52 protein-coding genes (1 of these 52 only partly in view) are annotated in these 57671 nt (G+C 46.3%); 27 read left to right on the forward strand and 25 right to left on the reverse strand.

What is annotated here, in order from left to right; translation table 11 throughout:
* Positions 1 to 44: 44 nt before the first annotated feature.
* The 13 genes from N2K84_RS08605 to ilvD form a co-directional block, all read right to left on the reverse strand.
* Positions 45 to 458: a DoxX family protein gene (locus N2K84_RS08605; RefSeq protein WP_282591388.1), complete on the reverse strand. Its 414-nt coding sequence runs from the start codon at positions 456 to 458 to the stop codon at positions 45 to 47.
* A gap of 122 nt (positions 459 to 580) precedes the next feature.
* On the reverse strand, positions 581 to 1645 hold the full coding sequence (leuB, locus tag N2K84_RS08610; RefSeq protein WP_282591389.1) for a 3-isopropylmalate dehydrogenase: 1065 nt from the start codon (positions 1643 to 1645) through the stop codon (positions 581 to 583).
* 143 nt (positions 1646 to 1788) lie between these two features.
* Complete coding sequence (locus tag N2K84_RS08615) at positions 1789 to 3363, reverse strand: alpha-isopropylmalate synthase regulatory domain-containing protein (RefSeq protein ID WP_282591390.1); 1575 nt, start codon at positions 3361 to 3363, stop codon at positions 1789 to 1791.
* Positions 3364 to 3506: 143 nt separating this feature from the next.
* Positions 3507 to 4091: a 3-isopropylmalate dehydratase small subunit gene (gene leuD, locus N2K84_RS08620; protein ID WP_282591391.1), complete on the reverse strand. Its 585-nt coding sequence runs from the start codon at positions 4089 to 4091 to the stop codon at positions 3507 to 3509.
* A gap of 36 nt (positions 4092 to 4127) precedes the next feature.
* Positions 4128 to 4481: a four helix bundle protein gene (locus N2K84_RS08625; protein WP_282591392.1), complete on the reverse strand. Its 354-nt coding sequence runs from the start codon at positions 4479 to 4481 to the stop codon at positions 4128 to 4130.
* 37 nt (positions 4482 to 4518) lie between these two features.
* Complete coding sequence (gene leuC, locus N2K84_RS08630; protein ID WP_282591393.1) at positions 4519 to 5919, reverse strand: 3-isopropylmalate dehydratase large subunit; 1401 nt, start codon at positions 5917 to 5919, stop codon at positions 4519 to 4521.
* Positions 5920 to 5994: 75 nt separating this feature from the next.
* The gene (locus N2K84_RS08635) at positions 5995 to 7497 is read right to left on the reverse strand and encodes a 2-isopropylmalate synthase (RefSeq protein ID WP_282591394.1); all 1503 of its coding nucleotides are present in this window, start codon (positions 7495 to 7497) and stop codon (positions 5995 to 5997) included.
* A 404-nt stretch (positions 7498 to 7901) separates the two neighbouring features.
* On the reverse strand, positions 7902 to 8324 hold the full coding sequence (locus tag N2K84_RS08640; RefSeq protein ID WP_282591395.1) for a lipocalin-like domain-containing protein: 423 nt from the start codon (positions 8322 to 8324) through the stop codon (positions 7902 to 7904).
* Between the two features lie 171 nt (positions 8325 to 8495).
* Positions 8496 to 9971, reverse strand: coding sequence for a ketol-acid reductoisomerase (ilvC, locus tag N2K84_RS08645; protein ID WP_282591396.1), 1476 nt, complete (start codon positions 9969 to 9971; stop codon positions 8496 to 8498).
* A gap of 198 nt (positions 9972 to 10169) precedes the next feature.
* Positions 10170 to 11057 (reverse strand): helix-turn-helix domain-containing protein, encoded by an 888-nt coding sequence (locus tag N2K84_RS08650; RefSeq protein ID WP_282591397.1) that lies wholly within the window; start codon positions 11055 to 11057, stop codon positions 10170 to 10172.
* A gap of 69 nt (positions 11058 to 11126) precedes the next feature.
* Entirely contained in the window at positions 11127 to 11669 is a 543-nt protein-coding gene (gene ilvN / locus N2K84_RS08655; RefSeq protein ID WP_282591398.1) for an acetolactate synthase small subunit, read from the reverse strand.
* An 18-nt stretch (positions 11670 to 11687) separates the two neighbouring features.
* Positions 11688 to 13385 (reverse strand): biosynthetic-type acetolactate synthase large subunit, encoded by a 1698-nt coding sequence (gene ilvB, locus N2K84_RS08660; RefSeq protein ID WP_282591399.1) that lies wholly within the window; start codon positions 13383 to 13385, stop codon positions 11688 to 11690.
* Positions 13386 to 13406: 21 nt separating this feature from the next.
* Positions 13407 to 15236 (reverse strand): dihydroxy-acid dehydratase, encoded by a 1830-nt coding sequence (gene ilvD / locus N2K84_RS08665; RefSeq protein WP_282591400.1) that lies wholly within the window; start codon positions 15234 to 15236, stop codon positions 13407 to 13409.
* 617 nt (positions 15237 to 15853) lie between these two features.
* Between ilvD and N2K84_RS08670 the strand changes: the two genes are divergently transcribed.
* Genes N2K84_RS08670 through N2K84_RS08680 form a run of 3 tightly spaced genes read left to right on the forward strand, consistent with a single transcriptional unit; the run spans position 15854 to position 17447 of the window.
* The gene (locus N2K84_RS08670; RefSeq protein ID WP_282591401.1) at positions 15854 to 16345 is read left to right on the forward strand and encodes a hydrolase; all 492 of its coding nucleotides are present in this window, start codon (positions 15854 to 15856) and stop codon (positions 16343 to 16345) included.
* A gap of 16 nt (positions 16346 to 16361) precedes the next feature.
* Entirely contained in the window at positions 16362 to 16523 is a 162-nt protein-coding gene (locus N2K84_RS08675; RefSeq protein ID WP_282591402.1) for a hypothetical protein, read from the forward strand.
* Positions 16524 to 16583: 60 nt separating this feature from the next.
* The gene (locus N2K84_RS08680) at positions 16584 to 17447 is read left to right on the forward strand and encodes a hypothetical protein (protein ID WP_282591403.1); all 864 of its coding nucleotides are present in this window, start codon (positions 16584 to 16586) and stop codon (positions 17445 to 17447) included.
* Positions 17448 to 17809: 362 nt separating this feature from the next.
* Here the strand turns inward: N2K84_RS08680 and N2K84_RS08685 are convergent, their stop codons facing one another.
* Complete coding sequence (locus N2K84_RS08685) at positions 17810 to 18286, reverse strand: hypothetical protein (RefSeq protein WP_282591404.1); 477 nt, start codon at positions 18284 to 18286, stop codon at positions 17810 to 17812.
* Positions 18287 to 18682: 396 nt separating this feature from the next.
* Between N2K84_RS08685 and N2K84_RS08690 the strand changes: the two genes are divergently transcribed.
* The 10 genes from N2K84_RS08690 (at position 18683) to nhaA (ending at position 27981) form a co-directional block, all read left to right on the forward strand.
* Entirely contained in the window at positions 18683 to 19699 is a 1017-nt protein-coding gene (locus N2K84_RS08690) for a fasciclin domain-containing protein (protein WP_282591405.1), read from the forward strand.
* Positions 19700 to 20063: 364 nt separating this feature from the next.
* Positions 20064 to 21023, forward strand: coding sequence for a universal stress protein (locus N2K84_RS08695; RefSeq protein ID WP_282591406.1), 960 nt, complete (start codon positions 20064 to 20066; stop codon positions 21021 to 21023).
* An 18-nt stretch (positions 21024 to 21041) separates the two neighbouring features.
* A complete protein-coding gene (mbhE, locus tag N2K84_RS08700; RefSeq protein WP_282591407.1) occupies positions 21042 to 23336 on the forward strand; it encodes a hydrogen gas-evolving membrane-bound hydrogenase subunit E in 2295 nt (764 codons plus the stop codon).
* A 34-nt stretch (positions 23337 to 23370) separates the two neighbouring features.
* Positions 23371 to 23796, forward strand: coding sequence for an MnhB domain-containing protein (locus tag N2K84_RS08705; protein WP_282591408.1), 426 nt, complete (start codon positions 23371 to 23373; stop codon positions 23794 to 23796).
* Entirely contained in the window at positions 23796 to 24131 is a 336-nt protein-coding gene (locus N2K84_RS08710; protein WP_282591409.1) for a sodium:proton antiporter, read from the forward strand. The genes N2K84_RS08705 and N2K84_RS08710 overlap by 1 nt, the downstream gene beginning before the upstream one ends.
* Positions 24128 to 25609, forward strand: coding sequence for a proton-conducting transporter transmembrane domain-containing protein (locus N2K84_RS08715; RefSeq protein ID WP_282591410.1), 1482 nt, complete (start codon positions 24128 to 24130; stop codon positions 25607 to 25609). The genes N2K84_RS08710 and N2K84_RS08715 overlap by 4 nt, the downstream gene beginning before the upstream one ends.
* A 4-nt stretch (positions 25610 to 25613) precedes the next feature.
* Positions 25614 to 25946 carry a Na+/H+ antiporter subunit E gene (locus tag N2K84_RS08720; RefSeq protein WP_282591411.1) on the forward strand — a complete coding sequence of 111 codons (333 nt, stop codon included), beginning with the start codon at positions 25614 to 25616 and terminating at the stop codon, positions 25944 to 25946.
* The gene (locus N2K84_RS08725) at positions 25943 to 26224 is read left to right on the forward strand and encodes an MrpF/PhaF family protein (RefSeq protein ID WP_282591412.1); all 282 of its coding nucleotides are present in this window, start codon (positions 25943 to 25945) and stop codon (positions 26222 to 26224) included. Before N2K84_RS08720 ends, N2K84_RS08725 begins: the two co-directional genes overlap by 4 nt.
* The gene (gene mnhG / locus N2K84_RS08730; protein ID WP_282591413.1) at positions 26217 to 26510 is read left to right on the forward strand and encodes a monovalent cation/H(+) antiporter subunit G; all 294 of its coding nucleotides are present in this window, start codon (positions 26217 to 26219) and stop codon (positions 26508 to 26510) included. The genes N2K84_RS08725 and mnhG overlap by 8 nt, the downstream gene beginning before the upstream one ends.
* A gap of 175 nt (positions 26511 to 26685) precedes the next feature.
* Positions 26686 to 27981 carry a Na+/H+ antiporter NhaA gene (gene nhaA / locus N2K84_RS08735; protein WP_282591414.1) on the forward strand — a complete coding sequence of 432 codons (1296 nt, stop codon included), beginning with the start codon at positions 26686 to 26688 and terminating at the stop codon, positions 27979 to 27981.
* Between the two features lie 66 nt (positions 27982 to 28047).
* Here the strand turns inward: nhaA and N2K84_RS08740 are convergent, their stop codons facing one another.
* Together N2K84_RS08740 and N2K84_RS08745 are read right to left on the reverse strand one after the other, a co-directional pair.
* The gene (locus N2K84_RS08740) at positions 28048 to 28341 is read right to left on the reverse strand and encodes a hypothetical protein (RefSeq protein ID WP_282591415.1); all 294 of its coding nucleotides are present in this window, start codon (positions 28339 to 28341) and stop codon (positions 28048 to 28050) included.
* Positions 28342 to 28381: 40 nt separating this feature from the next.
* Entirely contained in the window at positions 28382 to 29296 is a 915-nt protein-coding gene (locus tag N2K84_RS08745; protein WP_282591416.1) for a DMT family transporter, read from the reverse strand.
* Positions 29297 to 29513: 217 nt separating this feature from the next.
* Here N2K84_RS08745 and N2K84_RS08750 point away from each other — a divergent pair, with 217 nt between their 5' ends.
* Both N2K84_RS08750 and N2K84_RS08755 read left to right on the forward strand, forming a co-directional pair.
* Entirely contained in the window at positions 29514 to 30086 is a 573-nt protein-coding gene (locus N2K84_RS08750; RefSeq protein WP_282591417.1) for a type 1 glutamine amidotransferase, read from the forward strand.
* Between the two features lie 407 nt (positions 30087 to 30493).
* Positions 30494 to 31051, forward strand: coding sequence for a hypothetical protein (locus tag N2K84_RS08755; RefSeq protein ID WP_282591418.1), 558 nt, complete (start codon positions 30494 to 30496; stop codon positions 31049 to 31051).
* 103 nt (positions 31052 to 31154) lie between these two features.
* On the opposite strand, the gene asnB is transcribed toward N2K84_RS08755, so the two are convergent.
* Together asnB and ychF are read right to left on the reverse strand one after the other, a co-directional pair.
* On the reverse strand, positions 31155 to 32822 hold the full coding sequence (gene asnB, locus N2K84_RS08760; RefSeq protein ID WP_282591419.1) for an asparagine synthase B: 1668 nt from the start codon (positions 32820 to 32822) through the stop codon (positions 31155 to 31157).
* A gap of 375 nt (positions 32823 to 33197) precedes the next feature.
* Positions 33198 to 34298 (reverse strand): redox-regulated ATPase YchF, encoded by a 1101-nt coding sequence (gene ychF, locus N2K84_RS08765; RefSeq protein ID WP_282591420.1) that lies wholly within the window; start codon positions 34296 to 34298, stop codon positions 33198 to 33200.
* Between the two features lie 137 nt (positions 34299 to 34435).
* Between ychF and N2K84_RS08770 the strand changes: the two genes are divergently transcribed.
* The 4 genes from N2K84_RS08770 to N2K84_RS08785 all read left to right on the forward strand — a co-directional run bounded on the left by N2K84_RS08770 (position 34436) and on the right by N2K84_RS08785 (position 36779).
* Entirely contained in the window at positions 34436 to 35185 is a 750-nt protein-coding gene (locus tag N2K84_RS08770; protein ID WP_282591421.1) for an NUDIX hydrolase, read from the forward strand.
* 71 nt (positions 35186 to 35256) lie between these two features.
* On the forward strand, positions 35257 to 35805 hold the full coding sequence (locus N2K84_RS08775; protein WP_282591422.1) for an RNA polymerase sigma factor: 549 nt from the start codon (positions 35257 to 35259) through the stop codon (positions 35803 to 35805).
* Positions 35806 to 35861: 56 nt separating this feature from the next.
* Positions 35862 to 36311 carry a hypothetical protein gene (locus N2K84_RS08780; RefSeq protein WP_282591423.1) on the forward strand — a complete coding sequence of 150 codons (450 nt, stop codon included), beginning with the start codon at positions 35862 to 35864 and terminating at the stop codon, positions 36309 to 36311.
* Between the two features lie 6 nt (positions 36312 to 36317).
* Positions 36318 to 36779 carry a hypothetical protein gene (locus tag N2K84_RS08785; protein ID WP_282591424.1) on the forward strand — a complete coding sequence of 154 codons (462 nt, stop codon included), beginning with the start codon at positions 36318 to 36320 and terminating at the stop codon, positions 36777 to 36779.
* A 149-nt stretch (positions 36780 to 36928) separates the two neighbouring features.
* On the opposite strand, the gene hutH is transcribed toward N2K84_RS08785, so the two are convergent.
* The 4 genes from hutH to N2K84_RS08805 all read right to left on the reverse strand — a co-directional run bounded on the left by hutH (position 36929) and on the right by N2K84_RS08805 (position 41792).
* Positions 36929 to 38437 (reverse strand): histidine ammonia-lyase, encoded by a 1509-nt coding sequence (gene hutH, locus N2K84_RS08790; RefSeq protein WP_282591425.1) that lies wholly within the window; start codon positions 38435 to 38437, stop codon positions 36929 to 36931.
* A 204-nt stretch (positions 38438 to 38641) separates the two neighbouring features.
* The gene (gene hisS, locus N2K84_RS08795) at positions 38642 to 40021 is read right to left on the reverse strand and encodes a histidine--tRNA ligase (protein ID WP_282591426.1); all 1380 of its coding nucleotides are present in this window, start codon (positions 40019 to 40021) and stop codon (positions 38642 to 38644) included.
* 87 nt (positions 40022 to 40108) lie between these two features.
* On the reverse strand, positions 40109 to 40462 hold the full coding sequence (locus N2K84_RS08800) for a DUF4870 domain-containing protein (RefSeq protein WP_282591427.1): 354 nt from the start codon (positions 40460 to 40462) through the stop codon (positions 40109 to 40111).
* Positions 40463 to 40505: 43 nt separating this feature from the next.
* Positions 40506 to 41792: an MgtC/SapB family protein gene (locus N2K84_RS08805; RefSeq protein ID WP_282591428.1), complete on the reverse strand. Its 1287-nt coding sequence runs from the start codon at positions 41790 to 41792 to the stop codon at positions 40506 to 40508.
* A 163-nt stretch (positions 41793 to 41955) separates the two neighbouring features.
* Here N2K84_RS08805 and N2K84_RS08810 point away from each other — a divergent pair, with 163 nt between their 5' ends.
* The 7 genes from N2K84_RS08810 to N2K84_RS08840 all read left to right on the forward strand — a co-directional run bounded on the left by N2K84_RS08810 (position 41956) and on the right by N2K84_RS08840 (position 54382).
* Entirely contained in the window at positions 41956 to 42519 is a 564-nt protein-coding gene (locus N2K84_RS08810; protein WP_282591429.1) for an RNA polymerase sigma factor, read from the forward strand.
* Positions 42520 to 42711: 192 nt separating this feature from the next.
* Positions 42712 to 43740, forward strand: coding sequence for a FecR family protein (locus N2K84_RS08815; protein ID WP_282591430.1), 1029 nt, complete (start codon positions 42712 to 42714; stop codon positions 43738 to 43740).
* A gap of 116 nt (positions 43741 to 43856) precedes the next feature.
* Positions 43857 to 47498 (forward strand): SusC/RagA family TonB-linked outer membrane protein, encoded by a 3642-nt coding sequence (locus N2K84_RS08820; RefSeq protein ID WP_282591431.1) that lies wholly within the window; start codon positions 43857 to 43859, stop codon positions 47496 to 47498.
* Positions 47499 to 47526: 28 nt separating this feature from the next.
* The gene (locus N2K84_RS08825) at positions 47527 to 49083 is read left to right on the forward strand and encodes a SusD/RagB family nutrient-binding outer membrane lipoprotein (RefSeq protein ID WP_282591432.1); all 1557 of its coding nucleotides are present in this window, start codon (positions 47527 to 47529) and stop codon (positions 49081 to 49083) included.
* 20 nt (positions 49084 to 49103) lie between these two features.
* The gene (locus tag N2K84_RS08830; protein WP_282591433.1) at positions 49104 to 50327 is read left to right on the forward strand and encodes a BACON domain-containing protein; all 1224 of its coding nucleotides are present in this window, start codon (positions 49104 to 49106) and stop codon (positions 50325 to 50327) included.
* Between the two features lie 14 nt (positions 50328 to 50341).
* Positions 50342 to 52057 (forward strand): calcineurin-like phosphoesterase C-terminal domain-containing protein, encoded by a 1716-nt coding sequence (locus tag N2K84_RS08835; RefSeq protein ID WP_282591434.1) that lies wholly within the window; start codon positions 50342 to 50344, stop codon positions 52055 to 52057.
* A 90-nt stretch (positions 52058 to 52147) separates the two neighbouring features.
* Positions 52148 to 54382: a calcineurin-like phosphoesterase C-terminal domain-containing protein gene (locus tag N2K84_RS08840; RefSeq protein WP_282591435.1), complete on the forward strand. Its 2235-nt coding sequence runs from the start codon at positions 52148 to 52150 to the stop codon at positions 54380 to 54382.
* Between the two features lie 444 nt (positions 54383 to 54826).
* Here N2K84_RS08840 and ettA read toward each other — a convergent pair whose 3' ends face one another.
* Positions 54827 to 56512 carry an energy-dependent translational throttle protein EttA gene (gene ettA, locus N2K84_RS08845; protein WP_282591436.1) on the reverse strand — a complete coding sequence of 562 codons (1686 nt, stop codon included), beginning with the start codon at positions 56510 to 56512 and terminating at the stop codon, positions 54827 to 54829.
* A 137-nt stretch (positions 56513 to 56649) separates the two neighbouring features.
* Between ettA and N2K84_RS08850 the strand changes: the two genes are divergently transcribed.
* Positions 56650 to 57012 carry a response regulator gene (locus N2K84_RS08850; RefSeq protein ID WP_282591437.1) on the forward strand — a complete coding sequence of 121 codons (363 nt, stop codon included), beginning with the start codon at positions 56650 to 56652 and terminating at the stop codon, positions 57010 to 57012.
* Positions 57013 to 57100: 88 nt separating this feature from the next.
* On the opposite strand, the gene rplQ is transcribed toward N2K84_RS08850, so the two are convergent.
* Positions 57101 to 57622 (reverse strand): 50S ribosomal protein L17, encoded by a 522-nt coding sequence (rplQ, locus tag N2K84_RS08855; RefSeq protein ID WP_428221985.1) that lies wholly within the window; start codon positions 57620 to 57622, stop codon positions 57101 to 57103.
* Positions 57623 to 57628: 6 nt separating this feature from the next.
* Positions 57629 to 57671 carry the end of a DNA-directed RNA polymerase subunit alpha gene (locus tag N2K84_RS08860; protein WP_282591438.1) on the reverse strand. Its footprint extends 950 nt past the window's final position, so only the last 43 of its 993 coding nucleotides appear in the window; its start codon lies beyond the right edge, outside the window; its stop codon occupies positions 57629 to 57631.

The raw sequence follows: 57671 nt of genomic DNA on the forward strand, positions 1-57671 counted from the left end.
ATTTTAGCTAACCAAGCCGCCTTTAGCGTCGCGCATGCGCCGGATTATTTTCCCCGGATGACATTTCCCAAAGCAAATTTGCCGCTTCCGTACACCAGGATGGTAATAAAGATCAGCAGATAGAGAAAGGCCATTTCCTTCCGGGCAAACGGATCGTTGGCATGGATCATGAAGGCAGCCACGCTCATGGTAACGATCAGCGGAAGGGTGGCCAGACGTGTAGCAATGCCCAGCACCACCAAAGCCGAGCAAAACACCTCGGCAAACACGGCCAGAATGAGCGATGGCGTTGAGCCAATCCCAAACGGATCGGCAAAGGCCAGGTCGCCGGCCAGCAATTTTTGTAACTTCGGTACGCCATGCGTCATCATAAACGCGCCTGCCCCGGCACGGAGCACCAGCAACCACACATTTTCAACAAACTCATTGGTTTTCGGACCAAGCATCTTTTTTCCCATGATATTTCTATTTTTTGATTTTCATGATTAAAATAAATACACCCCAAAAATAAGAAGGTTGTTCCGAAAGTCTTTTGCGTTGACTTCTGAAACAACCTTTTTTTTAGCTAAACGGTAATCGCTTAAGCGTTGGCAATCCAGTCGGCAATCCAGTCGCCCACTTCCGAAGTTTTGTATGATTTACCTTCGGCAATATCCACAGTCACCACACCGGCAGCCATCGAAGCAGCTACCGCATCGCGGATGAGTTTGCCCTCTTCCATCAGGTTGAAAGCATATTCGAACATCATGGCAGCCGAGAGGATGGTTGCAATCGGATTGGCAATATCTTTTCCGGCAGCCTGCGGGTACGAACCGTGAATGGGCTCGAACACCGACGTGTGGATTCCGATGGAAGCTGAAGGCAGCAAGCCCAGCGAACCGGTAATCACACTGGCTTCGTCGGTCAGGATATCGCCGAACATGTTTTCGGTCACCATCACGTCGAAGTTTTTAGGCCATTGGATGATTTGCATGGCAGCATTGTCCACAAACATGTATTCGGTGGTCACATCCGGGTAGTTGGGGGCCATTCCCTGGGCCACCTCGCGCCACAGACGAGAACTTTCCAGCACGTTGGCTTTATCTACCACTGTCAGTTTTTTATTGCGCTTCAGGGCAAATTCGTATCCCAGTTTCAGGATGCGCTCCACTTCGGCGCGGGTGTACGTACAGGTGTCGAAAGCGGTGTTTCCATCATCTTTACGACCTTTTTCACCGAAATAAATCCCCCCTGTAAGCTCGCGGATGGCCACAAAATCTGCGCCTTCAACCAACTCGCGACGAAGCGGGGATTTGTGCAGCAACGATTCGAACGTTTCAACCGGACGGATGTTGGCATACAAACCAAGCTTTTTGCGCATCAGCAACAACCCTTGCTCAGGACGTACTGTTGCTTTCGGGTTATTGTCGAACTTCGGGTCGCCAATGGCGCCGAAAAGTACGGCATCCGACTGCATGCACAGTTCGTGCGTTTGATCGGGATAAGGTTCGCCCACCTGATCGATGGCCGTTGCGCCGGTGAGGGCATATTCGTATTCCAGTTCGTGGTTAAACTTAGCGGCAATTGCTTTTACCGATTTCATGGCCTGCTCCACAATTTCAGGACCAATCCCGTCGCCGGGAAGAACAGCTAATTTCAGTTTCATACTATGCGTTACGTGTTTTGAATTTTGAATTTCGAGCTTTGAGTTTCGGGTTGTCAAAATAACGATCAATGACAACAAATAACTAATACTGACTTTGAATGACTAACAGAAACTAATGACCAATGACTACCAATGCCCAATTATCAATCCTTCGGTTTCCCGGGATCGGTTTCGATGCCGGTTTTGTGTTCGAGCAAATTGAGCATACGCACCGTAGCCTTGATGGCCGCGGCAGTCTGGTCGGGATCGAGCCCGCGGGTTTTGAATTCGCGGTCGAGTTCCCATATGATCACTGTTTCAACCAGCGCATCGGTTTTCCCGCCCGGAGGGATGGTGACCGAATAATCCAGCAGTTTCGGGAAGGGCTTTTTCAGTCGCTTGTAAATGCTCTTCACGGCATTCACAAACGCGTCATACTGCCCGTCGCCGGAAGCCGAGGCTTCGTAGTTTCGCCCTTCAATATTAATGCTCACCATAGCCGACGGCTTGAGCCCCATGGCATGGGTGAGGGCAAAATTGTTGATGCTGATTTTTTGCTCGATGCTTTCCTGGAGCACATCGGCCACAATGTAAGGCAAATCCTCGGCAGTCACCGTTTCTTTGCGGTCGCCCAGTTCAATGATACGGGTGGTCACCATTTTCAGCGCTTCGGGCGACAGCTCAATACCCAAATCTTCCAGATTAGCTTTGATATTGGCCTTCCCCGAAGTTTTGCCCAGGGCGTAGGTACGCGTGCGTCCAAAGCGCTCGGGCAACAGGTCGTTAAAATACAGGTTGTTTTTGTTGTCACCATCAGCATGAACACCGCTGCACTGGGTAAACACAAATTCGCCAATCAGCGGTTTGTTGGTGGGGATGCGGATACCCGAAAAGCTTTCCACAATTTTCGACACCCGGTTCAGCATGTTTTCATTTACATGTGTTTTCAGATGAAGGTGGTCTTTCACGGTGGCAATTACGCTCGACAGCGGCGCATTCCCAGCCCGTTCGCCCAAACCGTTCACGGTGGTATGTACACAACCAACCCCTGCCTTGATGGCATGAAAAACGTTGGCGATAGCCAGGTCGTAATCGTTGTGCGCATGAAAATCGAATGAAACGCCTGGATAGGTGTCAATCATTTCCGTGCAGAAGTCGTAGGTTTCGTCCGGGTCGAGAATGCCCAGCGTATCGGGCAGCATGATGCGTTTGACTCCCATTTCTTTCAGGTTTGAAACCATAAAATGAACGTAATCCTTCGAGTTGCGCATCCCGTTCGACCAGTCTTCGAGATAAACATTTACGGCAATGCCCAGTTCATCGGCATAATCCAACGATTTCTGAATGTCGGCAATATGTTCTTCCGGAGTTTTACGCAACTGCTGGGTGACGTGTTTGTACGAGCCTTTGCAAAGCAGGTTCAGCACTTTTCCACCCGCCCGGTTAATCCAGTCGAGCGACGTTTTGCCATCTACAAAACCCAGGATTTCGATGCGGTTCAGGTGACCTTTCTCGGCGGCCCATTCCATAATCCGGCGGGCAGCCTGAAACTCTCCTTCCGACACCCGGGCGGAGGCGATTTCAATCCGGTCAACGTTCACATCTTCGAGCAGAACTTTCGCTACGCTCAACTTCTCGGTATCCGTGAATGAAACGCCCGAGGTTTGTTCGCCATCCCGAAGCGTCGTATCCATGATACTGATTTGCCGGTTATTTTCTGCAACTTGTTTTCCCGTCATGTGCGTGGTAATTTTTCATTCATAATGAAACAGGCCGGTGAAAGCTTGTCTCGTTTTTGGCCCCTTGGACTAATCCCGGGCCACATATTCAACCGAAAAAGCAGGAGTTAGCCAACTGCGCCATACTCCTGCCCTTTCGGACTTTATTTTTCAAAAGCTTCGATCTCAGTTTTTAAGCTCACGAGATAATCGATATCGTCGAGCCCGTTTTGCAGGCAATGCTTTTTGTACGGGTTGATTTCGAATTGTTCCGACTCGCCGGTAGCTTTGATCGTAAACGTTTGGCTCGGCAGATCCACTTCGAATTCGCTGTTTGGGTCGTTCTCGATGGTTGCGAAGATCTTTTCGAGGAAAGCCGGTGACACAACAACGGGCAACAAGCCATTGTTGAGGGCATTTCCTTTAAAAATGTCGGCAAAAAAGCTCGACACCACCACCCGGAAACCATAGTCGTAGATGGCCCAGGCAGCATGTTCGCGGCTCGATCCGCTGCCAAAGTTTTTACCGCCTACCAGGATTTTGCCGCTGTAGGTGCTTTGGTTCAGCGGGAAATCGGCAATCGGTTGGTTGTTTTTATCGTAGCGCCAATCGCGAAACAAGTTGTCGCCAAAACCTTTCCGCTCAACCGCTTTCAGGAAGCGGGCCGGAATAATCTGGTCGGTGTCCACATTCTCGATGGGCATGGGCACCGCCGGTGATACTATTTTTGAAAATTTATCGTAAGCCATTTCTGATTTATAATTTTTGAATGATTATTTATGATTTTAACTTCCTGCCTGGATTGATTTTCTGGAAGAAATGAAAATTGAGCAAAGCTCATAAGCTTCTTTTATTAATGGATCGGTTGTTCCCGTTGAGAGTAAGTTCTCCTCAGTCGTAAACTCTAACCAAAAGCTACTTTCATCAGCTTCCTCAATAACGATTGATAATTTAGCAGCAAACGCTGCTTTCGATTGCGCCAGGTTTGCAGCACGATAGTTAGCAGGAACTGATGTTGAACATCGAATCAACTGACCTCTGATATGTCTTCCCAATGTAGTATCAGGAAGCAGCATAGCAACTTTCACACAATCATGTGCAAACTTTTTGGTTCTTTGTTCCAGTTCCTTTCGAGTCATTTCAGACAATCATCAATCGTCATTAATCAATCATCAATCAGAGCATTTCCCGCGGGTCGGTGATGACACCGGTTATGGCGGCGGCAGCTGCGGTGATCGGGCTGGCCAGCAAGGTGCGGGCGCCTGGTCCCTGACGACCTTCAAAGTTCCGGTTCGACGTAGAAACGGCATATTTCCCTTCCGGGATTTTGTCGTCGTTCATGGCCAAACAAGCTGAACATCCGGGTTGACGCAAGGCCATTCCGGCAGCTTCAAAAACTTTGTCCAGGCCTTCTTCGATGATCTGCTTCTCTACCGCTTTCGATCCGGGAACCAGCCAAACAGTCACATTGTCGGCTTTCTTTTTTCCTTTTACAAATTCGGCAAAAGCCCGAAAATCTTCAATCCGCCCGTTAGTACAACTTCCGAGGAACACATAATCCACCTTTTTGCCTTTCATGGCATCGCCGGGATGGAAATCCATATATTTCAGCGACTTCATAAAAGTAGTTTTGTCGGTACCTTCCAGGTCACTTCCGGTAGGAATTGTTCTTGAGATGCCGATGCCCATACCCGGGTTTGTTCCGTAAGTAATCATCGGCTCAATGTCGGCAGCATCGAAATGATATTCAGTGTCGAATTTAGCACCTTCATCCGATTTCAACGACTGCCAGTAAGCCACCGCGTTGTCCCAGGCTTCGCCTTTGGGGGCAAACTTGCGGCCCTTCACATAGTTAATCGTGGTTTCGTCGGGTGCAATCATCCCACCGCGGGCGCCACTTTCGATGCTCAAGTTACACAGGGTCATTCGACCTTCCATGCTCAAACCGGTGATGGCTGATCCGGCATACTCGATAAAGTGGCCGGTACCGCCGCTGGTCGAGATCTGCGAAATAATGTACAGCGCGATATCTTTAGCTGTTACGCCTTTACCCAGTTTGCCATCCACCGTGATGCGCATTTTCTTGGGTTTGGGCTGCATGATACATTGACTGGCCAGCACCATTTCCACTTCACTGGTACCAATACCGAATGCAATAGCGCCAAATGCACCATGGGTAGAAGTGTGGCTGTCGCCGCAAACAATGGTCATGCCGGGCTGGGTTAGGCCCATTTCCGGTCCGATGATGTGTACAACACCATGACCATCGCTACCCAAACCATAGTGGGTAATGCCGCTTTCTTCGCAATTCTTTTTCAGCATCTCCACCTGGTTGCGCGACAACTCATCCTTGATGCTCATGTTTTGGTTGATGGTGGGCACATTGTGGTCGGGAGTGGCCGTGGTTTGGTCCGGGCGGAACACTTTCAACCCGCGTGTTTTCAATCCTAAAAAGGCCACCGGACTGGTCACTTCATGAATAAAGTGACGGTCGATATACAACACATTGGGGCCGCCTTCTACTTGTTTCACCACGTGGGCGTCCCAAATCTTATCAAATAATGTTTTTGCTTCCATATAATCTTAACTTTTCAACTTCAGCCGGCCAGCAGCCGGAAATCCTATTTTATTACAGATTAATCAACTTACTCCTTATTGCACCGGCATTTTATTGACAGCATCCAGAAATGCCTCAACCGAAGCGGTAATAATATCCGTGTGAGCGCCAAAACCAAAGAATTTAACGCCATCGTAATCCAGCTCCATGTGAACTTTACCGACATCGTCGCTACCTTTGGTGATGGCCTGAATCAGGAATTCTTCAAGCGTCACCTGGCGTTTCAGAATTTGTTTGACGGCTTTAATCGCAGCATCCACCGGTCCGTTGCCCGAAGAAGTGGCATCGAATTTTTCACCGGCAATATCCAAACGAACGGTTGCCATCGGGATTAATGACTTACCGGTTACCACTTGCAGGAAATCAAGTTTGATGCGGCGTTCTTTCCGTTGCGTATCGTCCACCAACAGCACGACATCGTCATCACGAATGTCCTTTTTCTTATCGGCCAACTCCAGGAATTTCTCGTAAACTTCATCCACTTTTTCCTTGGTCAGTTCGTAGCCCAACACTTCCAACCGGTGTTTCAGGGCGGCGCGGCCACTGCGTGCGGTCAATACGATTGACGACTCGTTGATACCCACCTCAGTCGGATCGATAATCTCATAGTTTTCGCGGTTTTTCAACACGCCGTCCTGGTGAATTCCGGATGAGTGCGCAAAGGCATTACGCCCCACAATAGCCTTGTTAGGCTGCACCGGCATGTTCATCAGGTTCGAAACCAAACGACTGGTTTTGAAAATATTTTTTGTATTGATGTTGGTATCGATATTCAGCACTTTGTAACGACTTTTCAGGGTCATCACCACTTCTTCCAGCGAGGTATTTCCCGCACGCTCGCCAATGCCGTTTATGGTTACTTCAGCCTGACGGGCACCGTTGATGATACCGGAAATGGTGTTGGCCGTGGCCATCCCCAAATCGTTGTGACAGTGGGTTGAAATGATCGCGTTCTCCACCCCGCGCACATTGTCGATCAGGTACTTGATTTTTTCGCCAAACTCGTGCGGCATGGTATAACCGGTCGTGTCCGGAATGTTGACTACCGTTGCACCCGCTTTGATGACCGCTTCTACCACCCGGGCCAGGTATTCATTTTCGGTACGTCCGGCATCTTCGGCGTAAAACTCAACGTCTTCAACATATTTCTTCGCGTATTTTACAGCCCGAACCGCACGCTCAATAATTTCATCAGGATTAGAGTTGAGCTTGTAATGGATGTGATAATACGATGTCCCAATCCCTGTATGAATACGACCTTTCTTGGCGTATTTCAGAGCTTCTGCGGCAACATCAATGTCTTTCTCCACTGCGCGGGTAAGGGCGCAAATGGTTGGCCAGGTCACCGCTTTTGAAATTTCGACTACCGATTTGAAGTCGCCGGGGCTGGAAATCGGAAAACCGGCCTCGATCACATCAACGCCCAATTCCTCCAACGCCTTGGCCACTTCAATCTTCTCAACCGTGTTTAACTGACACCCCGGGACTTGCTCGCCGTCCCTCAAGGTAGTGTCAAAAATGTACAATCTGTCGCTCATGATGAAATGATTTTTAGTATCTGTTATTTTCTTTTTTTACATATCAAAAAAGCCATCCTCTGAAGAGAATGGCTTTATGTCATTTTTGTATAATTATACCCATACCATTCTCAGTCGCGCATCCGGAGTAGAATACCGAGTAGAATACCGAGAATAGAAATGGAATAAACTTGTTTCATTTTTTCAATGATTTGCTGCAAATATCACAATATTTTTTTAAAATGAAAATAAAACACCGCTTTAATTGCTAAAATTAAAAGTTAATTGTGCTTTAACTTTAAATCCGGCAGTTTAAAATCGTTCTAAAGAATCTTTTACCCCCCTTGGTTATTCTTTTGAAAAGCAAATCAACTTGTTTTGTTTAATCGGGGATACAGAAACTACCCCCCCCGCAAAAAAAACGATTATCTAATCATGGGTTCGGCTACCCCAGCCGTGGGCAATTCCTCTTGTTTTTCGAACTGAATGATTGCAACGGCCTCCTGATCGTCTCCCCATACTAATGGCGGACAGGTTAATTTCAACCCTTTCCCCCGGATGCGTGCATGCCTGATTTTATCCAGCCCTTCATTACTGGGAAAAAGCGATCCCTCCACGTGATGCACAATGTAGTCTTTCTCCCGATTGAATTCATACCGCCCGAAATAGGAAATGCCCCGAATTTCCCCAGACTGCTCTTTGGGCATGTACTGTACCGAAAAATGCCCGGATGGGGAATAATTTACATACCCAACCGCATCGGCTCCAAAGGGATATTCTAATTGTCCGTTAGTTTTTTGCAACTCAAATGACTTGAGTTTCCATGTTCCGATAATCAAACTGTTCATGATTGCTGGTTTTAAATTGAAATTAATACGATCGAGCAGGCAATTTGTTCAGCCTGGAAAACATGTTAAAAAAGTACCTCAAACAACAGGCTTTCACGAAAAATTTTGTTACCAGAAAAAAAGCCTGCCAATCGGTGACTGGCAGGCTTTGGTATTTGATTTCGTATTGTTTTACACAATTTTCTTCATGGCAGTCATCGACTCGCGCAGTTCGTAACCGACAATTTCAACCGGGTGGAAACGAATGATCTCGTTCACAGCAATCAGTTGTTTGTTGTCAACACCGTTATCGAAACCTTCTCCGTAAGTTTCGCCAATCACGTCCACATCAATTTTCGACATGAAATCGGCCAGCAAGGGTTTGCAGGCATGGTCGAACAGGTAACAACCATATTCGGCGGTATCCGAAATCACACGATTCATTTCGTACAATTTTTTGCGGGCAATGGTGTTGGCAATAAGCGGGGTTTCGTGCAACGACTCGTAATAAGCCGATTCTTCTTTAATGCCGGCTTCGGTCATGGTTTCAAAAGCCAGTTCAACACCCGATTTCACGAAAGCAACCATCAATACGCCATTGTCGAAATATTCCTGTTCGCTGATTTCGACATCACCGGCAGGCGTTTTTTCGAAAGCGGTTTCGGCAGTGGCAGCACGCCAGGTCAACAGGTTTTTGTCGTCGTTGGCCCAGTCTTCCATCATGGTTTTGGAGAATTCGCCGCTCATGATATCGTCCATGTGTTTTTGAAACAATGGACGCATGATGCGTTTCAGCTCTTCCGAAAGTTCAAAAGCTTTGATTTTTGCCGGGTTCGACAGGCGGTCCATCATATTGGTGATACCACCGTGTTTCAACGCTTCGGTAATCACTTCCCAACCGTATTGGATCAATTTGGAGGCATATCCAGGCTCGATCCCTTTTTCAATCATTTTATTGAATGACAGAATAGAACCGGTTTGCAGCAAACCGCAAAGAATAGTTTGTTCGCCCATCAAATCCGATTTTACTTCGGCAACAAAAGACGAACGCAGTACACCTGCACGATCGCCACCTGTAGCAACACAGTATGCTTTTGCAATTTCCAGTCCGTCACCATTCGGATCGTTTTCCGGGTGAACAGCAATCAAGGTTGGAACGCCGAATCCGCGTTTGTACTCCTCGCGAACTTCAGAACCCGGCGATTTCGGAGCAACCATCACCACGGTAATGTCTTTGCGGATTTGCATACCTTCTTCCACGATATTGAAACCATGTGAATACGACAGGGCAGCACCTTGTTTCATCAGTGGCATCACTGCGCTGATCACGCTGGTGTGCTGTTTGTCGGGTGTCAGGTTGATCACCAGGTCGGCTGTCGGGATCATCTCTTCATACGTTCCAACTTTGAAGCCATTGTCAGCAGCATTTCTGTACGACTGGCGTTTTTCTTTGATGGCGGCTTCGCGCAGCGTGTAGGAAATGTCCAGGCCCGAGTCGCGCATGTTGAGTCCCTGGTTCAACCCCTGGGCGCCGCAGCCAACGATCACGATTTTTTTGCCTTCCAGCTTCTTAACTCCGTCAGCGAATTCCGACTTGTCCATAAACTCGCAGGTTCCCAATTGCTGCAGTTGCAAACGCAACGGGAGGGTATTGAAATAATTTGCCATGTTGAATGAATTTTATTTGTTCTTACTCGATTTTTAAGATCCTGGATACAAAGCAAAAGAATAATCTGCAAAACGTGGAGTAAAAAAACAGGTATTTTTGGTAATTTTCATGGGTTTGCATTTTAAACCTTACCCACACAAAACTTTTTAAACTATATTTCAACGACTTATAAAGTATCTTCTGATGGTAATTTTGAACTACCGGGCAGTTTCGGCGCGATATTGCAATGGCGAAAACCCAGCCTCGCGCTTGAAAAATTTCGTGAAATACGATTGATCGTCAAAATGCAGCTGATGTGCGATTTCGGCCACACTTAGGTTCGTGTGCACCAACAAGCGTTTAATTTCCAACACCTGCTTGGCTTTAATAATCTGTCCGGACGTTTTGCCGGTGTACAGTTTCACGGTTTGTGTGAGGTGGTTTGGCGTTACGGCCAGCCTCGCGGCGTATTCTTTCAGCGATAAGTTGTTGTGCGTGTTTTCTTCAACCAAATGATAAAAACGTTTGACCAGCAAATAGCCCTTACCCGTTGTTTCCAGGTTTTCGATGGTTTTGTAGCGCGACGTGCAGGTGGTCAGGATCAGGTCGAGCAACGAGCGGAGCATGTCCAGCTGATTGGTATCGTTGGTGCGAAGTTCCGAGATGCTCCGGCGAAACAGCTCCTCCAGAAAATGCATGTCTTCTTTGCGCTCCAGCTGAAGTGGAGGATTGTCCTGTTTCAGATTATAAAAGAAAGGAAACTCGATCAGGCTGTTTTGGTTGCTCCGGTTGGCCAAATAAAAATCGGCCGTAAAAATGAAAATGTAGCCACCAACATCTTTCGAAAACTCGATTTTGTGCGCCTGCCCCGGCGACATAAAAAATACACAAGGTGGCCTGATTTCGTATTTGTTGCCGTCGATCACGTGAAAACCAGAGCCTTTCATCAAGTACAGCACTTCAAAAAAATCGTGCCGGTGTGGGTATTTCACGCTGAAATGCCGTTTCGCATCAAACACTTCCACCTGAAACTGCTGGCTTTTCCGCTCGTCTGAGCTAAAATTGTGCAGACTGTAAACCGGTAATTGCTCCGTTTTCGAATTCATTGGCAAAAAAAAGTTGGTTGGAAAGCCCGACGAAACGGACTTCCAAACAACCTGATTTAATGTATTTTTCTAGTCCAGTGCATCGAACATGGCATCACGTTCCTTCAGGAACTCAGAAAGCCGCTCGATGGGGTCGCGGGTAATGGCGATACGCCCGGAACGAATAAACTGCATCACATGAAACTCGTTCAGTTGCTCAAAAAGCGCCTGGGTTTCTTCTTTGTGCCCGGTTTTTTCAATCACTGTGTATTCGCGGGTGATTTCCAGAATCCGAGCGCCGGCATTGCGCACCATCTTTTCTATTTTATCCGTATTGTACAAGGCCTCTGTCGGAACCTTGTACAAGGCGATTTCCTGGAAAATCATCTCATCGTTGGTGTGATAAAAGGCCTTCATCACATCCACCACTTTTTCCAGTTGGGAAACGACTTTCATCACCCGGTCTTGAGTTTCGTTTACCACGATGGTGAATTTTGAGATACCTTTCAGCGCCGACGCCGAAACGGTCAGACTTTCGATATTTATTTTTCGCCTGGTAAAAATGATGGTAATCCGGTTAAGCAAACCGATATGGTTTTCCGAGAATATGGTAATATTAAATTCTTGTTTCATTTTTCTCTGGTATTAAAATTAAGCTTCAAGAATGATATCAGAAACAGACGCGCCTGCCGGTACCATCGGGAAAACATTATCTTCTTTTTCAACAACCACTTCGAGCAAATACGGGCCATCGTGCTCCATCATTTTTTGGATACCTGCTTCCAGTTCCTCGCGTTTGGTCACTTTGTGGGCCGGCATGCCAAAACCGTTTGCAATCATGATGAAATCGGGATTCGTAAGTTCTGTAAACGAATAGCGTTTTTCGAAAAACAGTTGTTGCCACTGGCGCACCATGCCCAGGAAGTTGTTGTTCAGCAAAATAATCTTCACCGGGAGCTTGTTTTGCACGATCGTCCCCAACTCCTGCAGGGTCATCTGAAAACCGCCATCGCCCACAAAAGTAACCACCTTGCGGTCTTTCGCTCCAAGCTGTGCTCCAACGGCTGCGGGGATCCCGTAGCCCATGGTGCCCAGCCCGCCCGAAGTAACATTACTTTTCGAATGTTTAAACTTGAAGTAGCGGGAAGCAATCATTTGCTGCTGGCCAACATCGGTCACCAAAATGGCCTCGTGGTTGGTTTTTTCCGAGGCGATGCGAACCGCTTCACCCATCGTCAAACCTTGTTTTTCGGGAAAAATATCTTTCTGAATGACTTTTTCATATTCAATTTTATCGCAATCCCTGAATTCCTGCACCCAGGCATCATGTTTGTTCTGCTGTACATTTTCCATCAACATGGCCAGCGAATTCCTGGCATTTCCCAGCACGGGCACATCGGCCTTTACAATTTTGTTGATTTCGGCAGGGTCAACTTCAAGATGGATGATTTTGGCGTTTTTCGCATAGGTGCTCACCTTTCCGGTAACACGGTCGTCGAAACGCATGCCCACGGCGATAATCAGGTCGGCCTCGTTGGTTTTGATGTTGGGGCCGTAATTTCCGTGCATGCCCAACATCCCCACGTTCAGCGGATGGTCGGTTGGCAGGGCCGACAAACCCAACAAAGTCCAGGCAGCCGGAATCCCTGTTTTTTCAATGAAGGCTTTCAGTTCATCCTCGGCGTTGGCAATAATAACCCCCTGACCGAAGAGCAACAGTGGTTTTTTAGCTGCATTGATCAAATCGGCAGCTTCCTTCACCTTAAACGGATCTACCGGAAACTCGGGGATATACGAACGGATTTTAGTGCATTTTTTGTACTCAAAATCCAGCTCCTGAAACTGGGCATCTTTGGCAATGTCCAGCAATACCGGTCCCGGCCGCCCCGATTGGGCAATATAGAAAGCTTTGGCAATGGCGTCCGGAATTTCCTCAGCCGAAGTAACCTGGTAATTCCATTTGGTAACCGGCATGGAAATTCCCACCACATCCGATTCCTGAAAAGCATCCGTCCCCAGCAGCGGCGAAGCCACTTGTCCGGTGATGCAAACCAGTGGGATGGAATCAATCTGTGCATCGGCAATGCCGGTGATCAGATTGGTAGCGCCGGGCCCCGATGTGGCAAAGCACACACCGGCTTTCCCGGTTACTTTGGCGTACCCTTCGGCAGCATGAACTGCCCCCTGCTCATGACGGGTCAGAATGTGGGTAACATGTTTGTCAAAATCGTACAGGGCATCATAAATGGGCATGATGGCCCCGCCTGGGTAGCCGAAAATGGTATCAACACCTTCTTCCAGTAACGAAAGAATAACGGCTTGTGATCCGGTAATACGTTTTGTTGCCATATGAATGATTTTTTGTTGTTTCTAATCTATAATACGAACTGCGCCTTTGTCAGCCGACGAAACCAGGCTGGCATAAGCTTTCAGCGCTTTACTTATATTTCTGATCCGGCCAACCGGCTTAAAAGCGTCTTTTCCTTTGGCTTCCTCTTCGGCACGCCTCCGATCCAGCTCTTCAGGACTAATCAGTACGTTAATTTTACGGGCCGGGATATCGATTTCAATCTCATCGCCATCCTGAATTAAAGCGATACCTCCTCCGGCTGCTGCCTCGGGCGAAGCATGTCCGATGGACAAGCCCGAAGTACCCCCGGAGAAACGTCCGTCGGTTAACAGGGCGCATTCTTTATCCAGTTTCATCGACTTCAGGTACGAAGTTGGGTACAGCATTTCCTGCATGCCGGGTCCGCCTTTCGGTCCTTCGTAACGGATAATGACCACATTTCCTGCCTGGACTGCATCACCCAAAATACCGTTCACCGCATCTTCCTGCGATTCGAACACACGGGCAGTGCCTTTGAACGTGTAAAGCGCGGGATCAACACCAGCCGTCTTCACGATGCAGCCGTCTTCGGCAATATTGCCGTAAAGAACAGCTAACCCTCCGTCTTTGTTATAGGCATGTTCCAGACTGCGGATGCACCCATTTGCCCGGTCCTTGTCAAATTCCTTATAATAGCTCTCCTGCGATCCCAGCACCAGGTTGCGAACGCCGCCAGGCCCTGATTTATAGCGCTGAATGTCTTCAGCCTTCACCGAACCGCTCATGATGTCGTATTTGGCAATGGCTTCTCCCAGGGTCAACCCATCAGCACGGGGAACCGTTGTATCCATAAGCCCACCACGGCTAAGCTCGGCCAAAATACCAAGAATACCACCGGCACGATTCACATCCTGAATGTGATAATGTCCGTTTGGCGCAACCTTGCACAGGTTGGGGGTAACTTTTGATAATTCGTTGATATGCTTCATAGTGAAGTCAACACCGGCTTCGTGGGCAATGGCCAAAATGTGCAAAACCGTGTTGGTCGAGCCTCCCATCGCAATATCCAATTTCATGGCGTTTTCGAATGCCGCTTTTGTTGCAATATTTCGTGGAAGGGCGTTTTCATTTCCTTTTTCGTAATATTCGTACGTCAGCTCCACAATCCGTTTGGCAGCATGCTCAAACAACCGTTTCCGATTGACATGTGTGGCCACGATGGTGCCGTTTCCGGGCAGCGCCAAACCGAGCGCTTCGGCCAAACAGTTCATCGAGTTGGCGGTAAACATACCCGAGCAGCTTCCGCAGGTAGGACAGGCATCGCGTTCCACTTTGGCCAGGTACGACTCTTCCACATTTTGGTCGGCGCCCATCACCATGACATCCACCAAATCATAGTCTTTCCCGTCGATATTACCGGCCTCCATGGGCCCACCCGATACGAAAATGGCGGGAATATTCAACCGCATAGCGGCCATCATCATCCCCGGGGTAATTTTATCGCAGTTGGAAATACAAACCATCGCGTCCACCTTGTGAGCATTGCACATGTATTCCACGCTATCGGCAATCACATCGCGCGAGGGCAACGAATACAGCATACCGTCGTGCCCCATAGCAATACCGTCGTCAACGGCGATCGTATTAAACTCGGCGGCAAAACAACCCTGCTTTTCAATTTCGCCCTTAATGAACTGGCCAATATCGTGCAAGTGAACATGTCCGGGAACAAACTGTGTAAATGAATTGACGATGGCAATCATCGGTTTGCCAAATTGTTCTTCTTTCACGCCATTGGCACGCCATAAACTCCGGGCCCCGGCCATCCGGCGGCCTTCGGTAGTAGTAGCTGATCTCAATTTGTACTTCATATCTTCTGTTTGTATTTTTTTGTTTTTAAAAAAAGCCCTTCTCTTTTTAGGAGAAAGGCTTTTGAATATCAATTGCTCAACAATCAGCAGCCTTCCTTAGTGAAAACCAAGAATGACGACCAGAAGGACTACCGGATGATCTGTTGAAAAATGTGTCATAATCAATTCTTTAAAATGAAAAAAGCCATTCCCTGTTTGTGAGAATGGCTACCTGATATACCAACGTGCAACATCCTCACTTCGCTTGCGAAATGACCACGACCACGAGGATAATGACGTTAAGTATGATAGCCGGAATTTTCATTTTTGTTCTTTTGTACGAGCAAAAGTAGAAATTAATTTCAAAAACCAAAATTAATTCGTAAGTAAATATCCACTTTGAAATAGAATTTAACAGATAAACACTTACACCACTACGAATTAATAATTAGAAACTTGCCAAAACAGGAAAAACAAATTGCATGCAAACCGGATTCCTTTTGCGTATATGCATTTCCAGAAGCAAACATCAGAATAAACAAAATGACACAACTTATTGATTGAGTCCCAAAATACCCCTAACTTTATTCATATTCAGCATTCTGGTTAAACTCATCTCATAAAGAAAGGAGTTCCACATGAACACAAATGAAACAAATTCGGATGTCTGCTGCCCTCCATTTGATCCGGCACCCTGGGACGATCGCGTGTTGGAATGGAAACACAAAATGTTTATCCGCGACAAGGTTTTTACGTTGTTTTACATGCCCATGAATTTTGCGAAAGTCATCAAACGGCTATACAAAAAGGTGCAAACTGCCCAAACTGCTGTGCCCGAGAACTTGTGTCTGTCCGATCATACCTCGAAATGGAACATGGACCTTTACCTGGCCGTGGGCAAACCGGTTAAAGGCGCAAAAAACATCAGCCTGAGCGGACACTTTTACAGCAAGGTTTACGAAGGCCCCTACAAAAACACCCAACAATGGTGCGACGACTATAAAAAACTGGCCGAACAAAAGGGACTGGAGATCAAAAAATGGTACATGTGGTACACCACCTGTCCGAAGTGCGCAAAAAAATACGGCAAAAACTATGTCGTCATTCTTTGCCATGTATCCAAAAAATGAAAAAATAACCGTGAAGATGGAGGCAAAAGCAACGGTCGACAAGGAAATTTTTCAGCATCCGGGTGAACGAACGCTGGCCGCTTCAGGTATCGATAAAGCAGAATACCAAACCGTTCCGAACGCACCTCACGAGCCAAAACCGGCAAATAGCAACAGATCCGGACCTCTTTTCGTATGAACGGAATAAACATTCGTGATGTTCTATTTATTTTTGTGATAACAATTTAATCCAACTGCTATGAAAAAACTTATTCTTCTTTTGATCATGCTGTGGGGCAACTGCATTATCGCTCAGGATACGCTAACGGTTAAGTTGGAAAGCCGCCCGTCCTCATTGGGGGTACACCCAGCCTTTGAAGTTGCGATTCCCAATGCCGACCCGAAAGATGCCATCGACTTATGGGAAAAAACCTTGGTACCGACCAATTTGCTCAGCATATTTAAAAAGACCCCGAAACTGGAAAAAGAAAAAGACGAATGGGTCATGCGCGGAATCAGCATCGACCAGATTAGCGGCACCCCGCTGGATGTTTACGCCCGGGTTACCGAGTTTAACAACAACATGTTCTTCACGGCCTCCTTCCGCGACGGACAAGGGTTTATTGGCCACGAACCGGAAGCACCCCAAAACAACCAGGCCAGCCAGTATGTGCATGATTATGCGCTGGAATTGTACCGGATGACTGTTCAACAGGAGATTGATGAACAGGAAGATGTGCTGAAAGATCTGGAACGAGAGCTGAGTAAACTGCAACGAAAACAAGAACGCTACGTCAGTAAAATGAAAGATGCCCAAGCCGAGGCTGTTGGCCGGGGCGAAGCACACCGGCAAACACAGATGCGGCTCGACCGCCGCCTGACCCTGGGCGCTCCGGGCTCAAGCACAGGAGGACAAACCCCCAATTACGAAACCAGTTCCGACGAACTTCAAAAGCAACTCAAATCGGCCAAAAGAGACCAACAAAAAGCCAAACGATCGGCATCGAAATTCGACCGCCGCATCCGCAAAAACATGGACGAGCAGGCCGAAGTAATGAACCGGATCGACCAACAAAAGCTCCACATCCAGGCAATACGCGATAAGTTGAGTACCGTGCGATAGGTATATCCATCAAGGCAAGTTTAACACTTCGGTAGGGGTACTTCAAGGGTACCCCTACCCACTTCCGAAGTACCCCCTCCCGCATCAAAAACGAATGAAGCCAGTTCGAACACGAATGAGTTCGCCTTTTTGACGAACAAATTCATGAAAAGGATGAATTCATGCCTTTTCAGATGAATTAAATCATCCCCGGAACGAATGAGTTCGGTAAAAAGACGAACTCATTCGCCAAAACAGGAACGAATTCGGGAAAAAGAGGAACCAAAGCGGGTAAAAGATCCTTGAAAGCGTGTTCGAAGAGGTATAAAAAAAAGAACGGAGGCAACACGTACCCCCGTTTAGAAAAATAAAATTGAATGAAACTATGCGGTTGTTGCTACCGTTTTATGAGGCCCGTTTTTCTCGAAGCGTCTTTTCAGGTCGTCGTAAATAGCTTTGGAGCCGGGAATGCTCATGCGGGTTGCCAGTTTTACCGAGTTGTAGTAACTCAGGGCCGCCGTGTAGCTTTCAGAGCCTGCCTGCATCACGGTGTCGTCCAAATCCTGGTACACCTGCCTCAACGGACGCAACAGAGTCATCAGTTGTTCCCAGGTTTTCAGGTCGGCCTGGAATTCTTGCACACTCATAAACGGAGGGGCAAACTGCGGATCCGAATCGCAATAATCGAGGCATTTTTCCACAAAGGGCGAGGTGCCGTCGCTCATTTTGGGCAACACCTTGCGTTCGTCGGGAGTAAGCCCGATCAGATAAGGTTTCAGTAGAGCGACAATTTCGGTTGTTTTTTCGAGCACTTGGGTGGCCACCTCCTCGGGCAGCTGAAAATTGATTTTATTGTCCATAAGAAATTAACTAAATGGTTTATTGATTGATTTTTTTGTTCAACCAAATTAGGACATCCCTATTTACTTGACAATAAAATTCAGTTTTATTTGACGAACGATATGGTTTAGGGGCCTCAAACTGCGCAAAACCCGCATGAACGAACAATTGGGATTCGGAAAAACCTTAAATAATCGGTGAAAACAAACCCAATGGTTCAATTAATAATCCGGCCCGTCGATAAAAAAAAATGCACATTAACAATTATTAACATACCTCATAAAAACCCACTAAAGATTGATGATTCAGAATAAAAAAAGAACTTTTTATTTGTTTTTGTTTAAGTTTCATTGCAATTGTTTAAACATTTTTATTCTTGTTCATGTTTTACAAGCAAACACTTAAACAGAATCGACATGAACACAAATCAAAACACAACAAGAGGAATGATCAGGAACATTTTCCTGATGGTAGTAGTAGCGTTCAGTTTTGCACTGACAAGTTGTAACGACGATGATGATAATGACATCATGGTCCCGCAGCCGGCAGGCGACATTGCTGCGGTACTTGAACAAATTACCGATGCACCCGAAACATTTACTTCGGACATGTTGAAGAGTAAATCGATTAACGAGAAGAAACCCAAGTTTAAAAACCTGATCAAGGCATTGGTAAAAACCAACCTGGTGAGCACCGTTGCCAAAAACGAACTGACGGTATTTGCACCAACCGATGCAGCTTTTGAAACCCTGTTTGCAGCACTGGGGGTTGACGGAATCGAAGATTTGACAGCCGAACAGCTGACCCCCATCCTGCTCTACCACGTTGTTGGCGGAAAAGTGGCCTCCACCGATCTTAGCTCGGGCTTTGTTCCAACCGTAAATGGTGCCGCCATTGAGGTCGATTTATCCTCGGGTGTCATGATCAATGATGCGTCCGTTGTAATTGCCGACATCCGCGCAGCCAATGGCATCATCCATGTCATCGACAAAGTTTTGTTGCCGCCATCCATGAACCTGGTAGAAACTGCATTGAGTTACGATCCTGAATTTTCGATCCTGGTACAGGCTGTGATCAAAGCCGGACTTACCGATGTTTTGGCAACCGGCGGACCTTACACGGTTTTTGCCCCTACCAACGACGCTTTTGTGGCACTGCTTAGCGAACTGGGCATCTCGGGCCTCGACGACCTGGATGTGGAAACGCTGACCAAGGTATTACTTTACCACGTAGTTGACGGACGTGTTTACTCCAGCGACCTGAGCTCGGGCAATGTAACCACCCTCAACGGAACATTCAGTCTGAATGTATCAACCCTGAAAATTACCGATGCCAACGGACGCGAAGCAGGCCTGGTACCATCGTTGCTAAACGTACAAGCTACCAACGGGGTTATTCATGTGATCGACAAAGTAATCCTGCCAACACTATAATCGCATACGCCACGACAATTTAGTTGAAAATAAAGCTGATTATTGGAAGCGCTCCCGAAAGGGGGCGTTTTCTGTTTTTAAAAATGGAATCCCTTTCGCTTGCCTAACAGGTTATTCAAAAGGATATGTAAACGATCATAAAAGACAGTTACTGCCAAACAAGTCAACACAAAAAGTGTTTAAGATAACACACCAGCAGATAAGTTGGATAAAAGGCAAGTTGATGGCTGAATCTAAACGAACGCTGGCTTTGCGGCCACGTGTTTTCTGATTATTAAATCGGCCATCCCGATGAACAATGTTCTTGTCTTGTCAATATGAACAATCTATATTTAGAGAATAAAGTCACAAACCGGATAAACCTATGGACAGCACATTAAAAGACATATTAGTTCCTATTGATTTTAAGGCGCCATCGATGAACGCCCTTGAGTATGCCATCAATCTTGCCAAGCGAACTAACGGGAGAATCTATCTGCTTTACGTGATTGAAGCCGGGGGGATTCTGGAAGACCTGTTTGTTTCGGTGGATGAAATTGTAAAAGTAACCGAAAAAGTAAAAGAGAAACTTCAGGCGCTGGCCAACCAGCTGCAGGACACCCATCACATGATGGTTCTTACTCGCATTGAACGCGGCAGGCCCAGCAAAAAAATCCTGGAAGTAGCAGAAGAACTGAAACCCCGCTTCATCATTCTGGGTGAAAATCACCAGGGAGATGACACTCCCCAGGTATTGGGCGCTACCGTGGAACAGGTAACACTAAATTCCCCGGTTCCGGTAATCACAACCAAAGGCAACTACAAGGATTTTGGCTCGCAAATGGTAGTGCCGCTCGACCTGACCAAAGAAACCCGGCGACAATTGGTCAGTTCAATAGCCTATGCAAAAAATTACAACACGAAAATTTGTTTGGTATCGGCTTTGATTGGCGGTATTATTTTTACCGAAAGCCGTATCTACCGGAAGCTCAAACATGCCCGCCACGTATTGACCGAAAATAAAATTGAGGCTTGCATGAAATTGTTTCCCCGCACAAAAGTGCCCCCATACAAACGGGTGCTGGAATTTGCGGATGAAATGAATGCGGACCTCATCCTGGTGATGACCCATCAGGAAGGCTTTACATTCGACAATTATATCGGTGCTTTTGCCCACCACATCATCAACGAATCAAAAATTCCGGTGCTGAGCCTGACGGCTTCCGCTTCCAGCCAATCCTACGGCGAGATTCTGAAAGACCTGCTCGACCCGCTGGGCGTTCTCGCCCCTAAAACCATCCGGCAACAACCCCTAAAACGTTTATTTCGAAAGAACCGCAAATAAATTACGACCAATCGTTATATGACAATCATACTTTTGATCATATTCCTTGGAGCTGCCGGCTCACTTTTAATCCCCCGCCAGCTCGACCGGCACAAGGGGATTTTGCTTTCCTTGCTGCCATTAACAGCCTTTGTGTTTTACCTGATCAAAGGGTATCACATGAAACAAGTTGGCCCGGAAATCACCAGCATTGCATGGCTGCCCCAGCTCGGACTAAATATCACCTGGCTATTTGACGGGGTCAGCTTGCTATTCCTTTTTCTGGTAAGCGGAATTGGCGTTCTCATCCTGATCTATTCCAACAGCTACATGAAACATGATGAAGGAAGACACCGCTTCTATTTTTTCATACTGCTTTTTATGGGCGCTATGCTGGGACTGGTACTTTCGGGCAACCTACTGGTGATGTTCCTTTTTTGGGAACTGACCAGTTTTACTTCCTACTTTCTGATCAGTTTTAAACATGAGTACGACAAAGCCAGACAGGCTGCTATGCAATCACTACTGATCACCGTCATGGGCGGACTGGCGCTGTTCGCCGGCATCCTCCTTCTGGGACAAATGGGCGGGACCTACGAATTGGCAGAACTGGTAGAAAAAGGCCATCTCATCCGTTTTCACCCGCATTACTTCCCGGCCCTGCTACTCATCCTTGCAGGGGTTGTGACCAAATCGGCCCAATTCCCGTTTCATTTTTGGTTGCCGGGGGCCATGCAGGCCCCATCGCCTGTAAGCGCTTACCTGCATTCGGCCACCATGGTGAAAGCCGGCATTTTTCTGCTGGCCCGCATGAGCCCGATAATGGGTGGCACCCCCGAATGGAAAATCCTGGTGAGCCTGATCGGCGGATTGACGATGTTTGTGGGCGCTTATCTGGCCATCACCCAAACCGACCTGAAAGCCATTCTGGCCTACACCACCATCAGCGCGCTCGGAACGTTGGTTTTGCTGTTCGGAATTGATACCCAGCTATCGGTAAAAGCGGCACTGATTTTCCTGATCGTACACGCATTTTACAAAGCGTCGTTGTTTATGGTTGCCGGAATGATCGATCACAAAACCGGCACGCGCGACATCAACCTGCTGGGTGGCTTGCGCCGACTGATGCCCAAAACAACAGTGGTGACCGTGCTGGCTCTGCTTTCGATGGCCGGATTGCCGCCACTGCTGGGTTTTATCGGGAAGGAGCTGATTTATGAGGCAAAAATACAAACACCGGGCATCGCCTCTGTGGTCCTGATCCTCGGAGTAGCATCGAACGTTTTTATGGTTTGGGTATCGGCCATGTTTGGCTATCGTACGTTCTTCGGCAAGTTGGGAACCACGCCCAAAGTAGCCAACGAAAAGGGTTGGGAATTACTGTTTGGGCCATCCGTATTGGCATTTGGCAGCTTGGCGCTGGGGCTTTTCACAAACAGCCTTGGGCAACTGATTGAACTGGCATTGAGTACTGTCCGGGCTCAACCCCTGCATGTCGAAATCCATTTATGGCATGGGTTCAACCAAGTTTTCCTGTTGAGCGTAATCACGGTTGCTGCCGGAGTATTCCTGTTCAGCATCAGGCAAAAATTATTGCCCGTGCTTGCCAAAATCAACAGCCGGTTCTTCGCCTACCGGTTTGCCGATTTGTTTAACCGCCTGCTTGATAACTTCGTGAAATTTTCAAAAAACAAAACAGCTGTCATTCAACATGGTTATCACCGGTTTTACCTGATGACCATTCTGGTTGTTGCCACGGCATTTGTCTGGTTTCAAATATACGTAACCCGGGGATGGGACATTCAATACGACTTTAGCCCGATACCATTTTATGTACTGGTGCTTACACTGATCATGATTTTTTCAGCCCTGACGGCGGCCTTTGCCCAAAACCGACTTACAGCCATCATCTCCATGGGAGTAATTGGCTTTGGCATCGCCCTGATTTACTTGTTTTACGGAGCTGTTGACCTGGCCATTACTCAAATTTTGGCAGAAACACTCACGGTGGTACTTTTTGTCCTGGTTATTCAAAAAATGCCCCGGTATGCCAAATTTTCGTCCCGAAAGTCGCGGGTTCGCGATGCTATTATTGCCCTTTCGTCCGGAAGTTTTGTAACGATCCTGGTATTGAACGCCCTGCAAATTGACTACAACGACCCGATTTCTGATTTCTTTATTAAAAACAGTCTGCCGGGTGGCTTTGGCGAAAACGTGGTGAATGTAATCCTCGTTGATTTTCGGGCGCTTGACACGCTGGGCGAAATTACCGTATTGTCGGTAGCTGCGCTGGGTGTTTATACACTCATCAAAATGAATAAAGTAAGAAAATAAGTATAGCAGTAAAAATTGCATTTAGACCCAGATTATGAACTACACCATCTTAGTCATAGCTTTCAGGTACATCCGGTTCATCCTGGTGTTCTTTTCTATTCTGACGCTCTTCAGGGGACATAATCTTCCGGGGGGCGGATTTATTGGGGGATTGATGGCCAGCGGCGCTTTCATTTTCCAGGCATTGGCACTGGGGGTTCAAAGCAGCAAAAACTCGTTGCGCATAAAACCGTCCAAACTGATTGCTTCCGGTTTGTTTCTGGCCATTTTAAGCACCTTGCCCGGTTTTTTCGCAAAGGGAGTTTTTTTTGCGGGAACTTGGGTGAAAATACCGCTCTTGTTTGGAGCAACGTTAAAACTGGGCACCCCGCTACTGTTTGACACTGGAGTGTATTTGAGTGTTACCGGAGTTGTTCTTCTTTTAATTTTCACGTTAATGGAGGAATGGAAATGGAATTAATGCTGGCTTTACTAATTGGAATCCTCTTTACCGTAGGTGTTTACCTATTGCTTCGGCGCAGTGTGCTGAAGCTGGTGCTGGGCATCATTTTTATCGGCAACGCCATCAACCTGATCATTTTTGTGGCCTCTGGGCTGGTTGCAGGCAAACCTCCGTTTGTAACCGGACAGGAACCCGAACCGGAAATGGCCGACCCGCTGCCCCAAGCGCTAATCCTGACTGCAATTGTCATTAGCTTTGGGATTGTTGCGTTTACCCTAGCCTTGAAATACAAATATTTTTCGCTGACTAATACAGACGATTTGGACCAGTTAACAGAAACGGAGAACGAATGATGATCGCTTTACCCATATTATTTCCCTTATTCATGGCTGTTTTGTTGTTGATGAACCGGAGCCATAACTACCAGAAAGTAGTCGGTATTGCCGGTTCTCTGTTTACCTTTGGAATAGCCCTGGCCTTGTTTGTTACCGTGCAACGCTGCGGCATACAAGTACTTCAGGCTGGCGGATGGGAAGCGCCCTACGGAATTACCCTGGTGGTTGACAAATTAAGTGCGCTGATGCTGCTAATATCCGGTTTTATTGGCGTGGCTGTTGCTGTTTATGCAGCTAGTTTCGTCCCGTCAGCATTAATTTCGGGACGTTTCTACTTGTTTTTCCACAGCCTGATGATGGGTGTAAACGGCGCCTTTATTACCGGCGACGTTTTCAACCTGTATGTATGGTTTGAGGTAATGCTGATGTCGTCGTTTGTGCTGATCACACTTGGCAGCAAACGCATCCAGTTGAAGGGCGGCATCAAATACCTGAGCATGAACCTGCTCGCTTCGCTTTTCTTTTTGGCAGGCATTGGCCTGTTATACGGAAAAACCGGAACACTCAACATGGCCCATCTCGCAGATATTCTTCGCAATGACTCGCACCCGCTACTGATGAACACTTCGGCCATGCTGTTCTTTGTCGGTTTTGGAATCAAAGCGGCGGTTTTCCCTTTCTTCTTTTGGCTTCCCTCATCGTATTACACGCCGCCGGTGGCCATCACGGCCTTTTTTGCAGCCTTGCTCACCAAGGTGGGCGTATATGCCATGATCCGTTTCTTCACCCTGTTTTTTGTGCAGGACCCCATTTTCTGGCATAACCTGTTGCTGGCCATTGCCGGGCTTACCATGCTGATTGGCGGTATGGCCGCCGCTTCACAATACGAAATCCGCCAGATTTTATCATTCCACATCATCAGCCAAATCGGGTATATGATCTTCGGGCTTGGGGTTTTCACCCCGTTGGCCATTGCAGGGGCTGTATATTTTATGATCCATAATATGCTGGCAAAAACCAACACCTTCCTGATTGCCGGTTTAATTCACCGTATGCGGGGGACCTATCAACTAAAAAGTATGGGGGGATTGTATAAAAGCTACCCCCTATTGGCAGTTCTCTTTTTAATACCGGCTTTTGCCCTGGCCGGGGTTCCTCCGCTCCCCGGCTTCTTCGGCAAACTCTTCCTGATCAAAGCCGGTTTTGAGGCGGGCCGGTTTCTGGTATCGGGGGTAGCCGTTGTTACCGGCATCCTCACGCTGTTTTCCATGATCAAAATCTGGAACGAAGCCTTTTTCAAACAATCACCAACAGAAATACACGAAGAATGTCAACATGAAAAATTACGTTTTGCCGAACTGCTACCTTCGATCATGCTGGCTAGCGGCACACTGGCCTTGGGCTTGGGGGCCGGATACCTGTATGATTTTTTTATTGAAATGGGAGAGCAATTGCTCGACAGTACCCAATACATCAACCTGGTATTAAATAAATAGAGCTATGCGAATCTTTATATTTACCGGTCGTTTTCTTGCCTTTGCGGGCTTCTTCCTGCGTAAGTTGGTCGCTGCCAATTTATTTATCGCATACGACCTGATTACCCCGGGGTTGAAAATTAAACCTGCCCTGTTTTCGGTTCCGCTCATCCTGCGTTCTGATTTGCAAATTTTACTGCTCGTCAACCTGATATCGATGACCCCCGGAAGCTTGGCCGTGGATGTTGAACCAAACAAAAAGGCAATTCTGATACATTCGATGTATACCGAAGATTTGGACAAGTCCATCGCCGAGGTGAACGAATTTCAAGAACGGATTAAAAACTTATTTGTATGACAACACCTGCCCTGTTAGTTGTAATGAAAATAACCATCGGCCTGTTGATGGTTGCTTTTGTGCTCGTGCTTATTCGCCTGGCAAAGGGCCCCCATCTATATGATCGGGTAGTAGCCTTCGACCTGATCACCTCTCTGGTGGCTGGTATTGCCCTGGTTTACGGCATGTTGAACGATGTGCCCTTTTTCATGGATGTGGCCGTGATCATCTTTTTGATTTCGTTCCTCGGAACAGTGGCCATTTCAAAATATTTATCCAAAAATGAACCCCATGAGTAATTTTATCATCACCCTATTCCTATTGATTGGTGCCTTTTTCATGGTAGTTGCAGCTATCGGAATGGTGAGGCTACCCGACTTATACACCCGCATACATGCCGCCACCAAAGCCACCTCTTTCGGATTGATGTTTTTGCTCCTGGCCGGAAGTATCTATTTTGACAGTTGGACCACCGTGGTTAAATCCATCCTGCTCATGATTTTCATCTACCTGACAGCTCCGCTGGCAGCCAGCTCAATTGCAAAAACAACAAAAAACCTGGATAACGAGGAGGATCTGGATTAGCCCAAAACGAATGCAGAACAACAGGAAATCTCCTCGTGATCCCAGCAAAAACATCGTGCTGGACCTCAGTCAAAAAATGTTAGCTAAATATTAAATCGATCACATACCGGCAATTCACGGAATCTTTCCTCAGAAGATTTGCGTTTTTTTTACAGAATTTTTTGAACAGACATATATGAAGAAATTTTTAACCGAATCATTTGACCGTTTTTTTAAGCAAGAAACCTCTTCCAGCGTGCTCCTGCTAGGTGTGACCGTTTTAACACTATTCTTTGTCAACGTTGGTTACTATGATCCTTATTTTGAACTACTCCTCGAAAAATTCACGGTTGGAATTTCCAATTTTGTTCTGTCAAAATCACTCGTGCTGTGGATCAACGATGGACTGATGGCCATCTTCTTCTTTGTGATTGGCTTGGAAATTAAACGTGAAATTATGGTTGGTGAACTTTCGTCCTTCAAAAAGGCAAGTTTACCGGTATTTGCCGCATTGGGAGGAATGTTATTCCCAATATTAATTTTCAGCAACCTAAACCAAACTCCGGAAACTGCCAGTGGTTGGGCTATCCCTATGGCAACCGATATTGCGTTTACGCTAGGAATTCTTAAGCTACTTGGCAAGCGTGTGCCCTATGGATTGAAGGTTTTTCTTACGGCCTTTGCCATCGTTGACGACTTAGGAGCCATCGTGGTAATCGCCATTTTTTACAGCGCCTCCATTCATTGGAACCTGATTCTTTTCGCCCTTGGAATTTTTGGACTACTTCTATTAATGACTCGCATCGGCTTGTACTCAAAATATATTTATTCTCTGGCAGGTGTGCTTATCTGGATACTTTTCCTGAAATCAGGCATCCATGCCACCTTGGCAGGAGTGCTGATAGCCTTTGCCATCCCTATCCGAAAATATATAAAACCATACCACTTTCAGCAAGAGATGAAGAATGCCCTGGAGAGTTTTAATCTTGTGTCGACCCCAAAAGACACCCGTTATATCCTTTCTCATAACCAAATCGGAGCTATCGACCGAATTGAGGAGCTGACGGAACAGATTCAATCTCCGTTGCAAAATATAGAACACCGGATGCACGGCTGGGTGGCATTTCTAATTATGCCGATATTTGCATTTGCCAATGCGGGGGTATTGATTAATGAACAGAGTTTTTCGAATATTCAGCTATCGCTGATCATAGCCGCAAGCTTAATTTTTGGAAACCTCATCGGCATTAGCTTGTTTTCATTTGGAGCCATCAAACTTAAACTGGCCAGCATGCCCGAAAACACGAGTTTCAAGCAGCTTGCAATTACCGGACTGATGGGTGGTGTTGGTTTTACTATGTCATTGTTTATCACCAACCTATCATATGCAGAACAAGCCTATATTGATGCCTCAAAAATTGGCATTCTGTTAGGATCAACAATTGCCGGAGTTTTAGGATATTTTTTACTGAAATCGACACTAAAAAAATAAAAGCATCAAAAATCCCTTAACCAAACTGGACCTTCCGGCTTGATTAAGGGATAAAACAAATAACTGTCAGTTAATCCCTTTGAACCAGTCCTGAAAATAGGTTCCCACCACCGGAATCTCCTTCTTTTCCTGTTGGATAGCTCCGATAAGACTAATAATCCAAAGTACCAATACAATAATCCCGATAACGATACGCAACGCTGGAATTAGTGTTCCCACCAGGCCCAGCAGATAAATGCCAAGGGTTTGCCGAAGGTAGAAAGAAGTCAGATCATCTTTTTCCGAATTGTTCAAAATCAGCGAAACAATCCAGCCCACCAGGGTAAGGTGTGCAACTATTGATTTAAGTTGTGCGTTCATGCGACATTTTTTTGGGTGAATACTTCGATTTCCCTGCAAATTACAAAAAGAATATGGCCACTCCAAGTACGGTGACTGCCGCCCCTGCAATTTCTTTCCAATTCACCTTTTCCTTAAAAATTAGGATAGCCGGAGGAATAATGAGCACCGGCACAATGGACATAATAGTGGCCGAAATACCAGCTTTGGTATGCTGAATAGACAGCAGCGAAAATGAAACCCCCAGAAACGGACCAAAAAAAGAGCCAAGCGTGATGCGCTTCATGGCGGAGGTGTTTTTCAGGGCGCCCCAAACCCGCCCGTACCGTTTCAACACGAATATCAATACCGCAAACCCGACAATTCCGGTGAGTACCCGGATTTGAGAAGCGGCAAAGGCATTGTAATCGCCCATCCCCTTTTTGCTCAGTACCAGTCCGGCAGCTTGCCCAAGCGCCCCGCCCAGAGCAAGCAGGATGCCCGGCAGCGAATAAGCCGAAGTCAACCGTCGGCGGATGGCCTCCTCGCCTTGCAGCGACTTGTTTTCCCGTTTCAGAATGACCATACTGATGCCCGCCAGCGTAACGGCCATCCCCAGCCAGTTCATTGGCGAAAGCACTTCACCCAACATAAAATACGAAATGAACGCTGTGAAGGGCGGGGTCATGGCCATGATGAGCATGGAAATGCGGGCGCCAATGATCACGAAAGCCTGAAACAACAGCAAGTCGCCAATAACAAAACCCACCAGGCCCGACAACATGAGCCACATCCAGCTTTCGGCACTGGCATCAAACGGAAACCACATGCCGCGGGTAACCTGCGTGTACACCGCATAGATGAAAAACGCGATCACCAACCTGATCAGATTAACGGCCAACGAACCGACCTTTTTCCCCGCCGACTCAAATGCCATGCTGGTCACTGTCCAGAAAACAGCCGTTAATAAAGCGGCAATCTCACCAAAATATGCCATAAATATTATTTCAATTTTATGAATGAAAGGGTATTTCTGCAAATGTTATTTTGATTCAGTCTCAAACCCAACAGGAAAGCTGGAAAAACTCCCCAACAGCTGCAAATATGATTTTGAATGCTCAAAATTAGTAAGATTTTAGTCATCCTTTTTATATTTCAGCAGATGATGTTTATTTTAACCAGACAATGATGAAAGAACAAAAAGCTCTGACAGAATGAAGATATTGATAATCAACAGCGCCGAAGCCAAGATCCGCGAATTTGTCACCCCCATCGAAAAGATTTTAACCACAGCACGTTCTAATGCGCAAATGATAAACTACCGGGAATGCTCAAATATTAACTTAAATTCTTTTGACGGTATCATCGTTTCCGGATCGCCACAGGGCGATGATATTGTGGAGCACCACCAACCGTATTTTCAATGGCTGAAAACTTATAAAAAACCCGTTTTGGGCATTTGCGCCGGACATCACATTACCGGGTTTATGTTCGGGGCCAACTATTTGCGGAACGTTGAGCCCGAATCGGGTAATTGCCTTGTGGAAGTACTGAAAGAAGATCCGCTTTTTTATGGCTTGCCCAAAAGCCTGCTGGTCAGGCAAATGCACAACGACTCGATCACCCTGCCCGATCAGTTCATCCACCTGGCCCAATCCACAATATGTTTCAACCAGGCCATGCGCCACAGCAACAAACCGTTGTACACCTTGCAATTCCATCCCGAATTTCTGAACCCCGAAATCATTCTGAATTTTATATCCATCTGTAAAAAACACGAGGACTGACAATAAAATATTCATCATCCGTCCAAAAACAACAGTTTATCCTTATCTTTAGCCCCTTCATAACACGACAACCCCGTTCATTACAGGATAAAAACATTGTTCTTCGGAACAATACCAGAATAGAAGATTTGACTTCTTTTTTGTTACTCATGATTGAAAGGCCGACTAACCACCGGCCTTTCTTGTTTCTCACCATTACTGACCCGCCAGAAGACCGTTACTTCAACTTCAATTCAAATATATGATCGAATTGACAACAGGCGGAATAATTGCCTGGTCAATTCTTTTTGCCTGTACCGGCTACTTGTTGTACCTGCTAATATTAAATTTCAGTCAATCATTAAAAAACAATAAACATTCTCTAACACAAAGCGTAGGATAAAACAAATCCTAAAATTGTCACCCGAATGAAAACGAAAAAATTTACATTTCAACAAACCGTGGTAAACCAGGTTCAAACAACTTACAGCTATAAAATAAAAGCCAAAACTACCGAAGAAGCTGAAAGCAAATTCAAAAAAATGTTTGAAGAAAAATTGGAAGAAGGCAAAGGGCATTTGCCGCTAAAGAAGTTAAAACCAAAAAAAGAGAAAGTGGAAACAAGCCCTGTTTCACCGGAAATGACCGATACCGCCACGATTGTTGTTTCGGTAATCAGCAAAAACAAAAAACAATCCGAAACACGGCCCGTTTATGACAATAAAAGTCAGCTCTGGGCAACAGCCGCCGGAGGACAGCAAGATGTGGCTACTGTGGAAACAGAAGATATCAGTCGGGAGATACCCATCACAGATGCGGAAGAAGTTTCAGATGAAACTGTTGAAGCCCATGCGGAAACAACAGACGCCCCCCTGACCGCAGCCACCGAAGTTACCCCTGAAAAAACGGGCGCGACCTCCTCAACTGAAACTGCCGCCCCAACCGCAGAAAAAACCAACAAACACCATCGCAAGGCCCATTCCTAAATGCAAAAACCAGTGTCTCACGACACTGGTTCCACACTCATTTTTGGCAAAATGGTCAGCCACTCTCCAGCAGCCAACAGTATTTAACTTTAGGGTTTTGGTCTTATTTATTGCTGTATTCGTGTACCCCTTTCACGGCACGTCCCGATGGGTCGGCATTATTGCGAAATGATTCATCCCAGGCTAAAGCTTCAGCTGTACTGCAAGCGATGGATGGCACCGAAGGTACGCAGGCAGCTGCTTGATCAGACGGGAAGTGCTCAGTAAAAATCGACCGGTAGAGATACTCCTCTTTAGACATGGGAGTGTTTATCGGGAAACGGAAATGAGCGTTGGCCATCATTTCATCGCTCACCTTATCGCTGGCAATTTGTTTCAGCGTATCAATCCATCCGTAACCCACGCCATCAGAGAATTGCTCTTTCTGCCGCCAGGTAACGCTCTCAGGCAAAGCGTGTTCAAACGCTTTACGAACTACCCATTTTTCAATTTTCCCGTTGCCCGCCATTTTATCTTTCGGATTCAGGCGCATGGCCACATCCATAAATTCTTTATCGAGGAAAGGCACGCGGCCTTCAACGCCCCAGGCAGCCAACGATTTGTTGGCGCGCAAACAGTCGTAAAGGTTCAGTTTGTTTATTTTACGTAAGGTTTCTTTGTGGAATTCTTCGGGATTCGGCGCTTTATGAAAGTAAAGGTAACCTCCGAAAATTTCATCGGCCCCTTCGCCGGTAAGCACCATCTTGATGCCCATCGATTTGATCACCCGCGCCAACATATACATCGGGGTGGATGCCCGGATAGTAGTCACATCGTAGGTTTCGATATGGTAGATCACATCGCGGATGGCATCGAGACCTTCCTGAATCGTGTAATGGATCTCGTGATGAATGGTCCCGATATGGTCGGCTACTTTACGAGCCGCAGCCAGGTCGGGCGAACCTTCCAAACCGATTACAAACGAGTGGAGCTGCGGCCACCAGGCGTCTTTTTGATCCCCTTCTTCAACCCGCTTTCCCGAAAACTTCTTGGCCAGCGCCGAGGTTACCGACGAATCGAGCCCTCCGGAAAGGAGCACACCGTAGGGCACGTCCGACATCAGCTGGCGGTGTACAGCAGCCTCCATCGCTTCGCGCAATTCATCGATGCTGGTCGTATTGTCTTTTACATTTTCATAATCCATCCAGTCGCGTGTCCACCAACGTTTGATTTCACCGTCCTTGCTGTATAAGTAGCTGGCGGGCGGGAACTCCTGGATTTTGGTGCAATATCCTTCGAGGGCTTTTAGCTCCGAAGCCACATAAAAATTTCCATGCTTATCCCAGCCCATGTAGAGCGGAATGATACCGATATGGTCGCGGCCAATCAGATAAACGTCTTTTTCGACATCGTACAGTGCAAAAGCAAAAATTCCATTTAACTCATCCAGAAAATCTATTCCCTTTTCCTGGTACAAGGCCAGAATAACTTCGCAGTCAGAACCTGTCTGATACTCGTAATTTGCTTTTGTACGTTCGCGGATTTCGCGATGGTTGTATATTTCCCCGTTTACGCCGAGGATGAGTTTTTTGTCCTTACTGAACAAGGGCTGCCCACCAGATTCGGGGTCAACGATCGACAAACGTTCGTGAGCGATGATTGCTTTCTCGCCGCAATAAATGCCCGACCAGTCTGGCCCGCGATGTCTGATCCGCTTGGATTGCTTCAACACCTGCGGCCTCAACTCCTGAGCATCAATTTTTAAATCAAATACGCCTACAATTCCACACATAATGCCAAAAATTTAAATCGTGTATCAATTTCTAATTTCCTTTCGGGATCAAAAATAATCCTTTTGTTTTTATTTCCAAACCACAACTGACATTTTTCTACTTTTAAGCACATAAAACTAACACACAAGATGGCATTCAAGAAGTTTTATTTCTTTTTGAAATATTCATTTTTAAAAACTGCCCCCCCACTTTCAATCCCAGTCCATCAAAATAAAACAAGAAAAAATCAAAGCACCCCACGTTGCGCACAGGGGGCATTCCGTTTTAATTGAAGAATCGAGCCACACGAGCAGCATGCAAGAAAAAAGTCAATTTTTTTACAAAAAAAAGCAGTTCGAAATCGAACTGCCTCTTCAGGTATCTTTTTGAATATTTTAAACATTAAAACGGAAGTGCACAATATCGCCATCTTGAACGACGTATTCTTTCCCTTCGATGGCCATTTTGCCGGCTTCCTTGCAGGCTTGTTCCGATCCCAATGCGATGAAGTCGGCGTATTTAATCACTTCGGCACGGATAAAGCCTTTTTCGAAATCAGAGTGAATAACGCCGGCAGCCTGTGGTGCTTTAAAACCACGCTTATAAGTCCAGGCACGTACCTCTTTTACACCGGCAGTGAAGTAGGTTTCCAATTGCAACAGCCGGTAAGCCGATTTAATCAGTTTGTTCACACCCGATTCACTCAAGCCCAGATCCTCCAGAAACATCTGACGCTCCTCGTAACTTTCCAACTCGGCGATATCGGCTTCGGTTGCCGCAGCAATCACCAACATCTCCGCATTTTCGTCTTTAATAGACTCTTTGATAGCCTCCACAAAGCCGTTGCCATTCAGTACCGCAGCTTCGTCCACGTTGCAAACGTAGAGAATAGGCTTATTGGTAAGCAACTGTAGGTCTTTGCCCAACTTTTGATCAGCTTCGTCAATTTCGACCGTACGAGCCGATTTACCCTGAACCAACGCTTCTTTATATAAGGATAGGATCTTGAACAGTCTTTTCGCTTCCGGATCGTTACCGGTTTTTGCCTGTTTCTCCACTTTTGCCAAACGGGCTTCAACGGTTTCCAGGTCTTTCAACTGAAGTTCAATATCGATCGTTTCCTTGTCGCGCACCGGATCGATAGTGGTATCCACATGGGTGATATTATCATTTTCGAAACAGCGCAGTACATGAATAATAGCGTCGGTTTCGCGTATGTTGCCGAGAAATTTATTTCCCAGGCCTTCGCCTTTACTCGCGCCGCGGACCAAACCGGCTATGTCCACAATTTCGACTACCGTAGGGACAATCCGCTCGGGATGCACCAATTCGGACAGCTTATTCAAACGCTCGTCCGGCACAGTTATCACCCCCAGGTTGGGTTCGATAGTGCAAAACGGAAAGTTTGCAGACTGCGCCTTGGCATTCGACAAACAGTTAAACAAGGTTGACTTTCCCACATTCGGAAGCCCCACAATACCACACTTTAAAGCCATTATCTCTTCTTCTAAAAATTGCGCTGCAAAGTTAATCCTTTTTCCCTATTTTTGAACAGGCAATTGCCCCTGCCAGGTTTTAGCATGGATTTATCCTGGCTTGCAGTCTATTTCTACGACCATTAATACCTTTTCTTATGATACTAAAATCGGTTTCCATTGATTGTGTGATATTTGGCTTCGACGGCACATCCATTAAAGTACTGCTCTCACAACAGAATCCTGAAATATTGCGGAAACAAATCTCCGAACGTGACGATTATGAAGAGATCAAAGTGCTGTACGATCAGCACCCAACCCTCACCCAACCCGACTGTTGGAGCGTTTTTGGCGCGCATGTACCAGAAGAACTAGATATTGATGAATATGCCCGTGAATTGCTGTTCATCGCCACCGGTATGAATGATGTTTTCCTGAAACAATTTCATTGTTTCGGAGACGTTAAGCGTGTACCCAACTACCGGGTAATCACAATCGGATATTACGCGTTGATTAATCCGGCCCATCACACCATCAAGAAATCGATCGCCCTGAACGAACTCGAGTGGTTTGACCTGTACAGCCTGCCCAAGCTGTCGTTCGACCATGACGAGATTATCCGCAAAGCTATCGCGCATTTACGCAACGAAGTGCGCTACCAGCCTATCGGGTTTCACCTATTGCCTGAAAAATTCACTCTTACCGAGTTCCAAACCCTGTACGAAGTAATTCTGGACAAGAAGATGGACACACGTAACTTCCGTAAGAAAATTGCCAACATGGGATTGCTGATCGACACCCGAGAAAAACAACAAAACGTATCGCACCGCGCTGCCAAACTATACCAATTCGACGAAACCATATATAACCAGCTAAAAAAAGAAGGATTGAAATTCAGGATTGAGTAGTTAATAATTCTTAACCAATTAAACCTCCAGTCCAAAATAATATCTCTTATCCGAAACCAGTACGCAAACAAATGACCAGCGACCAGCAAATCATTGATGATCTGAAAAACGAGAGCACCAAACAGGTGGCCTTTCGTTTGCTGGTGAAAACCTATAAGGAAAGGCTGTACTGGCACATCCGAAAAATTGTCCTGAACCACGACGACGCCGACGATATATTGCAAAATACCTTCATTAAAGTGTGGCGAAACATCGATTCGTTCCGGGCTGAGTCGGGGCTTTACACCTGGCTGTACCGTATTGCTACCAACGAATCGCTCACTTTCCTGAATCAAAAAAAGAAAAAAACATTCGGCGGAACTGATGACGAGATGAACGATTACTTGCTCGAAAACATCCAGACCGACCCTTATTTCAACGGCGACGACATTCAGCAAAAACTACAGGAAGCCATAGCCCGATTGCCCGAGAAACAGCGTTTGGTTTTTAACATGCGTTATTTTGACGATATCAAGTACCAGGACATGGAAAAAATACTGGAAACATCGGCCGGGGCACTAAAAGCATCGTACCACCATGCCGTAAAAAAAATTGAAGACTACTTTAAATCAATTGAATAGCCGTTTATAAAAAATGTATTTAAACTTTTCAGTTTAAAACCAGTCAAAAGGACGTGATGGAAAAAAGAAATGACATACTGAAAAACCAACCGCAGTTTCCGAAAGGCAATCCGTTTGAGGTGCCCGAAGGATATTTTGAATCTCTGGAAGACCGGATTGGGGCACGTATTGAAGATGAAGTGGCCTTCAAATCTCCCGTGCAAAAAGTCATCCAAATGCTGAAGCCCATATTGGGACTGGCCGCCAGCTTTGCTATTGCCTTCCTGCTTATTTATTATCCACTGGGAAAATTTATTCCCAAATTTATGGCTAAATCAGACACTCAAACCGAAGAATCGTTGTTTGAACTGGAGTTCATCGAGAATACCATGTTCATCGACGAAAATACATTATTGCAAGCATTGAGCGCCACTGAAGCTTCAACAGAATTTGAGAGTGACGAAATCATCAACCTGCTCTCTTCCGAACTGAACGATTATCAAATTTATGCCGAAATCATTAACTAACAGAATATGAAGAAGATTACTATTATACTGAGTTTGCTTTTACTGGGAGTTTTTGCCATAGCACAACCTCGGGGAAGGCATGATGACTTTGAAAAATACAAAGCGCTGAAAGTATCGTTCATGACCGAGAAACTGGAACTGACCCCACAGGAAGCCCAACAGTTCTGGCCTATTTACAACGAATTTGACAAAAAACGCTTTGAAACCCATCAAAAAAGACGGGAATTGGAAGAACAGGTGAAAACCAATTACGACAAATACTCCGAAAGCGAGTTTAAAAAGGCGAGCTACGAAATCATTGACCAAGCTGTTAAGGAATCCAGCCTGTTAAAGGAGTACCATGAAAAATTTCTGCGTGTACTACCTGCCAAAAAAGTAGTCATCATCGGACAGGTTGAAAATGAATTCCGCTTTAAGATGATTCGTGAATACCGTCAGCGAGAGCGGGAGGGCGACGACAGGAAATAGATCAAAGAGGTTCCTAAAAAGCTCTTACCATTGGGGATTAGTCACCCTGAATTTATTTCAGGGTCTGTTTATCAACTGATTGAGATCCCAAAACAAGTTCGGGATGACTCGTAAGAGCTTTTTAGACCCCCTTCCTTTTAGCCCATCATTCAGTTTCTGAATTTCACAAAACGTCCTTCCTCCAGGAAACGAATCGTATCATTGATTCCCTCGTACATCAACCGATCTTGCTCCACAAAGGGTACCTGCTCACGGTACCGGCCCACAAATTCTTCTAAATAAGGCGATGTTTTTAAGGGACGGCGAAAATCGAGCGCCTGAGCGGCATTGAACAGTTCGATAGCCAAAACTTTCAGGGTATTTTCCGCAACAGTCAAGGCTTTGGTAGCGGCATTCCCCCCCATGCTCACATGGTCTTCCTGTTCATTCGACGAAGGAATGGAATCGACCGAGGCCGGCGTGCAAAGCTGCTTGTTCTGGCTCACAATAGATGCCGCCGCATATTGCGGAATCATGAAACCGGAGTTCAATCCCGGATTGGCCACCAAAAATACAGGCAGACCACGCTCCCCGGCAATCAGCCGATAAGTGCGTCGCTCCGAAATGCTCCCCAACTCAGACAACGCAATGGCCAGAAAATCGAGCGCCAGCGCCAGCGGTTCACCATGAAAGTTCCCTCCGGAAATGATCAAATCGTCATCGGGAAAAACGGTCGGATTATCGGTTACCGAATTGATTTCAACCTCCACCACCCTGGCCACATAATTAACAGCATCCTTCACCGCACCATGCACCTGAGGGATACACCGGAATGAATACGGGTCCTGCACGTGCTGCTTTTCACGGGCAATAATCTCGCTGCCTTTTAGTAACTCGCGGAAGTTTCGCGCAGTTTCAATCTGGCCCGTATGCGGACGGATCTGCTGCACTTGTGCCATAAAAGGTTCCAGCAACCCATCGAAACCGTCCAGCGAAATGGCGCCAATGACATCGGCATATTTTACGGTACGAAAGCTTTTCAGCAAGGTATAAACCGCATGGGCGCTCATAAACTGGGTACCGTTCAGCAAGGCCAAACCTTCTTTGGCTTCCAGGCGAACAGGCTCCCAGCCCTTCTTTTTCAGAACTTCCGCAGCAGCCATTTTCTTCCCTTTATAATTAACCGTTCCTAAACCCAACAGAGGCAGGAACAGCATAGCAAGGGGAGCCAAATCTCCACTTGCACCCAACGAACCCTGTGCAAATACCTGGGGCAGAATATCCTCGTTAAACAAATCGACTATGCGCTGCACTGCGATCAACTGAACGGCTGAATTCCCTTTGGCCAGGGCATGTGCTTTCAACAACAACATCAGCCGCACCACATCGGCAGGAACCTCGTCACCCACATTGCAGGCGTGCGAGAGAATCAGGTTTTCCTGCAATTTGCTAAGGTCTGCTTTGGAGATTTTACGGTCGCACAAAGCGCCAAAGCCGGTGTTGATCCCGTAAATCGGGTCTTCGGTTTGCGCCAGTTTCCGGTCGAGATAAGCTTTTGATTTTTGAATTAGCTGAACCGATTCAGCAGAGAGTACTAACTTCCTTTTTTGCTCCAGAATGTCTTCGATCACTTCATAGGTTAGCGGTGCCGGACTTATTTCGTGGATTTGTCGTTTCATAGTTTGTCTTATTTCCCGATAAAAATTACGAATAGAAATTGAAAACAGAAACCAAAATCAGTTTCTATTTTCGGAATCATACCCATGGAAAATAAAACATCAGGGGAAACGCGCATCGCTTCCCACACATTTTACCGGACGATCGTCCTTTTGCTTCGGATGGAATTTTACCGGCCACATACCGGCAATTACGAGAAATACCGGCTATGCGGAAAGGATATTTATCAGTTCTTCAGGGTCAACCAGCTTTTGATCACCTGTTTTCATATTTTTCAGGTTCACTTTTCCTTCCGCCATTTCCTGTTCGCCAACCACGGCCACCCAGGCAATATTTTTGCGGTCGGCCCAGGTCATTTGCTTTTTGATTTTGGCTGCTTCCGGGAAGATTTCGGCATTGACACCGGCCTGCCTCAACTTGCTCAGGATGGGCAAACAAAAGGATTCCTCCTGTTCGCCAAAGTTCACAAACAGCACTTTGGTGGTAGCCACAGCACTTTCGGGGAACAACTCCAGCTGGTTCATCACATCATAAATACGGTCGGCGCCAAACGAAATGCCAACGCCCGAAACGCCAGGCATCCCGAAAATTCCGGTCAGGTCGTCGTAACGACCACCACCACAGATACTGCCAATCTGCACGTCTTTGGCTTTCACTTCGAAGATGGCGCCCGTGTAATAGTTGAGCCCTCGGGCCAGGGTTAAATCAAGCTCTACGTCGGTATTTAAAGTTACCGTATTCAGATAGGCGAACAATTTGCGTACTTCACCGATTCCCTTTTTACCAATTTCCGAGGCGCCAATTACGGCCTCCAGCTGGTCCAGTTTTTCGTCGGTCGTTCCGCTCAGTTGCAGGATGGGCTGCAATTTCTCCACAGCGGTTTCCGAAACACCCTTCTCAATCAACTCTGAGTTCACATTTTCGAGCCCAATTTTATCCAGCTTGTCAATGGCCACAGTGATATCCACCATGCGTTCGGCCTCGCCAATGGTTTCGGCAATTCCCGCCAGTATTTTGCGGTTATTGATTTTGACAACCGTATTCACGTTCAGCCGGGTAAACACATCGCTGATAATCTGCACCAGCTCAAACTCATTGAGCAACGAGTCGCTGCCAACGATGTCCACATCACACTGATAAAATTCGCGGTAACGGCCTTTCTGAGGCCGGTCGGCGCGCCAAACCGGCTGAATTTGGTAGCGTTTAAACGGAAACGAAATGTCGTTGCGGTACTGCACCACAAATCGGGCGAAAGGCACCGTGAGGTCGTAACGCAGCCCCTTCTCCGAAATCTGGTTGGTCAGCCGGATGCTGTTTCTTTCCAGCAGTTCTTCCGCATCCACTTTCGAAATAAAATCACCCGAATTAAGGATTTTGAACAACAGCTTGTCCCCTTCCTCTCCGTATTTCCCCATCAAGGTCGAAAGGTTTTCCATGGCCGGCGTTTCAATGGGTTGAAATCCGTACAATTGGAAAACCTCTTTTACCGTGTCGAAAATATAGTTGCGCCGGGCCATTTCGGCTGGCGAGAAATCGCGTGTTCCTTTGGGAATCGAAGGTTTTTGGGCCATAATCTGTCTGTGCATTTCGTTGAAGCTGCAAAAATAACTAAAATCAGCAGGTGTTCAAGAAGTGCCAATAAGAAAGCGCCCGAATCTCAAAAAATCAGTCTTCTATTTCAGGAAACGGATGTTGAACGGATAGCGGTAAAATTCGCCCTGGTTGGCTTTCAACGCACCAATAACCGTAAAAATCAACGACAGCAACCCGATGGCTATCAACAGGAAAATACCGATTACAATCACCACAAGTATGGCCGAAACAATCAGTAAAATACTCATGGTAATCTGAAAGTTGAGGGCTTCTTTGCCCTGATCTTCCACAAAACCATATTCCTGCCGTTTCACCGAATACACGATTAGTGGCCCAATGATGTTACCAAACGGAATAACAGCGCCGGCCAAAGCCGAAAGATGGCACAACATGCCCCAGGTACGTTCATCAGGATTGTCAATAATGCGTTCCATAAAGGTTATTTAAAGGTTAATAAAGTTTCTGCATAAAAAGGTCTTACCGGTACAATAAGTAAAAAATCAGCGAAACCAGCAATCCCACAACAATTAATACCAGAAAACCGGCCAGCAAAGGCTTTCGCGACGGCTTGCTGCACAACGACAGGGCATAAAACATCTTCATCAGGTTGTTACCATTGGTCGCATTGATCACTGCCAGGGCAATGGTGGCATGAAGAATACCGGCCTTTTGCTGAAGCAGATAAAGCAAAAACGGATCGACATCAAAAACGCCGATAAAAAATGCCAGGCCGGTAACGCCGCTTCTCCCGTACAAATCCATCGCAGCCTGTGTAATCAGACCGAAAGCCACGAACAAAACCCCAAATATGGTGGCCATACGCAGCTCCAACGGGTTTTTACTTACAAGTTGGTTATCTGCTTCTGCCGATTTTTCCGGTAATTCATTCGCCCGGAACAAAGCCAATTTCGATAGGCCGTAAGCCAAACCAAACATCAGCAAAAATGGGATCGTCAGCATCATTCCAACCGACCGGCTGAATAAAAAAACCAATACCAACACGCGCAGGTACATCATTCCGTTGGCCAGCAAAATTGCCGACACCGAATGCAAGCCAGTGCCTTCTTCCTTTTCGCGACGCGCCAAAATAACAGTGGTTGCCGTGCTGCTGTAAATACCACCCAGCACTCCGGTAAGCAATATGCCCGAATCCGGGAAAATGAACTTTTTGACCAGATAGCTTACATACGAAACACCAGAAACCACCACAATAGCCAGCCACAGCTGGTAGGGAGATACCGGAATGAAATCGGCAATATTTTCGGAAGGCAACAGTGGTAAAATAATGCCGGCAAAAGCAATGAACTTGGCCAGGGTGATAAATTCTTCCTCGGAAGCTTTTTGCGAGATCGATCTTAATTTAGGTTTCAGTTCGGTAAGTATAAGGATTGCTACTACAAACGAAAGCACCAACCAAATCGGCTGAGTGAATACCAAAACGGACAGGCAATAGGTTAATAATGCCAGCACCGAAGTAGTAACCCCAAAATCCCGTTGTAATCTGATTTTTTGAAAATACTGGATCCCCAAAAGTAGTCCAACCACAAAAAAGCCTGTTAAAAAAGGGATGAAACCGTTGGGATCGGAAATGTACAGCACATACCCCAGCAAGCCAATAAAGGTGAAGGTACGGTCGGTACCAAAAAGCCGGCTGTCATCATCCTCCAGGTGATGGCGGCGCTGCCCCAACCCAATGAGCAGCGAAAAAACGAGCACCAGGAAAAAGTTGATGATTTCCTCAGGAATATAATTCTGAATGTCCATCCGCAAAGGTTTTCATACAAAGATAAGATTTAGTTAATCCCAAAGCAACTCCCGGATGGGCCAACTCCCCTGAAGGTAACTTGTTAGCCTGGCTTATTACAAAACCAATAATTTTTCCCCGATTAAACTTTAAGAAACATTCGGGCTTTAGCTTTGCCTCGCCATGTTTCTAAAAGAAAAAAATTCAGATCGAGCCATATTCGAGCAACTAAAATCGGGGGATCCACAAGCCCTGACAATGCTGTTCAATAAGTATTACCAGCAACTTTGCCGATTCGCATTTTGCTTTATTCCTGAAAACGAAGTTATTGAAGAGCTTACAGCCAATGTATTCATCAATCTGTGGGAAAACCGTAAACGCCTTCAGATCCATACCGGCATACGGGCATACTTGTACCAAGCCGTAAAAAATCAAGCAATTTCGCATCTGAGGAAAAAGAAGCCGCTTACACATCCGTTGGAAGATGGATTTGATTTCTCGGATAAAAAAGACCGCACCCCCGAAGCAATTTACATCGAAAATGAGCTGAATATCGAATTCGTTCAAGCTTTCCAAAAGTTACCACCTCGGGCAAAACTGGCCTTTAAACTACACCGATTCGATGGGTTAACATATAATGAGGTGGCCGACATCATGAAAATATCAGTTGCCGCCGTTGAAAAAAATATCACTTCAGCCCTAAAAATTCTGCATCGCGAGTTGGCTGAGATTACACAAACACGCTGACAACTAACGATTAACAATATTCACCGGCATAATAATTCGACATCCCGCAGGATACAATTGGCATGACCAAAGGGCTTACCAGTTTTTAAAATAACTGATTCCTCCGTTTTTTAATCATTTTCTAATCCTATCGTAACCGGATCTTATTCGGGTACATTCGTTCCACTGCGTCTAAAGGGGAAACAACTTGAAATGCCCAAGAAAGAAAAGATACGAATAATCCTGCGTCAGCTAAACGGTGAGGCCACCCCTGAGGAAAAAGATTTTTTCAGTCAATGGTTACTGGCTAAACCTGAAAATTTCGACTTATTCATCGAAATCAAAAAACTCTGGGAAACCCCGATGTCCAGAGACCTGAAATTTGATGACACCAAAGCTCTGATGCGAATCAACCAGGCAACCACCAGAAAACGACAAATAAACTGGCATCATTATGCAACACGCATTGCAGCCATAGTCATCATTTTAGTGACAATTGGCTCCATTGCCTTTCACCGGTTTGTAAAAGTTCAACCTGAAAACGTCATAACCGAAAACATCAAGCTGATTACCAAAACTTCGAGCCCAGGCGAGCAATTGCGTATCACGCTGCCCGATGCTTCGGTGGCGCACCTAAATGCAGGCAGTACCATTTGTTACCCCGAAAAATTTACCGGACACAGCCGCGATATCAACCTCATCGGCGAAGCCTTTTTCGAGGTAACCAAAGATTCGCTGCGCCCGTTTATCGTTAGCTCAGCCAACATCACCACCACCGTACTGGGCACATCCTTCAACATAAAAGCATTTAACGATCAAAATATCACCGTTACTGTTGCAACCGGCAAAGTGAAGGTAGAAAATATGCAGGAAGACATGATTGGTGAAATTATGCTTCTCCCCAATGAACAAGCCAGCTACAATAAAAACGAGAACAGGTTTACCAGACAAGAAGTGGATGCCCGCCATTACCTGGCATGGACCGAAGGTATCATCCGCTTTAATAACGATGATTTGCAGGAAGTGGCAAACATGCTCGAACGCTGGTACCAAGTTTCTATTCGGCTCGAAGTTCCCAGGGACGAAAAGATTCACATAAAAGGAAGTTATAAGGACAAAAAACTCTATACCATCCTCGACGGACTGAGTTATATGTACAACCTAAGTTATGCCTGGCAAAACGAAAACACGATATTGATCAAAAAAGAAACAGATATGCCCCCAAAAAATGCCTATGAGTGAAAAGAAAAGAAATTGAGAATAAACCAAACACCTAAAAGAAAAAGCCCGCATAAGCTTCCACACCAATGCGGGCAAAACAAAAGTTGTTTTTTTAATCCAATAAGTATTACAAAATTATGAAAGTTAAACTTTTAAAACAATTCATGTTTGCCTCAAAACAGATGTTTTACATCTTTTTGTTGCAGTTAATCACACTGCAGCTTGTCAATGCCCATCAAACTAAAAGTCAGAGCATTGACCAGGTAAAAATTTCCATTGGGCTGGAAGAGGCCGGGCTGGAGGAAATATTTTCGACCATCGAAGCCCAAACCGATTTTGTGTTTGTCTTCGATGCGCACATCCTCGATGCCGGTCAAAAAAGTTCGCTGGACTTTAAAAACCGCCCTGTGGTTGACATCCTGAAAGAAGTAGCCAACGATTACAACCTGAATTTCCGCCAAATCGACAATACTATTTTTGTGAAGGAAGGTGAATCAGCACTCCAAATAAAGGAGACCGTCGGAATCCAACAACCCACTAGACAGATTACGGGAAAGGTAACCGATGAAGAAGGTGGCGCCTTACCCGGTGTTTCGGTCATCATCAGGGGAAGTACCCGTGGTACAATAACCGATATTGACGGGACATTTAGTTTGGAAGTACCCAACAATGAACAAACACTGGTCTTTTCGTTTATTGGGATGAAGCAGCAGGAAGTAAACATTGCAGGACTTCACCGGATCGACGTTATCCTGCAAGAAGAAAACCTGGCAATCAACGAAGTGGTAGTTACAGCACTTGGATTAACCCGTGCAGAAAAATCGCTTGGTTATTCAGTTTCAAAACTCAACAATGAAGATATCAGCCAAACAACTTCGACAAACTGGTTAAACGGCCTATCGGGGAAAGTTGCCGGTTTGGTATTCGATCAGGCAGGCACTGGTCCCGGCGGATCGATGCGTGTGACCCTGCGCGGCGACCAATCGCTGAACTACGACAATAACGAAGCACTGTTTGTTGTTGACGGCGTACCCATCAACAGCGGTACTACGGCCACTGCTACCGGAACCAACTACGCCAATGCCGACTCTCCGGTGGACTACGGCAACGGCGCTTCAGACATTAACCCGGAGGATATCGAATCGGTATCGGTACTGAAAGGCCCCGCGGCTACTGCTCTTTACGGTTCGCGTGCAGCCAACGGCGCCATCATCATCACCACAAAATCCGGACGCACCGACAAAGGCCTGGGGGTATCTGTCCACTCAACCGTTTCACTGGAGCAAGCCGGCTATTGGCCGGATTTCCAAACAGAATACGGCGCCGGAAACGGGTACAGCAAACCTTACTCTTTCTGGACACTCACTGCCGACCAAACTCCGGATGGTGTGGCAGTCTCAAGAAACTACAGCCGCTATGCTTTCGGCGAGAAGTTCAACCCCAATGAGAAACGTTACCTTTATGCTTCTAAAAACTGGGAAACCAACGAATATACCCCTCTTCCCTGGCAATATGCCGACAATTGGTACACCGGCATTTTTCGCACTGGTGTCACTTGGGACAATACCGTAACAATTAGTGGAAATTCAGGAAAAGGAACCAGCGTTCGTCTTTCAGTTACCGATAGCCGGAACGACTGGATTCTGCCCAACACCGGATTTACCAAACAAAACATTGCCCTTACCCTCAGTCAGGAAGTGAACCCGAATATCAAAATTCAGTCGAAGGTGAACTATTACCGCAAAGACAGCGACAACATGCCAATGAGCGGTTACGACGAATCTTCGGTGATGTACCAGTTGGTTTGGGGGCAAAACGTAAACGACATCAATAAAGCATGGAAAGCCGAGTACGAAAACGGACGTTTCAACCGGGAAAACTATGATGCAGCAGGAACAAACGGACAAAGCCTGGTCTTCCCGAGCAACAATACCTACAACCCATACCGCACCTTGTACGAGGAGCTGAACAAACAAGACAAAGACCGTGTTTTCGGAAACATCGGAGTGAAATTCACTCTTGCAAAGGGATTGACTTTTGATGTCCGCTCCGGTCTGGATTTGAATGTCGAATTCAGAACACAGCAAAAGCCAAAACTTGCCAGCGACAACATTTATGGTTTTTACCGAGAACAAACCATCCGCCAATACGAAATCAACAACGACTTTTTGCTCCAGTACGAACAAAAAGCATTGGATAAACGATTGGGCATGACTTTCGCTTTTGGGGGAAACAACATGAACTACAAATCAGGCGTAAACACCATTTCGCTGGAACGGCTGGATGTTGACAATTTTTACTCTGTAAGTAACCCGGCCAGCGGTTTCCTGCCTACCATCAAAGCAACCCGTAAAGTGAAGGAAGTAAACAGCTTGTATGGTTTTGCCCAATTCAGTTGGAACGACACTTATTTTCTGGACATTACCGGACGGAACGACTGGTCGAGTACTCTTTCTTCGCAAAACAACTCTTACTTCTACCCATCGGTAAGCGCAAGTATTTTGCTGAATAAAATGATGGGGCTTTCTGCGTCAAGCAGGGCCATTAATTTACTGAAGCTGAGGGCATCGTGGGCAAATGTGGGTAATGATACAAGCCCATACGCTTTGGACCAATACTATTCAACCACATATTATTCAGGAAGTTACAAATTGCAGACAACACTACCCGACCCCAATATAAAACCTGAAAACGTGGAAAGTACCGAATTGGGATTGGAAGGACGTTTCTTCAACAACCGTATCAACCTGGATTTAACGGCTTACAATACCTCAACCACCGACCAGATCGTAAATTCAACCACCGACCGGATGTCGGGGGCGTCGGCCATGAAAATCAACGTTGGCGAAATTCGGAACCGAGGAATCGAAGTTGCAGCCGGATTTGTTCCTTTCCGTAATAGAAACGGCTTCAACTGGTCGTTCAACGTGAACTGGTCGCGTAACTGGAATAAGCTGGTTTCGCTAAGCAACGACTGGGATCCTTCCCAACCGCTTCAAACCAATGTGGGAACAACCATCGGCGGGCGCACTTATATTTATTCGTATGTGGGCGAATCCATGCATGTGATTTACGGGAAAGATTATCAGCGTGCCCCCAAAGGATCAACCTACATCGATGATAATGGAAAAACTCAGGATGCCTCGGGAATGGCCCTGGTTGATCCTGCCACAGGTTACCCCATTTTGGACTCATCTCCAGAAACCCGCATCGGGAATGTCAATCCGGATTGGCGTGCGGGGATGACCCAAACCTTCGCCTACAAAAATCTCAGCCTGAACCTGACTTTCTCGGCTCAATGGGGTGGCAACACCTTCTCGGTTACCAACTTCGCCCTGAGCTACCAGGGTAAACTGAAAAACTCGCTGGAAGGACGTTACGACGGGCTGGTACATCCGGGGGTGAATGCCATTGACGACGGAAGCGGCAACATCACCTACCAGGCCAACGAAACAATTACCAAAGATATTATCACTTATTACAACAAATATGTTTGGGTTCGCGACAACACCCGCAACAACACCTTCGATACTTCATTCCTGAAACTGAAAGAGGTTAGGTTAAACTACAGCCTTCCGGCTGATCTGTGTAAAAAAACAGGTTTTCTGCAGGGAGCCAGCCTGAGTGTTTTTGCGACCAATGTTTTCACCTGGACCGATTTTCCACAGTTTGACCCGGAAACCGGCGCACTGAATGGATCGTCTATCTACCGGGGTATTGAGACGATGTCGATGCCATTGACCAGAACATACGGAATAAGTACCAAACTAACATTTTAAACAAGCTGACAATTGAAAAAATAAAAATATGAAAACGACAAAATTCATAACAACAATACTATCGGTGGCAATGCTATTTCAGGCTTGTACTGCCGACTTCGAGGAAATCAATACCAATCCCAACCAGTTGACCGTTGGCCAGATTCAGGCCATTGGCATGTTTGAACCTTTGTTGTACGATGGCGCCAATCAGTGGCTCGAACGCACCTGGTTCTGGAACAATGAGCTGATGCAATTTACCGTATTCTCGGGCGGAACAACCCGCGAAGAACACCGTTACTTTATCAGCGACGGGAACTTCAGTAACTGGTGGAACTTCAATGCCGACTATGCCAACAATGCCATGCACATGTACGAACTGGCAGAACAGGAAAACAATGCAGCCCTGAAAGCCATCGCTCTGACTTGGAAAGTTCTGTACCTCTCTAATCAAACCGATATTTTTGGAGACATCCCCTATTCCGAAGCTTTTCAGGCAAGAAGCACCGGTAATGTAAAACCGAAGTTCGACAGCCAAAAGGAAGTATACGAGCAAATGTTTACCGAACTGGAACAGGCCAATACGCTGTATGCCGAAGCAAAAAATCTGACGGAACCCGGTCGGGATAAAATGTACGAAGGGGATATATTAAAATGGCGCAAATTCAACAACTCGTTGTACCTGCGCCTGTTGATGCGTGTGAGTGGAAGAAGCGAAATGAATTCAGCGTCAAAAATCCAGACAATCGCAAACAACCCCGACCAATACCCGGTTTTTACTTCGAATGCGGATAACGCCACGGTAAAATTCACAGGCGAATCCCCCTATGTGAATTACTTTGGATCAACCACGGAAAGCAACTTTACAACTGCGGGACGTCACCTGGCGGAACAAACCATTAATATGATGGTATTGACCAACACCAGCAATGAAACCCTGGTTGATCCACGATTGCCGATTATCGGAAAAACCAACAATTCGTCAAACAGCTGGAAAGGAGCTGTCTCGGGGGGAACAATCGAAGAAACAAGCAGTTCCAACTCAGGAGCTTCGCTGCTGAATTTTGAAGTTTTTTGCCGCGACAATGCTACCTATACGTTTATGGATTATGCTGAAGTCCGTTTTATCCTGGCCGAAGCTGCGCTGAAAGGCATGATCAGCGGAGGAACTGCCACTTCAAAAATGCATTACGAAGCCGGAATCACCGCCAGCATGCAGAAGTGGTCGGAACTGGGCACATTCAGTGTAACACCAACAACAATCAGCGAAGCACAAATTACTGCCTTTTTACAATTCCAGGGAGTTCAATTTGACGCCAATTCAAGTGTCTCAAATTTAACAGAACTGATCGCCAACCAAAAGCATGTCGCTTTGTTTTGGATTGGATTCGAAGCCTGGCACGAATATCGCCGGACCGGTTACCCCGAACTGACCATTGGCGCCGGAACCCTGAACGACCACATTCTGCCAACTCGTTTTGCTTACCCGAGTGTTACCATGGCCACCAACAGCGAACATGCCAATGCAGCACTCGCCAACATGGGTGGCCCCAACGATATGAAAACACCGCTATGGTGGAGTAAACAAGCAATTAATCAAAACTAAGCTTCAATAATCACTAGATAATGAAAACAACACATATTACATTTCAATTCAGCCTCAGGCTGATAACTGCATGCATCCTGTTTATCAGCATGTTTACTGCTTGTCAGGAAGACGAAAACAACGAAGATGCGACCTATTTCAGCATAGAAAGCAACCCAACAAGCTTGAAGGTGGAAGCATCAGCCAAAAAACAAAGTTATACTGTTCGATCCAACCGCCCCTGGCAACTGGTTGAACAAGAAGAGGCAGACTGGATCCGGGCCCTGCCTGCCGAAGGAAAAGAGGACGGAATTTTCACCTTGGAAGTTGATGCAAACCATAGCTTCGAAACCCGCTCGGTGAACTTTGCCATTCTGGTTGACGGGCTGCAACAATCCGTCTTCCCGGTTGAGCAAGCAGCAAGTGTGCCCTATGTCGCCATTCAGGATGCAGACAAAGGCCTCACGGTACTTGCCGATGGTGGACAAATTACCGTAAACATCAGTGCTAATACCGAGTGGGAGTACGTTCTGGAACAAGTTGATTGGCTGAGCATAATGTCGGTCACCAACTCACAAATTATTCTCTCTGCCGAGGTCAATCAAAACGCCGCCCGCACAACTATACTCACAATAACTGCCATCAACTTCCCTGAAGTCAGCCAAAGCATCACCCTGACTCAGGCACCGGGTTCTGTTTTGTTGGATGAAAATTTCAGCTGGCTGTCCTATGGTAGCGCAATTTTCTACACAACTACTGGCGAAACCCGTTATGACAACTGGACTTCAGCAGAACAAAACCAAGGTTGGACCAGTACCGTGAATACCACCGAAGGCAGTGGCAACACTCCTTTAGTTTATGCCCGTCAAGGATTTGCAAAATTGGGCAAAACCGGTTATGGCGGGGACCTGATAACACCGGATTTGAATTTTGACGGAACACAAACACTAAAAGTGACCTTCAAAGCTGTGCCTTACATGACGGCAGCCGGAACACAAGACGACAACATCCTGAACATCTCCCTGATCGGGCCGGGAATCTTGAGCCAGGATGCATTTACCATTGACAACTGGCCCGACTATGCTACCGACCCGGAATGCACTGCCATATGGGCCGACCCGGTTACCGAACGCACATTCACCATTTTCGGAGCCACTTCCAACACCCAAATTAAGTTTTTGGGCGGCGATTATTACCTGAAAGGTGTTGGCAAAGGTAAGAACCGGATTTTCCTGGATGATATCAAAATTGAAATTATAGAATAAGATTCACTTGTACGATGAAACAATCTCGACGAAAATTTATCCAGACAGGTGGAATAGGTTTTTCTGCATTAATCGGATTACCAGCCATAGGGATCCTGTTCAACAGTTGTAGCAAAGATAGTCCGGGAACAGAAATAGAGCCAGATGACATGACCACTACGTTGCCCGATAAGGAAGGCATGACTGTCAAAGGGATTGTATCCTGCAAAGGTATTGGCGTTTCCGGCGTGGTTGTTTCTGATGGATTTGAAGTGACGGTCACCGATCAGGAAGGGGGATACTATCTCCCTTCTCTAAAACAAACCGGCTATGTGTTTATCTCGGTTCCGGGCAACTACGAAGTGCCCAGCGTTGGCAACGCCCCACAATTTTTCCAACGGTTGAGCCAGTCGAGTGCTGTCGAACAAAAAGACTTCTCGCTCATTGAAACGGATAACAACAACCACGTGGTAATTCCGATAGCCGACTGGCACCTGGCCAACCGGAATAATGATCTGGAGCAGTTCCTTGCCAACGTTTTACCGGATCTGAATGCCACCATCGACACCTATTTGGCAAAGGGCATTAAAGTGTATGCGCTAACCCTGGGTGACCTGACCTGGGATTTGTATTGGTACGATAACAACTTCGGTCTGAAAGAATACATCTCCTACATGAACAAGCTGAACTGTCCGGTTTTCAACTTAATCGGGAATCACGACAACGACCCATATTTCGCCAACGACTGGCAGGCCGCAAGCAAATACCGCAACTTCATCGGACCAACTTACTATTCCTTCAACTTGGGAAGAATACACTATGTCGTTCTGGACAGCGTTGAATACCTAAACACGGGTGCTTCGCAAGGAAACATTGGAGAACGTAACTATAAGGATGTGGTTGTAGCAGATCAGCTGGAATGGTTGAAAAAGGATTTGGCAACGATTACGGATAAGAGCACGCCTATTGTTGTTGCCATGCATACGCCCTTGTACAGCAATCCCTCGATTGACGTAAACGGAAACCAAACCAACAAACTTGCCTTGAACAACGGCAGTACATTAATTGATTGCCTGAAAGAATTTTCCAATGTTCATGTGCTTAGCGGACATACGCACATGAATTATTCTGTGGACGAAGAAGAAGGACTGATGGAACATAACACGGCAGCCATTTGCGCTACCTGGTGGTGGACCGGCAAAAACGGTTACGCAGGCAACCACATTTGCCGCGACGGAAGTCCTGGTGGGTATGGTGTTTGGGAGATAAACGGCTCCCAACAGCAGTGGTATTACAAAAGTATTGGCTACGACAAAAGTTACCAATTTCGCTCGTACGATTTAAACACCGTTCACATTACAGCAGCCAATTTTGCCCCAAACGCCAGTAACGCGACATTGGCTCAATATGCCGGGCCTTACGCCTATGAGAACCTGAACAATGAAGTTTTGATTAATGTTTGGGGATTCGATAATAAGTGGAAAATTGAAGTTCGCGAAAGCGGTAATCTTCTCGATGTTATCCGTGTGAAAACCCTCGACCCGTTGCACATCATTTCGTATGAAGCACTGCGATTGAACGCCGGGGCCACGCCAACCAGCTCTTTTGTGACAAACGAAACAGCCCACTTGTTTAAAGTAAAGGCTTCGGCCCCCGATTCACCCCTGGAAATAAAGGTTACCGACCGATTTGGTCGAATTTATACAGAAACGATGGAACGGCCAAAAGCCTTTTCTTTGGCCATGCATTAAGCCTAAGAAATCTGTAACCGAAAAGTAACAGGATGATGCATTTAACGCTCAACTGAGTTCGTATGTTAGAAACAACAAAAACAATAAACCATGTTTAAATATTTATTAATAACAGCACTACTGATCATCCAAACCCAGCTTTGGGCCCGCGAGATCAGCGGACAGGTCCAATCAGGAAACAAAAAATTATCCGGCGTGATTGTGACCGATGGAACCCATTTTACCCAAACCGACACAGATGGCACATTTCATCTCGACGTTTCCGAAACAGCCGACTTTGTGTACATTTTCGCGCCATCAGGCTATACAGCGCCTTTTAAAAGCGGAACGCCTCAGTTCTACAGGTCTTTGAAAGATTCCGGATCAAATTTCAATTTTAACCTCGAAAAACTTACGTTTAACGCTGACAATTATGCACTGTTGGCAATTGCCGACCCCCAAACCAAAACGTTGGAGCAGTTTGCACGTTTCGAACGCCAATCTGTACCCGATCTGAGGGCCAGTATTGCCGCCTATCAGGCCAGGCAAACAAACACAGTTGGCATTGCCTTGGGCGACATTGCCTGGGACGAGCTGGAACTGTTTGTTAATTTCAAGCAAGCCATGGCTGGTTTGAATATCCCGTTTTACCCGGTAATCGGCAACCACGACCACGATTTAAATGCGACTGATGATTATGCGGGCGCTGAAGTCTACCGCCGGCAGTTTGGCCCAACCTATTATGGTTTCAACCTGGGTAATCATTATTACCTCGTATTAGACAACATCGTTTACAAAGGCAATAAAAGCTACGACGAGGACCTGACCAATGAACAGTTGGAATGGGTTAAAAATTACATGCAATATGTGCCAAAAGGTTCGAAACTGATTATTGCCATGCATGCTCCGTTCAAAAACATACAAAAGAACAAGATGATCCCGCACGGACAAAAGCTGTTGGACATTTGCAAAGACTACCAACTGAGTTTCATTTCCGGGCATACCCACCTGAACTCAAATACTGAAGTGGCACCAGAAGTGATGGAGCACAACATCGGAGCTATCTGTGGTACCTGGTGGACAGCCGAAACCTGCCGGGACGGCACTCCCAATGGATATCAGGTTTTTGAAGGGACAACAGAACAACTGAGTTGGTACTACAAGTCGGTTGGTAAAGACCGTAACTACCAACTCGTGCTTTTCGACAAAGGTAACCTAACGAATTACCCAAACGCTGTAATTGCCAAGATATGGAACTGGGACCACAAATGGAAAGTAGAATGGTTTGAAGATGGAAAGGCTAAAGGAGAGATGAAACAGGTTACAGCCTACGATCCGGAATATTTACGTTACCTCCAGCAACGAAGCAGGAAGAGCAAAAAAGAAGTTCCAGCTTATAAACAAAGTACCAAGTCTTTCTTCTATTTCGCAGCTTATCCATCATTAAAGGCAAAAAAAGTAAAAGTGATAGCTACTGACCGCTTCGGAAACAGCTATGAACAGGAGCTAGAACTCCGTTCAATTGAGGTACAGGCCCATCGTGGCGGAACCGGATTAATGCCGGAAAACACCACCGAGGCCATGCTCAACGCTATAGAAATGGGAGTCAACACCCTCGAACTCGACCTTCGTATTACCGAAGACAACCAGGTAATTGTGGCGCATGACGCATACTTTAACTCAGCTTATACAAAAAAACCCGATGGTACACCGTTAACCGAAACAGAAGCGAAAGAATTAGTCTTCTACCGGATGAATTACGCTGATATTGCACAATACAATACTGGTTCGAGTTACTACGCCAAGTACCCGGAACAACAAAAATTGAAAACCTACATTCCCCTGCTTTCAGCCTTGATTGATTCGGTAGAAAACTATGCTTCAAACAACAATCTCGGACCGGTTCAGTATAATATTGAAATCAAATCGGATGAAAACCTCGAACTTCAGAAGCTAATCCCGGAATATAAATCATTTACCGACAAAGCCATGGAAGTGCTGCAACGCAAAAAACTGGGCGACCGCTTGCTGGTACAAAGTTTCGACACACGAACATTGAATTACCTGTACGATCAATATCCCGAAGTACGTCTGTCCTATTTGGTAGATAATGTAGAAACACTGGAGCAAAATCTGGCCAAACTGAATTTCATCCCAGAAGTGTACAGTCCTCATTTCACCTTAGTAAGCTCATCTCTGATGAAAACTTGCCTGGATTTAGGAATAAAAGTGGTTCCATGGACGATAGATGAAGAGCCCGATATCCAAAGAATCATCGACTTGCAGGTTGATGGCATCATCAGCAACTATCCGAACCGGGTATTAAGCATCACGCGAGGGTATTAAACAAAGATTCAAACCTACAGACATCGTCGATTACCAATTTGTTTATTTAGCTACGAACCGGGAATTTCGGGATCTTTACCTTCAAGACTTTGAAATCCCGGTTTTGCTTTCCAATAAGAACTGAACTTATCGTAAAAACCTGAATACCTGAACTTTATCCAGCGAACACCACGCTCCCCCTGCAAACTCCTCCAATCATCCAACGATTAAAATAGCTTATTACTGCCGTCACGAGGTATCTCTTCCCACTGAAAGGCAGATGAATCTTCCAGAAAGAATTGCCGAAAGTGGTCCATCATTTCCTGCCTGAGCTGATTGATATCGAACGGGAAAACCAGGGAATCAGGAGAAAAGAAGAAGAGGCTGTCAGGGGCAGGCGCATCAATCGGATCGAAAAAAAAATGGCCGTAAAACTACAGCCATTCTTCAGGATATCTTATTCGGTTACTTCACCAGCTTTTTATACTTGATGCGATGTGGACCTTCATCACCCAGACGTTTCTTCTTGTTTTCCTCGTATTCAGAGTAACTTCCTTCAAAGAAATATACGCGTGATTCGCCCTCAAAGGCAAGAATGTGAGTCGCAATCCGGTCGAGGAACCAACGGTCGTGCGAGATAACCACGGCGCAACCAGCAAAATCTTCCAGGCCTTCTTCCAGCGCACGCAAGGTGTTCACATCAATGTCGTTGGTCGGTTCGTCGAGCAGCAGCACGTTGCCTTCTTCTTTCAGCGCCATGGCCAGGTGCAGGCGATTTCGTTCCCCACCCGATAGGATGCCGCATTTCTTCTCCTGATCGGAACCGGTAAAATTGAAGCGCGACACATAGGCCCGGGCATTTATCTGGCGTCCTCCCATAGCGATCAGGTCGTTGCCTCCGGAAACAACCTGGTAAACCGTTTTAGTGGGATCGATAGCCGCGTGCGACTGATCGACGTAAGCCAACTTGACGGTTTCGCCAACCTCAAACGTTCCGGTATCGGGTTGAAGTTGCTTCATAATTAACTTGAACAAAGTGGTTTTACCGGCGCCGTTTGGCCCGATTACCCCCACAATACCGTTGGGTGGCAACACAAATTCCAGGTCTTCAAACAGGAGGCGATCTCCAAAACCTTTGGCAACGCCATGTGCTTCAATCACTTTTTCACCCAAGCGAGGACCATTGGGAATGAAGATTTCCAGCTTTTCTTCCTTTTGCTTGACATCTTCGTTCATCAGCTGATCGTACGCATTCAAACGAGCTTTAGCTTTGGCATGGCGGGCCTTGGGAGCCATGCGAATCCATTCCAGCTCACGTTCCAGAGTTTTCCGGCGTTTCGAAACCTGCTTTTCTTCCATCGCCAATCGCTTCGATTTCTGTTCCAGCCACGAGGAATAGTTTCCTTTCCAGGGAATGCCTTCTCCCCTATCCAGTTCCAAAATCCAACCGGCCACATTATCAAGAAAATAGCGGTCGTGTGTAATGCAGATTACCGTTCCTTTGTATTGTTGCAAGTGCATTTCGAGCCATTGCACCGACTCGGCATCCAAGTGGTTGGTCGGCTCATCGAGTAAAAGCACATCCGGTTCTTTCAACAACAAACGGCACATGGCCACGCGACGCTGTTCTCCGCCTGATAGCTCGCTAACCAACTGCTCGCCCGGAGGACAGCGTAGTGCATCCATTGCCCGTTCCAGTTTAGTATCCAGATTCCAGGCATCGTATTGGTCAATTTTCTCCTGAAGCCTGGCCTGCTCGTTCATCAAGGCATCCATTTTGTCAGGATCCTCCAACACGTCCGGATCGGCAAACTTCAAGTTTACTTCTTCATAAGCTTTCAATACATCAACCACTTCTTGTACGCCTTCTTCAACAATTTCCTTAACCGTTTTGGTTGGATCAAGATGTGGTTCCTGTTCCAGATATCCCACGGTATAGCCAGGTGAAAAAACCACTTCTCCCTGGTACGATTTCTCCAAACCGGCTATTATCTTCAGCAGAGTTGATTTACCGGAACCGTTCAACCCGATAATGCCGATTTTGGCACCAAGGAAGAATGAAAGTGAGATGTCTTTTAAAACTTGCTTCTGAGGAGGGTATGTTTTACTAACCCGGTACATCGAGAAAATAATCTTCTTATCGTCGCTCATAAATGATAAATTAATTGCTTTAAAACCAAAAGTTGTAAACGAACTATCGAAACGGAAATTTCGGTTAGCAAAAGTAACTGATTTTTGAAATGAATATGGCTACATTTAGTAGCAAATAAAAACTAAAAGAAACAGCCTTGAAAATTCTAGTTGTCGATGATAACCCAATCAACCAGAAGTTTGTTCAATACTCGCTTCGAAATGCCCATGTGATTGACACTGCGAATGACGGGGAAGAGGCAGTCATGAAAGTTTCTGAAAACAAGTATGATTTAATTATCATGGATTTGTGGATGCCCATTATGGATGGCGCAGAAGCTACTTTGCGAATCCGCCAGCTTGAAGTTGAGCGCGGACAAATGACGCCAATCATGGTATTTACCACCAGCAACATGGAAAACGACCGAACCCGTTGCCTGCAATACGGCGCGAACGACTACCTGGTAAAACCGGTACGGGCAGCCACATTGCAGGAAAAAGTGGCCTGCTATGCCAAATGAGTGTGTTCCTGTTTTTTCCTTTCCAATCATAACAATGAAAAAAAGCTGACCTTTAGGCCAGCTTTTTTCTTATAAAGAGTGAATCTGCTTATTCAGCTTTGGGTTCATCAGCCTCGGGCGTTTCAGCCTTTGGTGCTTCAACAACTTCTTCTTTTGCTACAGGAGCAGTAGTAGCAGTTGTTTCCTTTTTAGCACCAGCACGACGTGAACGACGTGACTTAGTTTTTGTTTCTTTAGCCACCAACATATTTTCGTTGAAGTCAACTAGCTCGATGATGCACATTTCGGCATCGTCGCCTAAGCGGTTACCCGTTTTCAGGATGCGGGTATAGCCTCCCGGACGATCCGCAACTTTCTCAGCCACATCGCGAAACAACTCTGCTACAGCAGTTTTGCTCTTCAGGTAGCTAAAAACAGTACGACGTGAATGTGTGGTATCATCTTTTGCTTTTGTAATAAGCGGTTCAACATACATCTTCAGTGCTTTGGCTTTGGCCGTTGTTGTGCTGATCCGTTTGTGAAGGATCAACGAATTGGCCATATTGGACAACATCGCCTTACGATGAGCACTTTTTCTTCCCAGATGGTTGATTTTTTTATTGTGTCTCATTTGTGCTTATTCCTTGTCTAATTTATACTTACTAATATCCATTCCGAAA

This window comes from Gaoshiqia sediminis, from assembly GCF_025907915.1.
In the GTDB taxonomy this organism is placed as follows: domain Bacteria; phylum Bacteroidota; class Bacteroidia; order Bacteroidales; family Prolixibacteraceae; genus Gaoshiqia; species Gaoshiqia sediminis.

Bases quoted from the DNA above. Each gene is read 5' to 3' on its own strand.
- N2K84_RS08605 (WP_282591388.1), bottom strand. From the start codon at position 458: ATGGGAAAAAAGATGCTTGGTCCGAAAACCAATGAGTTTGTTGAAAAT.
- leuB (WP_282591389.1), bottom strand. From the start codon at position 1,645: ATGAAACTGAAATTAGCTGTTCTTCCCGGCGACGGGATTGGTCCTGAA.
- N2K84_RS08615 (WP_282591390.1), bottom strand. From the start codon at position 3,363: ATGACGGGAAAACAAGTTGCAGAAAATAACCGGCAAATCAGTATCATG.
- leuD (WP_282591391.1), bottom strand. From the start codon at position 4,091: ATGGCTTACGATAAATTTTCAAAAATAGTATCACCGGCGGTGCCCATG.
- N2K84_RS08625 (WP_282591392.1), bottom strand. From the start codon at position 4,481: ATGACTCGAAAGGAACTGGAACAAAGAACCAAAAAGTTTGCACATGAT.
- leuC (WP_282591393.1), bottom strand. From the start codon at position 5,919: ATGGAAGCAAAAACATTATTTGATAAGATTTGGGACGCCCACGTGGTG.
- N2K84_RS08635 (WP_282591394.1), bottom strand. From the start codon at position 7,497: ATGAGCGACAGATTGTACATTTTTGACACTACCTTGAGGGACGGCGAG.
- N2K84_RS08640 (WP_282591395.1), bottom strand. From the start codon at position 8,324: ATGAACAGTTTGATTATCGGAACATGGAAACTCAAGTCATTTGAGTTG.
- ilvC (WP_282591396.1), bottom strand. From the start codon at position 9,971: ATGGCAAATTATTTCAATACCCTCCCGTTGCGTTTGCAACTGCAGCAA.
- N2K84_RS08650 (WP_282591397.1), bottom strand. From the start codon at position 11,057: ATGAATTCGAAAACGGAGCAATTACCGGTTTACAGTCTGCACAATTTT.
- ilvN (WP_282591398.1), bottom strand. From the start codon at position 11,669: ATGAAACAAGAATTTAATATTACCATATTCTCGGAAAACCATATCGGT.
- ilvB (WP_282591399.1), bottom strand. From the start codon at position 13,385: ATGGCAACAAAACGTATTACCGGATCACAAGCCGTTATTCTTTCGTTA.
- ilvD (WP_282591400.1), bottom strand. From the start codon at position 15,236: ATGAAGTACAAATTGAGATCAGCTACTACTACCGAAGGCCGCCGGATG.
- N2K84_RS08670 (WP_282591401.1), top strand. From the start codon at position 15,854: ATGAACACAAATGAAACAAATTCGGATGTCTGCTGCCCTCCATTTGAT.
- N2K84_RS08675 (WP_282591402.1), top strand. From the start codon at position 16,362: ATGGAGGCAAAAGCAACGGTCGACAAGGAAATTTTTCAGCATCCGGGT.
- N2K84_RS08680 (WP_282591403.1), top strand. From the start codon at position 16,584: ATGAAAAAACTTATTCTTCTTTTGATCATGCTGTGGGGCAACTGCATT.
- N2K84_RS08685 (WP_282591404.1), bottom strand. From the start codon at position 18,286: ATGGACAATAAAATCAATTTTCAGCTGCCCGAGGAGGTGGCCACCCAA.
- N2K84_RS08690 (WP_282591405.1), top strand. From the start codon at position 18,683: ATGAACACAAATCAAAACACAACAAGAGGAATGATCAGGAACATTTTC.
- N2K84_RS08695 (WP_282591406.1), top strand. From the start codon at position 20,064: ATGGACAGCACATTAAAAGACATATTAGTTCCTATTGATTTTAAGGCG.
- mbhE (WP_282591407.1), top strand. From the start codon at position 21,042: ATGACAATCATACTTTTGATCATATTCCTTGGAGCTGCCGGCTCACTT.
- N2K84_RS08705 (WP_282591408.1), top strand. From the start codon at position 23,371: ATGAACTACACCATCTTAGTCATAGCTTTCAGGTACATCCGGTTCATC.
- N2K84_RS08710 (WP_282591409.1), top strand. From the start codon at position 23,796: ATGCTGGCTTTACTAATTGGAATCCTCTTTACCGTAGGTGTTTACCTA.
- N2K84_RS08715 (WP_282591410.1), top strand. From the start codon at position 24,128: ATGATGATCGCTTTACCCATATTATTTCCCTTATTCATGGCTGTTTTG.
- N2K84_RS08720 (WP_282591411.1), top strand. From the start codon at position 25,614: ATGCGAATCTTTATATTTACCGGTCGTTTTCTTGCCTTTGCGGGCTTC.
- N2K84_RS08725 (WP_282591412.1), top strand. From the start codon at position 25,943: ATGACAACACCTGCCCTGTTAGTTGTAATGAAAATAACCATCGGCCTG.
- mnhG (WP_282591413.1), top strand. From the start codon at position 26,217: ATGAGTAATTTTATCATCACCCTATTCCTATTGATTGGTGCCTTTTTC.
- nhaA (WP_282591414.1), top strand. From the start codon at position 26,686: ATGAAGAAATTTTTAACCGAATCATTTGACCGTTTTTTTAAGCAAGAA.
- N2K84_RS08740 (WP_282591415.1), bottom strand. From the start codon at position 28,341: ATGAACGCACAACTTAAATCAATAGTTGCACACCTTACCCTGGTGGGC.
- N2K84_RS08745 (WP_282591416.1), bottom strand. From the start codon at position 29,296: ATGGCATATTTTGGTGAGATTGCCGCTTTATTAACGGCTGTTTTCTGG.
- N2K84_RS08750 (WP_282591417.1), top strand. From the start codon at position 29,514: ATGAAGATATTGATAATCAACAGCGCCGAAGCCAAGATCCGCGAATTT.
- N2K84_RS08755 (WP_282591418.1), top strand. From the start codon at position 30,494: ATGAAAACGAAAAAATTTACATTTCAACAAACCGTGGTAAACCAGGTT.
- asnB (WP_282591419.1), bottom strand. From the start codon at position 32,822: ATGTGTGGAATTGTAGGCGTATTTGATTTAAAAATTGATGCTCAGGAG.
- ychF (WP_282591420.1), bottom strand. From the start codon at position 34,298: ATGGCTTTAAAGTGTGGTATTGTGGGGCTTCCGAATGTGGGAAAGTCA.
- N2K84_RS08770 (WP_282591421.1), top strand. From the start codon at position 34,436: ATGATACTAAAATCGGTTTCCATTGATTGTGTGATATTTGGCTTCGAC.
- N2K84_RS08775 (WP_282591422.1), top strand. From the start codon at position 35,257: ATGACCAGCGACCAGCAAATCATTGATGATCTGAAAAACGAGAGCACC.
- N2K84_RS08780 (WP_282591423.1), top strand. From the start codon at position 35,862: ATGGAAAAAAGAAATGACATACTGAAAAACCAACCGCAGTTTCCGAAA.
- N2K84_RS08785 (WP_282591424.1), top strand. From the start codon at position 36,318: ATGAAGAAGATTACTATTATACTGAGTTTGCTTTTACTGGGAGTTTTT.
- hutH (WP_282591425.1), bottom strand. From the start codon at position 38,437: ATGAAACGACAAATCCACGAAATAAGTCCGGCACCGCTAACCTATGAA.
- hisS (WP_282591426.1), bottom strand. From the start codon at position 40,021: ATGCACAGACAGATTATGGCCCAAAAACCTTCGATTCCCAAAGGAACA.
- N2K84_RS08800 (WP_282591427.1), bottom strand. From the start codon at position 40,462: ATGGAACGCATTATTGACAATCCTGATGAACGTACCTGGGGCATGTTG.
- N2K84_RS08805 (WP_282591428.1), bottom strand. From the start codon at position 41,792: ATGGACATTCAGAATTATATTCCTGAGGAAATCATCAACTTTTTCCTG.
- N2K84_RS08810 (WP_282591429.1), top strand. From the start codon at position 41,956: ATGTTTCTAAAAGAAAAAAATTCAGATCGAGCCATATTCGAGCAACTA.
- N2K84_RS08815 (WP_282591430.1), top strand. From the start codon at position 42,712: ATGCCCAAGAAAGAAAAGATACGAATAATCCTGCGTCAGCTAAACGGT.
- N2K84_RS08820 (WP_282591431.1), top strand. From the start codon at position 43,857: ATGAAAGTTAAACTTTTAAAACAATTCATGTTTGCCTCAAAACAGATG.
- N2K84_RS08825 (WP_282591432.1), top strand. From the start codon at position 47,527: ATGAAAACGACAAAATTCATAACAACAATACTATCGGTGGCAATGCTA.
- N2K84_RS08830 (WP_282591433.1), top strand. From the start codon at position 49,104: ATGAAAACAACACATATTACATTTCAATTCAGCCTCAGGCTGATAACT.
- N2K84_RS08835 (WP_282591434.1), top strand. From the start codon at position 50,342: ATGAAACAATCTCGACGAAAATTTATCCAGACAGGTGGAATAGGTTTT.
- N2K84_RS08840 (WP_282591435.1), top strand. From the start codon at position 52,148: ATGTTTAAATATTTATTAATAACAGCACTACTGATCATCCAAACCCAG.
- ettA (WP_282591436.1), bottom strand. From the start codon at position 56,512: ATGAGCGACGATAAGAAGATTATTTTCTCGATGTACCGGGTTAGTAAA.
- rplQ (WP_428221985.1), bottom strand. From the start codon at position 57,622: ATGAGACACAATAAAAAAATCAACCATCTGGGAAGAAAAAGTGCTCAT.